General features: G+C 66.3%; 56 protein-coding genes, 2 tRNA genes and 1 pseudogene (2 of these 59 cut by a window edge). 30 read left to right on the top strand and 29 right to left on the bottom strand.

Annotation, left to right across the window (positions count from 1 at the left end):
• Positions 1-167, bottom strand: the 5' end (the start) of a protein-coding gene (locus tag BVC93_RS11930; protein ID WP_083740981.1) for a DUF881 domain-containing protein. Its footprint begins 589 nt before the window's first position; only the first 167 of its 756 coding nucleotides appear in the window; the start codon lies at positions 165-167; the stop codon falls past the left edge of the window.
• 106 nt (positions 168-273) lie between these two features.
• Between BVC93_RS11930 and crgA the strand changes: the two genes are divergently transcribed.
• On the top strand, positions 274-537 hold the full coding sequence (gene crgA / locus BVC93_RS11935; RefSeq protein WP_068914327.1) for a cell division protein CrgA: 264 nt from the start codon (positions 274-276) through the stop codon (positions 535-537).
• Positions 538-683: 146 nt separating this feature from the next.
• Positions 684-1,118, top strand: a complete 435-nt coding sequence (locus BVC93_RS11940; RefSeq protein WP_083737416.1) for a PH domain-containing protein — start codon at positions 684-686, stop codon at positions 1,116-1,118.
• A 27-nt stretch (positions 1,119-1,145) separates the two neighbouring features.
• Here BVC93_RS11940 and BVC93_RS11945 read toward each other — a convergent pair whose 3' ends face one another.
• Positions 1,146-1,691 (bottom strand): peptidylprolyl isomerase, encoded by a 546-nt coding sequence (locus BVC93_RS11945; RefSeq protein ID WP_192860276.1) that lies wholly within the window; start codon positions 1,689-1,691, stop codon positions 1,146-1,148.
• 120 nt (positions 1,692-1,811) lie between these two features.
• On the opposite strand from BVC93_RS11945, the gene cwsA reads away from it, so the two are divergent.
• The 5 genes from cwsA (at position 1,812) to BVC93_RS11970 (ending at position 5,150) form a co-directional block, all read left to right on the top strand.
• Positions 1,812-2,231, top strand: coding sequence for a cell wall synthesis protein CwsA (gene cwsA / locus BVC93_RS11950; RefSeq protein WP_083737420.1), 420 nt, complete (start codon positions 1,812-1,814; stop codon positions 2,229-2,231).
• Between the two features lie 218 nt (positions 2,232-2,449).
• Positions 2,450-3,676 (top strand): aromatic ring-hydroxylating oxygenase subunit alpha, encoded by a 1,227-nt coding sequence (locus BVC93_RS11955; RefSeq protein ID WP_083737422.1) that lies wholly within the window; start codon positions 2,450-2,452, stop codon positions 3,674-3,676.
• Positions 3,677-3,707: 31 nt separating this feature from the next.
• Positions 3,708-4,181 (top strand): nuclear transport factor 2 family protein, encoded by a 474-nt coding sequence (locus BVC93_RS11960; RefSeq protein WP_192860277.1) that lies wholly within the window; start codon positions 3,708-3,710, stop codon positions 4,179-4,181.
• 10 nt (positions 4,182-4,191) lie between these two features.
• A complete protein-coding gene (locus tag BVC93_RS11965; protein ID WP_083737426.1) occupies positions 4,192-4,509 on the top strand; it encodes a hypothetical protein in 318 nt (105 codons plus the stop codon).
• Entirely contained in the window at positions 4,506-5,150 is a 645-nt protein-coding gene (locus tag BVC93_RS11970; RefSeq protein ID WP_206780397.1) for a hypothetical protein, read from the top strand. Before BVC93_RS11965 ends, BVC93_RS11970 begins: the two co-directional genes overlap by 4 nt.
• Before the next feature lie 9 nt (positions 5,151-5,159).
• On the opposite strand, the gene BVC93_RS11975 is transcribed toward BVC93_RS11970, so the two are convergent.
• Positions 5,160-5,831, bottom strand: coding sequence for a GntR family transcriptional regulator (locus BVC93_RS11975; RefSeq protein WP_083737430.1), 672 nt, complete (start codon positions 5,829-5,831; stop codon positions 5,160-5,162).
• A gap of 158 nt (positions 5,832-5,989) precedes the next feature.
• Between BVC93_RS11975 and BVC93_RS33065 the strand changes: the two genes are divergently transcribed.
• From BVC93_RS33065 to BVC93_RS12015, 9 genes are all read left to right on the top strand, one after another.
• Positions 5,990-6,427, top strand: coding sequence for a VOC family protein (locus BVC93_RS33065; protein WP_157516879.1), 438 nt, complete (start codon positions 5,990-5,992; stop codon positions 6,425-6,427).
• Positions 6,428-6,434: 7 nt separating this feature from the next.
• The gene (locus BVC93_RS11980) at positions 6,435-7,805 is read left to right on the top strand and encodes a gamma-glutamyltransferase (protein WP_192860278.1); all 1,371 of its coding nucleotides are present in this window, start codon (positions 6,435-6,437) and stop codon (positions 7,803-7,805) included.
• Positions 7,802-8,581 (top strand): aspartate dehydrogenase domain-containing protein, encoded by a 780-nt coding sequence (locus BVC93_RS11985; protein ID WP_083737434.1) that lies wholly within the window; start codon positions 7,802-7,804, stop codon positions 8,579-8,581. Before BVC93_RS11980 ends, BVC93_RS11985 begins: the two co-directional genes overlap by 4 nt.
• Before the next feature lie 164 nt (positions 8,582-8,745).
• On the top strand, positions 8,746-9,585 hold the full coding sequence (locus tag BVC93_RS11990; protein WP_083737436.1) for an ABC transporter ATP-binding protein: 840 nt from the start codon (positions 8,746-8,748) through the stop codon (positions 9,583-9,585).
• A complete protein-coding gene (locus tag BVC93_RS11995; protein WP_083737437.1) occupies positions 9,582-10,403 on the top strand; it encodes an ABC transporter permease in 822 nt (273 codons plus the stop codon). Before BVC93_RS11990 ends, BVC93_RS11995 begins: the two co-directional genes overlap by 4 nt.
• A 52-nt stretch (positions 10,404-10,455) precedes the next feature.
• Complete coding sequence (locus BVC93_RS12000) at positions 10,456-11,493, top strand: ABC transporter substrate-binding protein (protein ID WP_083737438.1); 1,038 nt, start codon at positions 10,456-10,458, stop codon at positions 11,491-11,493.
• Entirely contained in the window at positions 11,490-13,619 is a 2,130-nt protein-coding gene (locus tag BVC93_RS12005) for a xanthine dehydrogenase family protein molybdopterin-binding subunit (RefSeq protein WP_083737440.1), read from the top strand. Before BVC93_RS12000 ends, BVC93_RS12005 begins: the two co-directional genes overlap by 4 nt.
• Positions 13,616-14,371 (top strand): FAD binding domain-containing protein, encoded by a 756-nt coding sequence (locus BVC93_RS12010; RefSeq protein ID WP_157516880.1) that lies wholly within the window; start codon positions 13,616-13,618, stop codon positions 14,369-14,371. Before BVC93_RS12005 ends, BVC93_RS12010 begins: the two co-directional genes overlap by 4 nt.
• On the top strand, positions 14,368-14,838 hold the full coding sequence (locus BVC93_RS12015) for a 2Fe-2S iron-sulfur cluster-binding protein (RefSeq protein ID WP_083737444.1): 471 nt from the start codon (positions 14,368-14,370) through the stop codon (positions 14,836-14,838). Before BVC93_RS12010 ends, BVC93_RS12015 begins: the two co-directional genes overlap by 4 nt.
• A 7-nt stretch (positions 14,839-14,845) precedes the next feature.
• Here BVC93_RS12015 and BVC93_RS12020 read toward each other — a convergent pair.
• The 10 genes and pseudogenes from BVC93_RS12020 to dnaA all read right to left on the bottom strand — a co-directional run bounded on the left by BVC93_RS12020 (position 14,846) and on the right by dnaA (position 26,732).
• Positions 14,846-14,918, bottom strand: a tRNA-Ala gene (locus tag BVC93_RS12020).
• 143 nt (positions 14,919-15,061) lie between these two features.
• Positions 15,062-15,138 (bottom strand) — tRNA-Ile (locus BVC93_RS12025).
• Positions 15,139-15,199: 61 nt separating this feature from the next.
• Positions 15,200-15,982, bottom strand: a complete 783-nt coding sequence (locus BVC93_RS12030; RefSeq protein WP_083737446.1) for a DUF3566 domain-containing protein — start codon at positions 15,980-15,982, stop codon at positions 15,200-15,202.
• Positions 15,983-16,004: 22 nt separating this feature from the next.
• Positions 16,005-18,536 (bottom strand): DNA gyrase subunit A, encoded by a 2,532-nt coding sequence (gyrA, locus tag BVC93_RS12035; RefSeq protein WP_083737448.1) that lies wholly within the window; start codon positions 18,534-18,536, stop codon positions 16,005-16,007.
• A gap of 17 nt (positions 18,537-18,553) precedes the next feature.
• Entirely contained in the window at positions 18,554-20,617 is a 2,064-nt protein-coding gene (gene gyrB / locus BVC93_RS12040; RefSeq protein WP_442929079.1) for a DNA topoisomerase (ATP-hydrolyzing) subunit B, read from the bottom strand.
• A gap of 170 nt (positions 20,618-20,787) precedes the next feature.
• Positions 20,788-21,366: a DUF721 family protein gene (locus BVC93_RS12045; protein ID WP_083737452.1), complete on the bottom strand. Its 579-nt coding sequence runs from the start codon at positions 21,364-21,366 to the stop codon at positions 20,788-20,790.
• The gene (recF, locus tag BVC93_RS12050; protein WP_083737453.1) at positions 21,363-22,517 is read right to left on the bottom strand and encodes a DNA replication/repair protein RecF; all 1,155 of its coding nucleotides are present in this window, start codon (positions 22,515-22,517) and stop codon (positions 21,363-21,365) included. Before recF ends, BVC93_RS12045 begins: the two co-directional genes overlap by 4 nt.
• A gap of 7 nt (positions 22,518-22,524) precedes the next feature.
• Positions 22,525-23,418 (bottom strand): phosphogluconate dehydrogenase (NAD(+)-dependent, decarboxylating), encoded by an 894-nt coding sequence (gene gnd, locus BVC93_RS12055; RefSeq protein ID WP_083737455.1) that lies wholly within the window; start codon positions 23,416-23,418, stop codon positions 22,525-22,527.
• 31 nt (positions 23,419-23,449) lie between these two features.
• Positions 23,450-24,651: pseudogene (dnaN, locus tag BVC93_RS12060) on the bottom strand (DNA polymerase III subunit beta).
• Positions 24,652-25,211: 560 nt separating this feature from the next.
• The gene (gene dnaA / locus BVC93_RS12065) at positions 25,212-26,732 is read right to left on the bottom strand and encodes a chromosomal replication initiator protein DnaA (protein ID WP_083740982.1); all 1,521 of its coding nucleotides are present in this window, start codon (positions 26,730-26,732) and stop codon (positions 25,212-25,214) included.
• Positions 26,733-27,327: 595 nt separating this feature from the next.
• Between dnaA and rpmH the strand changes: the two genes are divergently transcribed.
• The 9 genes from rpmH (at position 27,328) to BVC93_RS12110 (ending at position 33,526) form a co-directional block, all read left to right on the top strand.
• On the top strand, positions 27,328-27,471 hold the full coding sequence (gene rpmH, locus BVC93_RS12070) for a 50S ribosomal protein L34 (protein WP_005142265.1): 144 nt from the start codon (positions 27,328-27,330) through the stop codon (positions 27,469-27,471).
• A gap of 22 nt (positions 27,472-27,493) precedes the next feature.
• The gene (gene rnpA, locus BVC93_RS12075; RefSeq protein ID WP_083737456.1) at positions 27,494-27,850 is read left to right on the top strand and encodes a ribonuclease P protein component; all 357 of its coding nucleotides are present in this window, start codon (positions 27,494-27,496) and stop codon (positions 27,848-27,850) included.
• On the top strand, positions 27,847-28,134 hold the full coding sequence (gene yidD, locus BVC93_RS12080; protein ID WP_083737458.1) for a membrane protein insertion efficiency factor YidD: 288 nt from the start codon (positions 27,847-27,849) through the stop codon (positions 28,132-28,134). The genes rnpA and yidD overlap by 4 nt, the downstream gene beginning before the upstream one ends.
• Positions 28,127-29,194: a membrane protein insertase YidC gene (gene yidC / locus BVC93_RS12085; RefSeq protein WP_083737460.1), complete on the top strand. Its 1,068-nt coding sequence runs from the start codon at positions 28,127-28,129 to the stop codon at positions 29,192-29,194. Before yidD ends, yidC begins: the two co-directional genes overlap by 8 nt.
• A gap of 130 nt (positions 29,195-29,324) precedes the next feature.
• Positions 29,325-29,897, top strand: coding sequence for a Jag family protein (locus tag BVC93_RS12090; RefSeq protein ID WP_083740983.1), 573 nt, complete (start codon positions 29,325-29,327; stop codon positions 29,895-29,897).
• A 39-nt stretch (positions 29,898-29,936) separates the two neighbouring features.
• On the top strand, positions 29,937-30,635 hold the full coding sequence (rsmG, locus tag BVC93_RS12095) for a 16S rRNA (guanine(527)-N(7))-methyltransferase RsmG (protein ID WP_083737462.1): 699 nt from the start codon (positions 29,937-29,939) through the stop codon (positions 30,633-30,635).
• Entirely contained in the window at positions 30,632-31,564 is a 933-nt protein-coding gene (locus BVC93_RS12100; RefSeq protein ID WP_192860279.1) for a ParA family protein, read from the top strand. The genes rsmG and BVC93_RS12100 overlap by 4 nt, the downstream gene beginning before the upstream one ends.
• Positions 31,561-32,544: a ParB/RepB/Spo0J family partition protein gene (locus BVC93_RS12105; RefSeq protein WP_083737466.1), complete on the top strand. Its 984-nt coding sequence runs from the start codon at positions 31,561-31,563 to the stop codon at positions 32,542-32,544. The genes BVC93_RS12100 and BVC93_RS12105 overlap by 4 nt, the downstream gene beginning before the upstream one ends.
• Positions 32,545-32,770: 226 nt before the next feature.
• Positions 32,771-33,526, top strand: coding sequence for an acetyltransferase (locus BVC93_RS12110; protein WP_083737468.1), 756 nt, complete (start codon positions 32,771-32,773; stop codon positions 33,524-33,526).
• Here the strand turns inward: BVC93_RS12110 and BVC93_RS12115 are convergent.
• From BVC93_RS12115 to BVC93_RS12150, 8 genes are all read right to left on the bottom strand, one after another.
• Complete coding sequence (locus BVC93_RS12115) at positions 33,513-34,742, bottom strand: N-acetylmuramoyl-L-alanine amidase (protein WP_083737469.1); 1,230 nt, start codon at positions 34,740-34,742, stop codon at positions 33,513-33,515. The two genes, BVC93_RS12110 and BVC93_RS12115, sit on opposite strands and share 14 nt — an antisense overlap.
• A gap of 162 nt (positions 34,743-34,904) precedes the next feature.
• Positions 34,905-35,240 (bottom strand): thioredoxin, encoded by a 336-nt coding sequence (trxA, locus tag BVC93_RS12120; protein WP_083737471.1) that lies wholly within the window; start codon positions 35,238-35,240, stop codon positions 34,905-34,907.
• Positions 35,237-36,220, bottom strand: coding sequence for a thioredoxin-disulfide reductase (gene trxB, locus BVC93_RS12125; RefSeq protein ID WP_083737473.1), 984 nt, complete (start codon positions 36,218-36,220; stop codon positions 35,237-35,239). Before trxB ends, trxA begins: the two co-directional genes overlap by 4 nt.
• An 87-nt stretch (positions 36,221-36,307) precedes the next feature.
• A complete protein-coding gene (locus tag BVC93_RS12130) occupies positions 36,308-36,805 on the bottom strand; it encodes a hypothetical protein (protein WP_083737475.1) in 498 nt (165 codons plus the stop codon).
• A gap of 4 nt (positions 36,806-36,809) precedes the next feature.
• Positions 36,810-37,370 carry an RNA polymerase sigma factor SigM gene (gene sigM / locus BVC93_RS12135; RefSeq protein ID WP_083737477.1) on the bottom strand — a complete coding sequence of 187 codons (561 nt, stop codon included), beginning with the start codon at positions 37,368-37,370 and terminating at the stop codon, positions 36,810-36,812.
• 56 nt (positions 37,371-37,426) lie between these two features.
• Positions 37,427-41,017 (bottom strand): murein biosynthesis integral membrane protein MurJ, encoded by a 3,591-nt coding sequence (gene murJ, locus BVC93_RS12140; RefSeq protein WP_442929080.1) that lies wholly within the window; start codon positions 41,015-41,017, stop codon positions 37,427-37,429.
• A 29-nt stretch (positions 41,018-41,046) separates the two neighbouring features.
• The gene (locus BVC93_RS12145) at positions 41,047-43,323 is read right to left on the bottom strand and encodes a hypothetical protein (RefSeq protein WP_236950433.1); all 2,277 of its coding nucleotides are present in this window, start codon (positions 43,321-43,323) and stop codon (positions 41,047-41,049) included.
• Positions 43,324-43,397: 74 nt separating this feature from the next.
• A complete protein-coding gene (locus tag BVC93_RS12150) occupies positions 43,398-44,159 on the bottom strand; it encodes an NUDIX hydrolase (protein WP_192860280.1) in 762 nt (253 codons plus the stop codon).
• A gap of 92 nt (positions 44,160-44,251) precedes the next feature.
• On the opposite strand from BVC93_RS12150, the gene BVC93_RS12155 reads away from it, so the two are divergent.
• Both BVC93_RS12155 and BVC93_RS12160 read left to right on the top strand, forming a co-directional pair.
• Positions 44,252-45,739, top strand: a complete 1,488-nt coding sequence (locus tag BVC93_RS12155; RefSeq protein WP_083740985.1) for a CCA tRNA nucleotidyltransferase — start codon at positions 44,252-44,254, stop codon at positions 45,737-45,739.
• Positions 45,740-45,744: 5 nt separating this feature from the next.
• The gene (locus tag BVC93_RS12160) at positions 45,745-46,242 is read left to right on the top strand and encodes a pullulanase (RefSeq protein ID WP_083737482.1); all 498 of its coding nucleotides are present in this window, start codon (positions 45,745-45,747) and stop codon (positions 46,240-46,242) included.
• Positions 46,243-46,431: 189 nt separating this feature from the next.
• Here the strand turns inward: BVC93_RS12160 and BVC93_RS12165 are convergent, their stop codons facing one another.
• Both BVC93_RS12165 and BVC93_RS12170 read right to left on the bottom strand, forming a co-directional pair.
• Positions 46,432-47,199, bottom strand: a complete 768-nt coding sequence (locus BVC93_RS12165) for a TIGR03084 family metal-binding protein (protein WP_083737484.1) — start codon at positions 47,197-47,199, stop codon at positions 46,432-46,434.
• Positions 47,200-47,277: 78 nt separating this feature from the next.
• Positions 47,278-48,561 (bottom strand): MFS transporter, encoded by a 1,284-nt coding sequence (locus BVC93_RS12170; protein ID WP_083737486.1) that lies wholly within the window; start codon positions 48,559-48,561, stop codon positions 47,278-47,280.
• Between the two features lie 122 nt (positions 48,562-48,683).
• Between BVC93_RS12170 and BVC93_RS12175 the strand changes: the two genes are divergently transcribed.
• The gene (locus tag BVC93_RS12175) at positions 48,684-49,289 is read left to right on the top strand and encodes a YqgE/AlgH family protein (protein ID WP_083737488.1); all 606 of its coding nucleotides are present in this window, start codon (positions 48,684-48,686) and stop codon (positions 49,287-49,289) included.
• On the opposite strand, the gene BVC93_RS12180 is transcribed toward BVC93_RS12175, so the two are convergent.
• Both BVC93_RS12180 and BVC93_RS12185 read right to left on the bottom strand, forming a co-directional pair.
• On the bottom strand, positions 49,290-49,658 hold the full coding sequence (locus BVC93_RS12180) for a hypothetical protein (RefSeq protein WP_083737490.1): 369 nt from the start codon (positions 49,656-49,658) through the stop codon (positions 49,290-49,292).
• A gap of 38 nt (positions 49,659-49,696) precedes the next feature.
• Positions 49,697-50,542: an LpqN/LpqT family lipoprotein gene (locus BVC93_RS12185; RefSeq protein ID WP_083737491.1), complete on the bottom strand. Its 846-nt coding sequence runs from the start codon at positions 50,540-50,542 to the stop codon at positions 49,697-49,699.
• A 231-nt stretch (positions 50,543-50,773) separates the two neighbouring features.
• Here BVC93_RS12185 and leuS point away from each other — a divergent pair, with 231 nt between their 5' ends.
• Complete coding sequence (gene leuS, locus BVC93_RS12190; RefSeq protein WP_083737492.1) at positions 50,774-53,614, top strand: leucine--tRNA ligase; 2,841 nt, start codon at positions 50,774-50,776, stop codon at positions 53,612-53,614.
• 175 nt (positions 53,615-53,789) lie between these two features.
• Here leuS and BVC93_RS12195 read toward each other — a convergent pair whose 3' ends face one another.
• A complete protein-coding gene (locus tag BVC93_RS12195; protein WP_083737493.1) occupies positions 53,790-54,455 on the bottom strand; it encodes an SDR family oxidoreductase in 666 nt (221 codons plus the stop codon).
• Between the two features lie 64 nt (positions 54,456-54,519).
• Between BVC93_RS12195 and ggh the strand changes: the two genes are divergently transcribed.
• Complete coding sequence (gene ggh / locus BVC93_RS12200) at positions 54,520-55,860, top strand: glucosylglycerate hydrolase (protein ID WP_083737495.1); 1,341 nt, start codon at positions 54,520-54,522, stop codon at positions 55,858-55,860.
• An 85-nt stretch (positions 55,861-55,945) separates the two neighbouring features.
• Here ggh and BVC93_RS12205 read toward each other — a convergent pair whose 3' ends face one another.
• The 3 genes from BVC93_RS12205 to BVC93_RS12215 form a co-directional block, all read right to left on the bottom strand.
• Complete coding sequence (locus BVC93_RS12205; RefSeq protein ID WP_083737497.1) at positions 55,946-56,419, bottom strand: MarR family winged helix-turn-helix transcriptional regulator; 474 nt, start codon at positions 56,417-56,419, stop codon at positions 55,946-55,948.
• A gap of 93 nt (positions 56,420-56,512) precedes the next feature.
• Positions 56,513-57,244 carry an amino acid ABC transporter ATP-binding protein gene (locus tag BVC93_RS12210; protein WP_083737499.1) on the bottom strand — a complete coding sequence of 244 codons (732 nt, stop codon included), beginning with the start codon at positions 57,242-57,244 and terminating at the stop codon, positions 56,513-56,515.
• Positions 57,244-57,671: the final stretch of an ABC transporter substrate-binding protein/permease gene (locus BVC93_RS12215; RefSeq protein ID WP_442929081.1), read on the bottom strand. It continues 1,327 nt past the right edge of the window; the window shows 428 of its 1,755 coding nt (coding positions 1,328-1,755); its start codon lies off the right edge, out of view; it ends in the stop codon at positions 57,244-57,246. Before BVC93_RS12215 ends, BVC93_RS12210 begins: the two co-directional genes overlap by 1 nt.

Below are 57,671 nucleotides of genomic sequence, written 5' to 3' on the forward strand. Positions count from 1 at the left end.
TGGGACTGCCGCACCAGGTCCACCAGGCGGGGGGCGTCGCTGCGGCGGATCTCGTCACCGCCTGACACGCCGTGGGTGGCCGCAAGCAGCAGGCCCGCCAGCAGGCACACCACCGGCACACCCCAGCGCCATGCGCCGGCGCGTTCCTGCGGGGTCTGCGATTCCATGGTGTCCTTCACTTGGCGAGATTCTCGGCTGACGGCTCTGCTGGGCTACGCTCGTCGTTGGTCCGTATCCATCGTCGCACCCGTTTGACTGCCCACGAAGGTAACCATGCCCAAGTCCAAGGTTCGCAAGAAGAACGACTTCACTGTCAACCCGGTGAGCCGCACCCCGGTGAAGGTGAAAGCCGGTCCGTCACCGGTGTGGTTCGTGGTGTTTTTCATCAGCCTGATGCTGATCGGGCTGGCCTGGCTACTGGTGTACCAACTGGCGTCCTCGGAGCTGCAGTGGATGGCCGACCTGGGTCCGTGGAACTACGCGATCGCTTTTGCTTTCATGATCACAGGTCTTTTGCTGACGATGCGTTGGCGTTGAGGCTTCGGCACGGTCATTTGAATTCATCTTGCTGTGGAGTTATCGGCGGTGGCGGCAACGACGACCTGCTCAATCACACGCATGTGATTCATCCCCATTGTGGATAGCACCTGTGGATAACTTCGTCTGCCGTGGTGAGGCGCTGTATGAGTACCGACCAGCAAATTAGTTGGGGACCCAAACCATCTGGAGTCGCAGCTCTGGGCATCGCAGGTCTGGTTATGGCTATCGCGAGTGTGACTGTGGTCACAGATCCGCCGGGGCGCCTTCTCATCGGGATTGCCGCACTGGGTCTGCTTGTGTTTGCAAGCTTGTCGTGGCGCGCGCGCCCGAAGCTGGCAATTACCGAAGCTGGTCTAGCGATTCGCGGTTGGCTGTCCACCCGCCACGTGACCCGCAACGACATCGCTCTGGTCCGCATCACGGAGTTCCGGCGGATCGGCCGGAAAGTTCAGCTTTTGGAGATCGAATCCACCGATGACAGGCTGCACGTCTTCACCCGGTGGGATCTCGGGACCAGCCCACTCGAGGTGCTCGACGCCCTGACTGCGGCTGGATTCGGGACTTCGGCGCGGTCGTGATGACGAGCGCGCCGAAGCCTCGTCACATCAAGAGATGGTGATCGACTCGATGACCACCGGCTCGGTGGGGCGGTCGTTGCGATCGGTGGCGGTGGTGGCAATGGCGTCGACAACCTTCTGCGACTCCGGATCCACGACCTCACCGAAGATGGTGTGCCGGCGGTTCAGGTGCGGCGTCTTGCCCACCGTGATGAAGAACTGCGAACCGTTGGTCCCCGGGCCGGCATTGGCCATGGCCAGCAGATAGGGCTTGTCGAACTGGAGCTCGGGGTGGAACTCGTCGGCGAACTGGTATCCCGGGCCACCACGGCCGGTGCCGGTGGGATCACCACCCTGGATCATGAAGCCGTCGATGACCCGATGGAACACCGCACCGTCGTAGAACGGTCCGGAGGTGCTACCGGAGGCGTTCTCCCGGGAGTACTCCTTGGTGCCCTGCGCCAGCCCGACGAAGTTCGCGACGGTCTTGGGCGCATGGTTACCGAACAGGGCGATCTTTACGTCGCCACGGTTGGTGTGCAGCGTTGCAGTGGCAGTCTGAATGGAGCTAGTCACGGTTTCACAGTCTGCCACTCGCCCGGAAACACTCTGGTGGCACCCGCTGTGAGCCGCTTTCCGCCCGTGTGCCTACGGTGTGGTGGCAGGCTTGAAGTTCCCCGGTAATTCGCTGTTCCCTCGTGAGAGAGGCCCTCGATGACTTCCAGATCCGATGCTCGCCTGACTCCCCGCCAGCGCCTCGGCCGCGGGCTCGCCTACACCGCGGTGGGCCCTGTCGATATCGCTCGCGGCGCCGTGGGCCTGAGCGCACAGTCTCTGTGCGCCACCGCTTCCGGCGTGCGCCAGCAATACCGCAAGAGTCAGCTACGGCAGGAACTCGAGGCGGCGCAGAGCGCGGTGGCACGGGAGTTGGTTGCCGCCAGGGAAGTGGTTACCAGCCTGCCCGAGGCCATCCAGGAATCGCGCAAACCCAAGAGGTCGCGCCGGGTGGCGTTCGCCGTGGGCGCGGTGGCAGTTCTCGGACTCGGGGCCGTCACCTTCTCCATCCTGCGCCGCTCGCACCAACCCGAACCGTCACAGTTGCCACCGAGTGTGCAGGTAGATCCCACGCCCTGATCCTGGTGTGCGGCCGCGATCGACGGACGTGATCTCACCCTGCCTGACCCCGGGTGCGAATCACGTTCGTCTTCATCGCGGCGAACGGACGGCACGGGAGAACCGTCCCGCCGAGGCACTGCACGAACTGGACATTTCTTCTCTCCGTCACGCTGCGTCATCGACTGGTAACAGTTGCCTTCTAGGTTTGGATACAACATCCCAGGGAGGAGACGCGTTTGTCGGCCACCATCAACCCCCGAGCACTCGCCGCCGCGCGACGGGTACTCAATGACGTCGACGGCTGCACCGATCCTGTGGCCACCGCCCGGCTGCTGCCGCCGGAGGTCTACACCAATCAGGACTTCTGGGAATTCGAGAAAGAGGCCATCTTCGGCCGCGAATGGTTGTGCGTGGGCCACGTCGGAGAGATCCCGCAGCCCGGCGACCAGCTGCCACTGACCATCGTCGGCGAGCCGATTGTGGTGCTGCGCGATCTCTCCGGCGATGTGCGTGCCATGTCGGCGGTGTGTCAGCACCGCGGGCAACCGCTGTTCGGGGGCCTGGCCGCCGAGGGCCGCGATCACCAGGGGTGCGTCAACTCCCGCCGCATGGTGTGCCCGTACCACAACTGGCAGTTCGGACTCGACGGCCGATTGGTCGCAGCACCCTCGATGACGGAAACCGTTCCGGTGAAACAACTCCGGGAGACCATCCAGCTGCCGCAGATCCGGTGCGAGGTCTTCCACGGCCTGATCTTCATCAACTTCGACGACAACGCGGCAGCGCTGGCGCCCACGGTGGCCCGGATGGACGAGGAACTGTCCACCTTCGGCCTGGCCGAGCTCGTCGCGCTGCCGGCCCAGATCTTCCCCAACCAGCAGTGGAACTGGAAGATCCACCACGACAACGCTTTGGAGCCGTACCACACCAGCTATGTTCACCGCGGCGTTCACGAGGCGGCCCCGGCCAAGAACGCGCGGTTCTACGAGTTCAACCCGGGCGACGGCCAGGTCATGCACCCCACCTATCTGCTCGACGAGAACGCCGGCCTGGCAAGCACCGACGGTAAGCGCACCACGCCGATCATCCCCGGCCTCACCGATGAGCAACGCAAGCGGGTGATGTTCGCCTCCATTCCACCGATGCTGTTCAGCATCCTGCAACCCACCTTCGTCCAGCTGACGATGCTGCACCCCACCGGACCGGGTTCCTTCGACCTGCGGCGGGTCAACCTCTACCCGAAGTCGGCGGTCGAGGAACCCGGATTCATGCTGGCGTACGAAAAGTTCCTGGAGCGAAAGAGACTCGCCATCCATCAGGACGCGGTCACCACGGCGGCCCTGCAGCAAGGCCTCGGCTCGCGTTACGCCCCGCGCGGCCCGCTGTCCTGGATGGAGTCCAACATCCCGCAGCTCAACCAGTGGCTCATCGAACGCTACCGAAAGGCTCTCCTCGATGCCTGAAACTGCCTTGTCCCCAAGCCAACTCGCGAGCATGCTGACCCGTCTGGACGTCCTGGAGAGCAAAGAGGCGATCACCGCGCTCATGGTGAGCTACATGGCCGCCACCGACGCCGAGCACGACAAGGGCGCCAAAGTGGCTCGGCTGTTCACCGAGGACGGCCGGTGGCAGAGCGTCGGACCGCACGGCAATCCCGACTGGGCCGCCGTAGGCCGGCCGGCGCTGGTGACGAAGTTCGACCGCAACGTCGACCGGATGCCGTTCTCCGCGCACTTCGTCACCAATCCCGCGGTGCAGCTGGACGGCGACACCGCCCGCGGACAGTTCATGTACTTCCAGGCCTGCACGTACCGCGGTGACCAGCCGCTGTGGATCGCCGGCTCCTACGACAACGACTTCCGCCGCGTCGACGGCCAGTGGCTGATCTCGCACATGCGGGTGCACAACTTCTTCACCACCCCCTTCGACAAGGGCTGGGTGGCCGTCCCACACATGCAGACCCCCTGAGAGAACACACATGAGCTATCGCCACCAGATCCTGCGCAACCTCAAGTTCGGCGCACTGCCGGAGTTCGTCGCTGCGGAGAAGGAGAAGAACGCCCTACGGATCGCGGCCGGGCTGACCCCGTACGACATCTGGGCACCCGCGTTCGGCGGCCTCCATCACATGGTGCTCGAAGCGCGGTTCGAGTCCATGGCCGCATTCGAGGCCGAGCACGTCGCTGGCAAGTCACTCGAGGGGATGGCCGCGCTCAACGCACGCCAACTCGCCTGCGTCATCGAGGGCACCGCCAACGACCGGCTGCAGCGCATCACGCTCGACGCCACCAGATGATGACCTCGCCGCGGTGGTATTCGTGGCACAACGACTACGACGACCTGGAGACGGTGGCGACCCGCCGTCTCCAGGTGGTACAGGAGACGCTGACCCAGGCATTGGACATGGCACCCCCCGGAGCACTGCGTGCCATCAGCATGTGCGCCGGACAGGCCCGTGATCTTCTTCCGATCCTGATCAATCATCCACGCGGACAAGATATCTCCGCGATGTTCGTCGAGCGTGACGAACTCAATGCGGCGTTCCTGCTCGGCGCCATCGGCAGTACCGGGCTGGTGGACATCGACGTGGTGCAGGCCGACGCCGGCAACACCGACACCTACCTGAGCTCGGGTCCGGCGGATCTGGTGCTGCTCGGCGGTGTCTTCGCCAACATCGACCTCATCGACGCGCGCAGCACCGTGGATAGCCTGACCGCCCTGTGCCGGCCGGGCGCTGTGGTGGTGTGGTCGTGTTACGGTCCGCGGTTGACCGAAGCCGCAGAGATTCCGGTGCTGTTCGAGGCCGCCGACTTTCAGCGGATCACTGCGCGGCACGACGCCGAAGACGGCTTCACCGTTGCGGCACACCGCTACCGCGGGCAGTCCACCGAACTGCGCCCAGGACGACAGTTCTTCCGCTTCACAGACGTCGCCTGATCCGCCCGCTCAGGCGTCGGCGGATTCGGCCTCATCGGGGGAATGCGTGCCGCCCTGGTTGGCGTGCCGGCTCTGCAGGTGTCGACGCATCAACATCACCGCCAGCTCGTCATCGGCATCGAGGATCGCCCTGATGATCGCCGCGTGCTCTTCCCAAGAATGGCCGACGGCCGAACTCTTCCCGCCGACCAGGTGACGCGATTGATTGCGCACCGCGCGCAAGGTATCCGCCAGGAAGCGCGACCCGCTGGCCTCACCGAGGAGGCTGTGGAACCTGTCGTTGAGTTCGTCCAGATCCTCGACCTCGCCGGATTCGGACACACGCTGTCCTTCTTCGAGAAGGTCGACCAGGGCGCTTCGCAGCGTCTCGTCGAGCCTACCGACGGTGTGGCGCACCGCGATGGACTCCAACGCGATTCGCATTTCGCGCACCACATCGAGTTCGTGCTGGTCGAGCTGGACCACGCGCACGCCGCGGCGGGGCATCGACTCCACCAGGCCCTCGGCCTCCAGGCGGCGGAACGCCTCACGAACCGGAAATCGCGAGACCCCGAGACGATCGGAAATATTGAACTCGTTGAGGCGCTCGCCGGGCGCCAGTTCTCCGTCGAGGATCAGGCGCCGCAGCTCGTCGACCGTCTCATCACGAAGCGATCGATGTCGGCTTCCCACCGATGACATGCCGTCTACCTCAATCTGTTTGGCTGTTGGATACCAATAGGCACCCAGTCCGTTGTCGGAGTGACATTACCGGGTGTCCGAGCGTGGCGGGCCGGTTGAAACCTCCTGGTAATTTGCTCCGTCCTGGGTCGTAACAATCTTTGGATACAAAAGCCCGTGTGACTACTTCCTACAGCCATATCGCAGCAACCGGCAAGGGGCTGGTGGCGGCCAAGCAGTTCGATCACATCGTGCTCCGAGTGGCGGATCCGGTCGCGTCGGTGAACTGGTATGTCGAGAAGTTCGGATTCCTGGTGCACCGCCTCGACGAATTCCTGGCCGGCACCGTGCCGTTCCCGTCAGTGGAGGTATGCCCCGGGAACATCATCGATCTGGACCCCCGTAAGCCGGCCACCGGGACCAACATGTCGCACTTCGCCATCGACATCGACCCCGTCGATCTGGTGGCGCTGGCGACGTCTGGTGCATTCGAGAACATCGACGGCCCCTACCGCCGCTGGGGCGCCCACGGTCCCGCCGACCTGGTCTACGTGCAGGATCCCGACGGCCACATCATCGAGTTGCGCCATTACGGCCCCAGCCAGATCGAGGCCTGAGGCGCCGGTGGAGATCCTCGCCCGGCGGGCCACCGCCGTCGGCTCCGGTGGCGCAGTGGCGGCCGGGTCGCGCACCGCGGCGGCGATTGGAGCCCGCGCACTGGCCGACGGCGGTAACGCCTTCGACGCCGTGCTGTCCGCCGCGCTCGCCGAGACGGTGGCCCTGCCCTCGAAGTGCGGGCTCGCCGGTGATGTGGTGGCGCTCTATCTCACCTCCGGCTCCTCGGCACCTCGGTCCCTCGTCTCGGTCGGCGGTGCCGCGCGCGGTCTCTACGACGCGGCCGCGTCGGCCGGTTGGCCGACCCCGTTGACCGGGCCCCTGTCGGTAGGGGTGCCCGGCGCCCCGGCCGGTTACGCCCGGGTGGCCGAGCTGGCGTCGATGCCATTGGCGCGCTTGGCCGCCCCGGCTATCGAGCTCGCGCGCCGGGGCATCTGGTGGTCATCGATGAACACCCTGTTGGCGCAGGAATCCCGGGCGCTGCTGCGCGAATACCAGCCGAACGGCTGTGTCTACGCGCCGCTTCAGGCGCCGCACGCCGAAGGCGACATCGTCCGGCTGCCGGGGCTGGCCGACGCCCTCGAAGAGTTCGCGCTCTGCCGGGAGGCGCTGTTCGGCGGCCCGGTCGGGACGGCGACGCTGAAGACCGTCGAGCGCCACGGCGGGCCGCTGAGTGCCGTGGACCTGCTGTCGGTACAACCGGTGGACGAGCCGGCGCACAGCGTCGAAACACACTGCGGGCCGGTGTGGGCCACCAATGCCCCCACCTTCGGCCCTTCCCTGACCTCCGTCCTCGCCGGCCTCGACCCCTCCACACTGGGCTCCCACGATGCGCGCCGGGCACTGTCCGCGCGGACCAATGACGAGGGAACGTCGACCGTTGCGGCCGTCGACGCCGCAGGCAACGCCGTGGTGATGGTGCACTCACTGTCGTTTCCCCAGTACGGCAGCGGCCTGGTGGTCGACGGCTTCGACCTCATCCTGTCCAACCGGGCCGGCCGCGGATTCACCTTCGCCCCGGAGCACCCCGACAGCCCGGTACCCGGTCGACGGCCGCCGACGACTCTGCACGCGTGGGGAATCCGCTTCGGCGAAGGCTGGCTGCTCGGCGGTACTCCCGGTGGCCGCCAGCAGCTGCCGTGGAACATGCAGGTGCTGGGCCATCTCATGGGTGCCCCGGCCCACCGGCCCGAGCACGCCATCGGCGCCGCGCTGTGCGCACCGCGCTGGGAACTCGCGGCTGACGGCACCGATCGGCTCGAGGGTCGCGACATGCCACAACTCAGCGCGCGATCGGGACACACGGTGGTCGGTCGAGGTTTCCCGGGCTGCGTGGCCGGTGCCGATCCGCGGTGGGACGGCGCGGCGGTGGCGATATGACGACAGTCGCGGTGATCGGCCGCGGCACCATCGGCAGTGTCGTCGCCTCGGCGCTGGCCGCGGGGGACGTTGCCGGCTGCACCCTGCTCGGGACCGCCGACAGCAGCACCGGCGCACCGCAGGTGCGCGCGTTGGTCTCAGACAGTGACATCGTGGTCGAAGCCGCCACTGCTGCGGTCGCCCGTACGTTGATTCCGTTGGCACTGGCCGCCGGAACCGACCTCGTGGCCTGTTCGTGCGCAGCACTGGCCGACGACGACATCCTGGCCGACTCTCCGCGGCAGGGCCGAATCGTGTTGCCGCCCGGGGCGATCGGTGGGTTCGACATCCTCGCCGCGGCGGCGCGCCGCGATTCCGACTCTGCCGAGGTGGAACACGTCACCATCAAGAATTCCGCCGCTTTCGGCCTGGCGCAGCAGCTCAGTGAGCCCGTCGAGATGTTCCGCGGTTCGGCTCGAGAGGCCGCCAAACGGTTCCCGCTCACCTCCAACTCCTCGGTGGCACTGGCGTACGCCACCGTGGGGCTGGACCGGTTGTTGGTGACAGTCATCGCGGACCCGTCGGCCACCGGGACACGCCACCTCATCCGGTGGTCGTCGTCGATCGGCGCCTACGAATTCGAGTTCCGCAATGCCGTCGACGAAAAGTCAGGCGGGCGAACGTCTCTGATCACGGCGTGGTCGGTGATCCAGACGCTCGACAGTCTCCACAAGGGCGCGGGTCCGGGGTTGGTGTTTGCCGTCGGCGCCCCGCACAAGGGATCCAACAGCCGATGACCCACTTCGCCCCTCACCCCCTGCAGGCTGGAAACATGTCGGAAACCTGCTGCGCCATCGTTCGTAAAAGACGGTCCGTTTACTTCACTGTGGATACAACATGCAAACTGCCGCTGTGAGTTCCCCCGCCACTCACCGGCGCCAACAAGCGAAGTGAGCACCTGATGGCCCAACGTCTCAGCCCTGCCGCCGCGCCGTCCTCCCACGCAACGACCCCCACCCTCGCGGCTGAACCCGATCGCGTGCGGCTCAAGGACCTCTGCATCGTCTTCGGCCGCGGGGACCAGGCCGTGGTCGCGGTGGAGGGCGTCGATCTGACCGTCCGGCCCCGCGAGATCGTGTCGATCGTCGGGCATTCCGGTTGCGGCAAGTCCACCGTCCTGCGTGCCATCGCCGGGTTGCTGCCCGATGCCTCGGTACAGGGCGAACTCGCCATCCTGGGCCAATCGCCCGACGCGGCCCGGAAATCCGGCCTGCTCAGCATGGTGTTCCAGGATCCGGTGCTGGCGCCGTGGCGGACCGCCGAAGGCAACGTCCGGCTACCCTCACAGGTCGCGCGCGGCCACCGGCCCGCACCCACCAAGACAGCCAGGGAACAGCTCGAGCTCGTCGGTCTCAAAGGGTACGAAAACCGTTACCCCCGGCAGCTTTCCGGCGGACAACGGCAGCGCGTGTCGTTGGCACGTGCCTTGATGATGCAGCCCCAGGTCCTCTTGATGGATGAACCGTTCGGCGCGCTGGACGAGATCACCCGCGATGAGATGCACACCGAACTGCTGCGCATCTGGGGGACCACGGAAACCTCCATCGTCCTGGTGACACACTCCATCACCGAGGCGGTGTTCCTGTCCGACCACATCGTGGTGATGGCCGCACACCCCGGCCGCGTCACCGACTTCATCTCCGTCGATCAACCGCGACCGCGACGCAGCGACTTCAAAGACACCCCCGAGTTCATCGACATTCAGCACCGCATCCGCACCGCATTGGAGACACATCGATGACGGCGGTCCAGACCTCCGCCCCTGTCCGTGCCGTCATCCCGCCACCACAGCGGCAACGACGGCTGATGGCGGCACTCCGCGCCTGCCGCTCCTGGCTCGCGGTTGGCGTGGCACTGCTGCTGTGGCAAGGCATCGTCGGCTGGCTCGAGATCCCGACCTACGTGCTGCCGGCCCCGACCGACATCGTGGACGCCTTCACGAGCGCGCCGGGCCTGCTGCTGGGCGGACTGTGGGCCACCACGAAGTTGTCGCTGCTCGGATTCGCCGCGGCCATCGTCATCGGTGTGCTGCTCGCGGTGTTGATCGCCCGCAGTGAGCTCTTCGAGCAGGTTGCCTATCCCTTTCTCAACATCATCCGGGTGATGCCCACCGTCGCCATCGCCCCGCTGCTGATCATCTGGTTCGGTCGCACCGGTGTTCCGATCATCATCTGCTCGTGTCTCATCGCGATCTTCCCCATCATCGTCGACGTGGCCCATGGTTTGACCTCGGTGGACCACGATCTGATCAACATGATGAAGCTGGCCAACGCCAGTGAACTGTCGATCCTGTTCCGGATCCGGATCCCCAACTGCCTGCCCTACCTGTTCTCGTCGTTCCGGGTGTCCGCGCCCGGGGCCGTGGTGGGTGCTCTGCTCGGTGAATTCATCGGAGCGCGAGAAGGATTGGGATATCTCATCACGGTGTACAGCGCACAGCTGAACACTCCCATGGTGTTCGTCCTGGCGCTGCTGTCCTGCCTGCTCGGAATCGTCTTCTTCAACACGTGTGTCTTCGCCGAGCGGATGCTCGTCCCCTGGAAGACCGTCGTGCGCTGAGCCCTCACACGCCGTAACCGCAAGTCATTCCACCGATCGTCAAGGAGATCTCATGCCCGGCTTCGCTCGTCAACGACCCGTCATCGCGCTGCTGTCCGTGTGCGCGACGCTCGTCGTCGGTGCCTGTTCGTCCTCCGGCGACGAGCCGGCCACCACCGCCTCCGAAACCGGTGCCACCCCGGTCAAAATGGCGTTCGAATGGACCTGCTCCGGTGACTGGGCAGTGGTGGACGAGGGCATCAGCCAAGGCATCTTCGAGAAGAACGGGGTCGATCTCACCTACGACCGCGGGCAGGGCGGCAGTGACACCGTGCCCCTGGTGGCGGCCCGCGAGTTCGACTTGGGCATCCTGTCCGCACCGCCCGTGGTGATCGGTGCCGGACAGGGCATGCCGCTGACCATCATCGGAGCGGCCGCCACCGTCGGACCGGTCACCATCCTCGCGGACCCTTCGATCAAGACCCCCAAGGACCTCGAGGGACACACACTGGCGGTGCAGACCGACCAGTTCGAAGGTGCGGTGTGGGACGCATTCGTCACCGCCACCGGCATCGATGGTGATGCGGTGCAGGTGGTGCCTCGTGACGACGCCTCCGAAGCAGAGTTCCTCAACGGCGACATCGACGCACTCGTCGTCTTCTACCCGACAGCCGGCACCAAGGGCATCATGGACCGGCGACCCGGCCTCACCGTGCTGCCCATGCAGGAATCCGTGCCCACCTACGGCCACACCATCGTCGCCAACAACGACTTCCTCAGTGAAAGCCCGGACGCAGCAATGGGATTCGTCACCGGCTGGGCGGAAGCCGCCAAGTTCGTCCAGGACAACTACGACGAGTCCTACCAGCGACTGGTCGAGAAGTGCCCCGAGGTGGATCCGGCGGCGCTGAAGTTCAGCATGGACGCCTACTTCGACGCCTACACCGGCTCCTACTCCCGAGAGCACGGCTTCGGCTCCTTCTCCGTGGACGGTGTGGAGGAGACTCAGAAGGTCCTGGTGGACGCAGGCCTGGCGCAGCCGACACCGGTATCGGAGTTCACCAGTGAGGAGTACCAGCCGCAACCGCCTGTGCTGCCGGCCGCGCGGTGACCGGAGTTCCCGCACCGATCGGGGTGCCCGCACCCCGATCGGACGCATTGGCCAAGCTGACCGGTGAATTCGCCTATGCCACCGCCGTGCACGCCGACGGTGAACTGCACGCCGTCACGGTCCGCAGCACCGTCGCCAGTGCGGTGCTGCGCGGCGTGGACTCCACATCGGCGCTGGCCGTCGACGGCGCCGTACTGGTGTTGACCGGGGCGGACATCCCAGGGCGGCGGCTGGGGTCCAAGACCGCAGATCAACCCGTTCTCGCCGACGGTGTGGTGCGCCACCACGGTGAGGCCGTGGCGGTGGTGATCGCCGAAACCTCCACAGCTGCACACGAAATGGCGCGCCGCCTCGATGTCACCTACCTTCCGACCCGCCCCCTGCTGGATCCCGAGCTCGCGACATCACCGCATGCGCCGCTGGTCGGGTCAGAGCACAATGTAATCGCCGAACATCGCACCACCCGCGGATCGGGTCGCGGCGAGGTCGTGATCACCCGCCGGTGGAGCACCGGGCGCCAAGACGCCGCGTTTCTGGCCCCCGAGGCCGGCGTCGCCGTTCCCCACCCGGACGGTACGGTGCACCTCACCATCGCCTCCCAAGACCTGCACAGCGACCACGCTCAGGTGACCCGTGCGCTGGGACTCGACCCGGGCCGTCTCGTCATCCACAACAGTGGAATCGGCGGTGCCTTCGGTGGCCGTGAGGACATCACCCTGCAGGCGCACCTGGTGCTTGCCGCCCTGCGCACGGGCCGGCCCGTCCGGATGCACTACAGCCGCCGGGAATCTTTGGCCGGCCATCCCAGCCGTCACCCCATGGTCAGCGATGTCGAACTCACGTGTCGTCCCACCGGAGAGTTCGTGTCGCTGACGGTCAATACCGTCCTGGACGGAGGCGCGTACGCGTCCACCTCGACACCGGTGTCGGCCATCGTGCACGACTTCAGCGCGGGCATGTACCGCTTCGCAGCGGTGGACGTCCACACCCGGGCGGTGTACACCAACAATCCACCTGCGGGAGCCATGCGCGGCTTCGGGGCCACCCAGGCCTGCTTCCTCATCGAATCCACCGTGGACGCCGCCGCCGCCGAACTGGGCCAGCATCCCACCGAACTGCGGCACCGCAATCTGCTGTATCCCGGTGAGCCCCTGGCCATCACCGGACAGCCCCTCGACGGCTGTGCCGATCCGCGCGATGTCCTCACGGCGGCATGGGCCGCTCCGCCACCGCACACACCCCCGGAGCCACACCGTCGCCGCGGCATCGGGATCGCGTTGGGAATCAAGAGCGCCGGCCTGGGCCACGGCAAATCCGACCCAGCCACCGCCGCAGTGGTCGTGACCGCAACAGGCGTCACCGTCGAATCCTCCGCAGCCGAGGTGGGGCAGGGCGTGACCGATGTGTTGCGGCGCATCGTCGGGGCGCAACTGCCGGGACTCCCGGTGACGGTGACCGCGATGCCCACCTCGTTTCCCACCGCCGGCGGCAGCAAGGCCAGCAGGCAGACCATGGCCAGCGGCGGGGCCGCACACCGCGCCGCCGCCGAGGTCCGTCGTGAACTCGATGCCGCCCTGGGCCCGGGCTGGACGCCCACACAGCTGTCCGCCTATCTCGGTGACCGCACCCTGCGCCGGCAATGCACCTTCGACGGCCCGCCCACCACGGCTCACCACCCGCACAAGGCTTTTCAGATCGTCGGCCACCGGATGACCGTCGACGTCGACCTCGACACCGGACAACCGGCGGTGGTTCAGGCCATCTGTGTACAGGACTGCGGGCGTGCCCTCGACCCGGTGGCCGTACGCGGACAGTTGATCGGGGGCACCGTTCAGGGGATCGGCTTCGCACTGTGGGAGGAATGCAGGATTGATGGCGACGGAATCCAGACAACCACCGGATTCGGTGACTACCTGATTCCGACCGCAGCGGACGTCCCTGATGTACGCGCGGTGCTACTCGAGGTACCCCACCCCGAGTTGGCTTATGGCGCAAAGGGAATCGGTGAAGGCCCGCTGGTGTCGTCACCCGCAGCTGTGGCGGCGGCGGTGCGTTCTGCCACGATGCTGGAGCACGCAGGCATTCCGCTGTGGCGCGGTGCGCCCGCGGCGGGCGCACCGCGATGACCGTCGACCTGCATCCCACCGACTGGGCTACCGCTGTCGAATACGCCTCCGTGTGCGGGGCGGTGGTGGTCTCCGGTGGCACGGCGGTTCAGCCGTGGCTCAACACCACCGGGTCCAGACCTGCGTTCCTGGTTCATCTCCGCGACATCCCCGACATCGATGCCGTCCATGACACCTCGACGCAGCTGCAGCTGGGCGCCATGGTCACCATCGACAATCCGTCGTTGATCCCGTGGTTCGGCCGCGAAGGCCCCGGTTGGTTCGCCACCGCCGCTGTGCGTGCACGCGCGACGGTGGTGGGCAACGCGGTGTCACGGTTGAGCCCCGCCGAACTCGGACCGCTGTTGACCGCGGTGGACGGTCGCGTCCAGACCACGTCCGGACAGTCGCTGCCAGTGGCCGACGTGATCGGCGACGGCGCCGGCGAAGGGCAATTGGCGACGGCGATCCGGCTGCGGCGTCCGGACCGGATCAGCTTTCACCGCGTGTCCCCACGGTCGCGCGTCAGCAGAATCGAACTCGGGTTGTGCGCAGCTGTGGGCAACGGCTGCGGGGCCGCGCTGGTGGTCACACCAGGTGGCCGGCCCTATCCGGTGGCCGGCGGCGCCGACGGCCCATGCGCGGACTTCATCGGTGCGGTCCGGGAAAGGTTTATCCAGCTACGGGCCGATGATCAGCGCGGGCTCGACACCATCACGGAACTCGCCCGGCGGGTGCATCACGACCTCCACACCGGCACCACCGCCCGATGACCGCCTTCGACGTCGACGGCACCAGCGTGCCGCTGCCTCAGACGGGCACCCACAGCCTGTGGGATGCGCTGGAGGCCGGGGGAGTGGACGTGCCCCACGGTTGCGGCACCGGCCACTGCGGTGCGTGCACGGTGCTGCTCGACGGCAGACCCACACCGGCGTGCATCGTGCCCAAGGCAGCGGCGGCGGGAGCGGCGGTACGCACCGCCCGGACCACCGCACTGATACAGCTGATCGAATCCATGGCCGCCGCAGGAGCAGTGCAATGCGGGTTTTGCTCGCCGGGCATGGTCGTGACCTTGTCGTGGGCGATTCGCGGTGCGGTCGCGCAGGGGCAGTGCCTGGACGAGCACCAGGTGCGGGAACTACTGGTGGGTCATCTGTGCCGCTGCACGGGGTACACCGCCGTGGTCCACGCTGCGGTGGCCACCTGCCGGACGATGCTGGAAGACAGTCGCCCGTCTTGAATCTTTGTGGAGCCTAGGAGATTCGAACTCCTGACATCTGCCTTGCAAAGGCAGCGCTCTACCAACTGAGCTAAGGCCCCGTATCGGAGGTGGTGTCATCGACGCTGTGCCAGACCTCGACACCGCGACGGGACCGGATCACCGCCAAGCCCACGCTGACGACCGCCAACAGGACAAGCATCCGTTTCACGGTGCACTCCTCCTGTTGGCCGTCCGTGAGCTCTGGTGGGCCTAGGAGGACTCGAACCTCCGACCTCTTCGTTATCAGCGAAGCGCTCTAACCGCCTGAGCTATAGGCCCGTACTCTTCTGCGACCGAGCAGCGAGATTACCGCACCGATGCCATCCCGACCAAAACGGTGTCAGTCCCGGTCAGCCAAGGTGACTTCCACGCCGCCGACGATGTCGGTGGTGACGTTGTAGATGAACGCCCCCACCGTGGCCAGCGCGGTCAGCAAGACGATGTTCACCAACCCGATCAGCAAAGCCCCGCCGAAAATGGTGCCACTGGAAACCAGTTCACCACCGGTGCTGCCGCTGGTGCTGGTCAGCAGGTCACCGACGTTGCTGTTGAGCTTCGTCCACACGCCCATACCGCCGAGCACCAGGTACAGCACCGCGACAGCGATCATCCACACGAAGAACAGCGCGACGGACAGCAGCAGCGACACCTTCATCGCGCTCCACGGGTCCACTCGGCGGATCTGCATGCTGGCGCGCACCGGACCATCCTTGGTGCGGGGGGCCACCTGGACACGTCCGCCGCCGGAGCGTTGCGCCGACGGCGCCTCGGCCGGCTTGCGCTGCTGCTGCGGCCGCGGGGCTGCCGCGGAGAGGTCCGGCAGCTCGCTGGCGTATTCCTTGGTGGCATCTGTCGGTGCCTGGGCGCCAGGGGCAGCCGTACCCGCCAGGTAGCGGGTTGGTCGCTCAGGCGGGGCGGACGGACGCTGGGATTCGACGGGCCGGGCCGGGCCGGACTGCTGGGGCCGGCCGGCCCCACGCTGCCACGGCGGTACCTCGCCGCCCTCACCCACGCGGGCGGGCGGCGAGGCGGGCCTGGCGCCCGCTCCCGTCCGCTCGCCCCCGTGTCCGTTGGCGGGACTATCCCCGGGTGCGGCGTGACCCGGGTCCTTCGGTGAACTCACTGTGCTCCTAGTGCGCGGACGATCAGGCCTCGGGCTCGTTGCCGGTGCCGGCTTCGAGTTCCTCGTTGTTCTCGAGTTCCTCTGAGTCGGAATCCTCGGCATTGCGCGCGATCGCCAACAGTGTGTCGCCGTCACCCAGGTTCATCAAGCGAACGCCCTTGGTCTGACGCCCCGCCTTGCGAACCTGGCGGGCCGCGGTCCGGATGATCCCGCCGCCCGAGGTGATGGCATACAACTCCGTCTCGTCATCGACGATCAATGCACCGACCAGACTGCCACGCTTACGGTCGTACTGGATGGTGAGGATGCCTTTGCCGCCACGACCCTGCACGGTGTACTCGTCGATGGCGGTGCGCTTGGCGTAACCACCGGCCGTCGCGACCAGCAGATACGTTCCTTCGACCACGACATTCAGCGACAACAGGCGATCGTCGTCGTTGAACCGCATGCCCTGGACACCGGAGGTGGCACGACCCATCGGTCGTAGCGCCTCATCGGTTGCCGAGAAGCGGATCGACTGACCGTTGGCCGAAACCAGCAGCAGGTCATCCTCGGCAGAGCACAGCACCGCGCCCACCAGTTCGTCGCCGTCGCGCAGGTTCACCGCGACGATGCCCCCGGAGCGGTTGGAGTCGAAGTCTTCGAGCTTGGACTTCTTGACCAGACCGTTGCGGGTGGCCAGTACCAGATAGGGCGCATCTTGGTAGCTCTTGATCTGGATGACCTGGGCGATGCGCTCCTCGGGCTGGAACGCCAGCAGGTTCGCCACGTGCTGGCCTCGTGCCGTGCGCGACATCTCCGGAAGGTCGTAGGCCTTGGCCCGGTAGACCCGGCCCTGCGTGGTGAAGAACAGGATCCAGTCGTGCGTCGAGCACACGAAGAAGTGCGCGACGATGTCGTCCTGCTTGAGCCCCGCACCCTGCACACCCTTACCGCCGCGCTTCTGGCTGCGATAGAGGTCGGTCTTGGTGCGCTTGGCGTACCCCGTCTCGGTGATGGTGACTACGACGTCCTCGCGCTGGATCAGGTCCTCGTCGGTGACGTCACCGTCGGCGGCGATGATCCGGGTACGACGGTCGTCGCCGTACTTGTCGGCGATCTCCTTGAGTTCGTCACGGACGATGGCACGCTGGCGCTCCGGCTTGGCCAGGATGTCCTCGAGGTCGGCGATCTCGGCTTCGATCTTGGCCAGATCGTCGACGATGCGCTGACGTTCGAGGGCAGCCAGGCGGCGCAGCTGCATGTCGAGGATGGCCTGGGCCTGGATCTCGTCGACATCCAGCAGTTCCATCAAGCCGGTGCGCGCCACGTCCGCACTGGCCGACGCCCGGATCAAGGCGATCACTTCGTCGAGTGCGTCGAGCGCCTTGACCAAACCACGCAGGATGTGGGCCCGCTCGTTGGCCTTGCGCAACCGGTACCGGGTGCGCCGGTTGATGACATCGAGCTGATGGGCCACGTACAGACGGATCATCTGGTCCAGCCGCAGGGTGCGCGGCACCCCGTCGACGATGGACAGCATGTTCGCGCCGAAGCTGGTCTGCAGCTGGGTGTGCTTGTAGAGGTTGTTCAGCACCACCTTGGCCACGGCGTCACGTTTCAGCTCGACGACGATGCGCAGACCGACACGGTCACTGGACTGGTCCTCGATGTTCGAGATGCCGGTCAGCTTGGCGTCGCGGACCTGCTCCGCGATGGACGTGATGAAGTTGTCGTGGTTGACCTGATACGGAAGTTCGGTGATGACAAGGGAAGTGCGGCCCTTGCTGTCTTCCTCGATCTCGACGACGCCGCGCATGCGAATGGAGCCGCGGCCGGTGTTGTAGGTGTCGTTGATGCCCGACGAGCCGACAATCAGTCCGTGCGTGGGGAAGTCGGGACCCTTGACCCGTTCCATCACCGCCGCCAACGTGGCCTCTTCGTCGGCCTCGTGGTTCTCCAGGCACCAGTAGACGGCTTCGGCCAGCTCCCGCAGGTTGTGCGGCGGGATGTTGGTGGCCATACCGACGGCGATACCGCCGGAACCATTTGCGAGCAGGTTGGGGAACCGGCTCGGCAGGACCGTGGGCTCCTGCACCCGGCCGTCATAGTTCGGGATGAAATCGACTGTCTCCTCGTCGATTTCACGCAGCATCTCCATGGCCAGGGGAGTGAGCCGCGCTTCGGTGTATCGCATGGCGGCCGGCGGATCGTTGCCCGGCGAGCCGAAGTTGCCCTGTCCGTCCACCAGCGGATAGCGCAGTGACCACGGCTGCGCCATCCGGACCAGGGTGTCGTAGATCGACGAGTCGCCGTGGGGATGGTAGTTACCCATCGTCTCGGCAACCGAGCGTGCGGATTTCGCGTGGCCACGGTCAGGACGGAACCCCGAGTCGTACATCGCGTAGAGCACTCGGCGGTGCACCGGCTTGAGGCCGTCGCGGACCTCCGGCAGCGCACGACCGACGATGACGCTCATGGCGTAGTCGATGTAGCTGCGCTGCATCTCCTGCTGGATGTCAACCGGTTCGATACGGTCGCCGGCTTCGCCTTCCGGCGGCATGGTGTCAGTCATTCAATTGATCCTCAGGGTTAAACATCAAGGAAGCGAACGTCTTTGGCATTGCGGGTGATAAAGCTGCGACGTGCTTCGACGTCCTCACCCATCAGGATGGAGAACAGTTCGTCGGCGGCCGCGGCGTCGTCGAGAGTGATCTGACGCAGCACCCGCACCGAGGGGTCCATGGTGGTTTCCCACAGCTCCTTGGCATCCATTTCGCCCAGACCCTTGTACCGCTGGATACCGTCGTCGGCGTTGATCTTCTTACCCGCGGCGCGCCCGGTTTCGAGAAGGCCGTCGCGCTCGCGGTCTGAGTACGCGAACTCCGGCTCGCTACGTTGCCATTTCAGCTTGTACAGCGGCGGCTGGGCCAAGAACACGTGTCCGTTCTCGATCAGCGGGCGCATGAACCTGAACAGCAGTGTCAGCAGCAGCGTCGAAATGTGTTGGCCGTCAACGTCGGCATCAGCCATCAGCACGATCTTGTGATAGCGCAGCCGGGCAATGTCGAACTCGTCGTGGATACCGGTGCCCAAAGCGGTGATGATGGCCTGGACTTCGGTGTTCTTCAGCACCCGGTCGATGCGGGCCTTCTCCACGTTGATGATCTTGCCGCGCAACGGCAGGATCGCCTGGAACATCGAGTCACGGCCGCTCTTGGCCGAGCCGCCGGCGGAATCACCCTCCACCACATACAGTTCGGACTTGCTGGGATCGGTGGAGCGGCAGTCGGCCAGCTTGCCAGGCAGGCCGCCCAGATCGGTGGCACTCTTGCGCCGCACCAGCTCTCGGGCTTTGCGCGCAGCCATCCGGGCCTGCGCCGAGGAGACCGCCTTGTTGACCACGATCTTGGCTTCGGCCGGATTCGCGTCGAACCAGTGCTGCAGTTCCTCGTTGCAGATCTTCTGCACAAACGACTTGACCTCGGTGTTACCCAGTTTGGTCTTCGTCTGCCCTTCGAACTGGGGCTGAGACACCTTCACCGAGATGACCGCGGCCAGGCCTTCGCGGATATCGTCGCCGGTGAGGTTGGGATCCTTGTCCTTGAGCAGTTTCTTGTCTTTGGCGTACTTGTTCACCACGGTGGTGAGTGCGGCGCGGAACCCTTCTTCGTGCGTGCCACCTTCGTGGGTGTTGATGGTGTTGGCGAAAGTGTGCACGGACTCCGAGTAGCCTGCGTTCCACTGCATCGCAATCTCGACCTCGTGACCAGGTCCCTTGCCGTCGAAGTCGATGACACTGGCCTGGATCGCGGTCTTGGTGCGGTTGATGTGCTTGACGAAATCCACCAGACCACCCGGGTAGTGGAAGGTGCGCTTCTTGATCTTGTGCGGCGCAGTTGATTCGGCGGCCTTCTCCTCCGCTGACTTCGGGGCTTCCGCGGTGTCGCTCACCACTTCGTCGACCACCTCGACCGCGGTCACCCGCTCGTCACTGAGGTTGATGGTCAGACCCTTGTTGAGGAAGGCCATCTCCTGCAGTCGGCGTGCCACGGTCTCGAAGTCATAGGTGGTGGTTTCGAAGATGTCAGGGTCGGCCCAGAATCGAATGGTGGTGCCGGATTCGCGGGTCTTGCCGCCCTGCCTCAAGGTTCCCGGCACGGAGCGGTCATAGGTCTGAAACCATTCGTAGCCGTCCTTGCGGACATCGGCTTCCAGCCGCGTGGACAGCGCGTTGACGACGGAGACACCCACGCCGTGCAGGCCGCCGGAGACCTGGTAGGCACCTTCCTCGAATTTGCCGCCGGCGTGCAGGACCGTCATGACGACGTCGATGGTCGGGATACCAGTGGAGTGCATGGCGACCGGAATGCCACGGCCGTCATCGGCGACCTCGACGCCACCGTCTTCGAGGATCCGGACGTCGACCTTGGTGGCGAAGCCGGCCATGGCCTCGTCCACCGCGTTGTCGACGACCTCCCAGATCAGGTGGTGCAGACCTCGCTCGCCCGTGGAACCGATATACATGCCGGGCCGTTTCCGAACTGCCTCGAGTCCTTCGAGAACCTTGATCGAATCGGCACCGTACTGGTCTTGGGCAGCCACGTTGGACGCGTCTCCTTGGGGTTGTGCATGCGCGGCCGAGCACCGCTGCAGGTATTACCTTGCGATTCTACCGCTTGCTGCAGACAGGACTGGAGCTCAGGGCGCGTTTCCAGCCAGCTAGTTGAGCCGTGCGCAAGATTTTTTGGATATAGGTGCCTCACGAGGGCTTCCACGTGAGATTCCGCGCTTCTTGCGCCTCTCAGCCGATAAGATGCAGAGCCTCAACCGTAGGTGTCGCGGGGACCACGCCCGGCGATGTGTCGGGGGCCCTTGCGCCACGACGGAGCTGTGGGTCCGGTGATCTTCATCGACGTCACCACACCGTCGCCCACGGCGGCGGCGATCTTGGCCAGCAGTTGTGACTGGACCATCCGCAACTGCGTCGCCCAGGCGGTGGACTCGGCGGACACACTGAGCACTCCGTCGCGCAGCGACGTCGGCGTGGCGTGGGAAGCGATCTGTTCGCCGACCACCGTGTTCCACTGTCCGAAAACTGCGCCCTCGGCCACCTGCTTGTTCCAGCCGCGTGTGGCCGCAAGATCGCGGACCGCGGCGGCGAGCGTCTGCGGATCACGTCGGTCCGGACCCGGACCCGACCAGGCCCGCCTGCTGCGAGCGCCGCCGACGCGCTTCGGCGCGGGGGAGCGGCCACCGCGGCCGGTGTCCTTACCCTGACTCCTGGCCGCACCGCGGGCCTCTTCCAGAGTGCGCCGAACCAGATCCATCCCCGACAGATGGGCCAGATGCGGGGGAGGTTTGACGGGGCCGTCCTCGGAATCGAACGAGTTCTCGTTCGTCATGATGTCACCACCGAAATTCGTCCGTGATCGGATTCTTGCAGATCAACACGGATCCGTCGGACATCCCACTCTGCCGGTACATCCTCTTCCACGGCGGCGGTGACCAGAACCTGCTCTGCCGAGGCAGCCACGGCAGCCAGCGCCCGACGGCGCGCATTGTCCAGTTCGGCGAAGACATCGTCGAGAAGCAACACCGGGTCACTGCTCTCTTGGCGCAGCAGCTCATAGGACGCCAGCCGCAGCGCCAAGGCCATGGACCACGATTCTCCGTGGCTGGCATAACCTTTCGCTGGCTGTTCCCCCAGCCAGAGCTCCAGATCATCGCGGTGCGGACCCACCAGGCAGACACCTCGTTCGAGTTCGGCATCACGGCGCCGGGCCAGTGCGTCCAGCAGCGCCGCCTCCAGGAACTCGACATCCTCGGCGGCACCAACTTCTCGCACCTGCTCCACCGAACTCCGGTAGTTGATCGACGCGGGCCGCGACGGCGGCGCCAGCACCTGGTACGCCTTCTCGACTTCGGGTCCCAATGCCGCGACAAGCTGCAGCCGGGCGGCGATCAGCTCAGCACCATGCGCTGCCAGATGCCCGTCCCAGACATCGAGGGTGTCCAGCACCGAACTGTCTCTGCGATACCGACCGCCGGTAGCGGTTTTCAGCAGAGCTGTTCGCTGCTTGAGCACTTTGTCGTAATCTGTACGGACAGCAGCTATTCGGGGTCTCCGCACCGTTGCCAGGTCATCGAGATACCGGCGTCGTTCACTGGGGTCGCCGCGAACCAGCGCCAGATCTTCCGGTGCGAACAGAACTGCATGCAAGACACCGAGCACTTCACGTGGGCTCCGAACAGGGGACCGGTTGAGCCGGGCCTTGTTCGCCCGGCCGGCCGCGATCTCCAGATCCACCGCCAGTTCCCGACCCTCGTTCACCACGATTGTCGATACCAGTGCGCGTCCGGCACCTGACCGGATCAGCGGCGCGTCGGTTGCGACTCGATGCGAATTCAAGGTCGACGAGTACCACAGCGCCTCAACCAGATTGGTTTTGCCGTGGCCATTCGGACCGATGAAGACCGTGCGTCCCGGTTCGAGATCCAGGTCGACAGTCTCCCAGGAGCGGAAATCGCGCAAGCCGAGGTGGCGGACGAACACTTTGGCCCTAGCCGGACAGCCCGATCCGCTTGACCGCATGCCCACCGAATTGCTTCCGCAGTGCGGCAACGGCTTTCATGGTCGGCGAATCATCTTGGCGAGACAGGAAGCGGGCGAACAGCGAAGCCGCGATTCCCGGCACGGGCACACGCAGTCGGATGGCCTCTTCCACGGTCCACCGACCCTCGCCGGAATCCTCTGTGTAACCACTGATCTCAGCCAGGTCGGGATCTTCCTTGAGTGCCTTGGCCAGTAGCTGCTGCAGCCATGAGCGAACCACAGTGCCGTTGGTCCACGCCTGGAACACCGCCTGTGGATCCTTGACCAGGTCTTCGGCGGCCAACACCTCGTAGCCCTCGGCGTACGCCGTCATCAACGCGTACTCGATGCCGTTGTGCACCATTTTCGTGAAGTGGCCCGCACCAACAGGTCCGGCGTGGACGAAGCCGTCTTCTAGGGCTCCCGGCGGACGCAGCGTGTCGAAGATGGGCATCAGGCGTGCGATGTCGGCGTCACTGCCGCCGACCATCAGTCCGTAACCTTCGGTGAGTCCCCAGATTCCGCCGGACACGCCGGCGTCGACAAAGCCGATTCCCTTCTGGCCCAACAGTTCTGCGTGGGGTGCATCCTCGGTGTAGCGCGAGTTTCCGCCGTCGATCACCAGGTCACCCTCGCTGAGAACCTCGGCCAGGCCGACAATCGTCTCATGGGTGATGGGTCCGGACGGCACCATCACCCAGACCACCCGGGGGGCTTCCAGGGCTGCAGCCAGTCCCGCCAGATCGGGCACATCGCTGACCTCCGGGCGTGGGTCGTAACCCACCACCTCATGGCCACCCTGGCGTAGCCGCTCGCGCATGTTGAAGCCCATTTTGCCCAACCCGACAAGACCCAACTGCATGCGAATACCCTTCCTCGACGAATAGGAACAATCAGCCCGGGAGACGGACGGGCATCAGCAGATACACATAGTCCGTCTGCTTCGCCGGAAACGGACCACTGCCGGTAGGTGCTGCTTCGGTGTCATCGCCGGAAGCCGGCCGCAGCACTGCCGGCTTGCTCGGGTGGTGAACCCGAAGGCCACCCGGTCAGAATGCAGCGAACTGAGCCCATCGGTGAGATAAGTCGGGTTGAACGCGATGGTCAACGGCTCGCCGGCGAATTCCACCGCGAGATCCTCCTCGGCGCGACCCACATCGTCAGCGCCGGCCGACAGACGCAGCACGCCGTCGCCGAACTCCATCCGCACCTGCGCTCCACGATCGGCCACCAGTGCCACACGCTTGATGGCTTCGGTGAGCTCGGCAACACCCATGGTGGCGACGGCGGTGTGCTCACTGGGCAGCAGCTGGCGGAACTTCGGGAACTCGGCGTCGAGAAGACGTGTGGTGCTGCGCTTGCCACTGCTGCGGATACCGAGCAGACCTTCCTTGCCCACGGTGGGTCCGGATCCCAGCGACAGGTGAACGTCGGTTCCGGAGGTCCCGGTCTTGGCGGCCTCGGCCAACGTCTTGGCAGGAACCAATACGGCTGCTTCGGTGTCCGGGCCTGTTGTCGACCAGGTCACTTCACGGACCGCCAGACGGAATCGGTCGGTGGCGGCGAGCACCACGTTGTCCCCCGAGATCTCCACCCGGATACCGGTGAGCATGGGCAAGGTGTCGTCGCGGCCGGCGGCCACTGCCACCTGGCCGATGGCTTCTGCGAACAGATCAGCGGCCACCATCCCGGTGTCGTCGGGCAGGGTAGGCAGCGTCGGGTAGTCCTCGACGGCCATGGTGGGCAGCGAGAACCGGGCACTACCGCAGGTCAGTGACACTCGGGTGCCTTCGACGCTGACATCCACCGGCTTGTTGGGCAACGCGCGAGTGATGTCCGAAAGCAGCCGCCCAGATACCAAAACACTTCCAGGAGAGGCTATTTCAGCCGCAACCTGCACTTCGGCAGACACTTCGTAGTCGAATCCGGAGATGGTGAGCCCTTCATCGGACCCGGTCAGCAGCACTCCGGCGAGCACCGGGACGGTGGGTCGGGAAGGGAGACTGCGCGCAACCCATGCAACGGCGTCGGCGAAGTCATCTCGAACCAGGCGGAACTTCAGATCGGTCAGTCCCACGGTGGTGGCCACGGCCATAGCGTCCCTTCAATCACAAAATCAAGTCCAGCAAAGCTCATCGGTCGGCGGTCTGCCCACCGCCATGACGTCATCAACTCGAGCCCCGCCACAACGACCGTAGCCGCAGTCGAAGAACCACCGTAGAGCTTTCTCCTGGAACTTGAAAGCTAATCGATGGGGCCGACATCTGCGCTGCAAGACGCCGTCGCGCGGGTGTGGAGTGGATGTCCCCAAGGCCCTTCTGTTGGAAAGAGAATTAGAGATATAGATGAGTAACAGTATTAGGGGCTGTGCACACTGTGGATGACGGGGTTCCGATGCTGACCAGAGCGGTATCCGGCTGTGGAGAAGCAGTGGATCGTTGTGCGGACAACGTCGAGGGCCTGTGGACAACATGAAGTTGTGTGGTTCTCTCCCAGATTTTGGGCGGCCGGCAACCAGGTTGTCCACAGCGACGTCCACACGGTGAGTGGGGCTCGAGTGATCACTGTGACGAAACTTTTTCCGTGGATCGGCAGGACGCGCGGCGCGGCGACACGCCGACGACGTCGGTGATGACAAGAAAATGAGGGTGAGATTCAGCGCTTGGAGCGCTGACGAATCCGTGCGGTGAGCTCTTTGACGTGATCGAAGACCTCTCGGCGGTAAGCCATCTCGTTGAGGATCTTCTTCTGCGCGTACATCACCGTGGTGTGATCGCGGCCGAAGGCCTGACCGATCCGAGGCAGTGACAGGTCGGTCAACTCGCGGCACAGATACATCGCGATCTGCCGCGACTGCGCCAGTGCCCTGGTCTTGCCTGGCCCGCGCAGTTCCTCGACAGTGGTGTCGAAGTACTCGGCGGTGGCGGCCATGATGGTGGCGGCACTGATCTGCATGGTGCCTGCATCGGCGATCAGATCCCGCAGGACGATCTCGGCCAGGGCCTTGTCGATCTGGGTCTGGTTCAGCGACGCGAAGGCGGTGACGCGGATGAGCGCGCCCTCGAGTTCGCGGATGTTGCGTTCAATGCTGCTGGCGATGAGCTCGAGGACGTCGTCCGGAACGTCGAGACGTTCCATCTGCGCCTTCTTGCGCAGAATCGCGATGCGCGTCTCCAACTCGGGAGGCTGGACGTCGGTGATCAGGCCCCATTCGAAACGGGTCCGCAAGCGATCTTCCAAAGTGGCCAGCTGTTTCGGCGGCCGATCCGAGGAGATGACGATCTGCTTGTTGGCGTTGTGCAGCGTGTTGAAGGTGTGGAAGAACTCTTCCTGGATACCTTCCTTGCCCTCGATGAACTGGATGTCATCAACCAGCAGGACGTCGATATCGCGGTAACTGCGTTTGAACGCGACCTTGCGGTCGTCGCGCAGTGAGTTGATGAAGTCGTTGGTGAATTCCTCGGTCGAGACGTACTTCACGCGCATGCCCGGAAAGAGACGTTGGGCGTAATTGCCCGCGGCATGCAGCAGATGGGTCTTGCCGAGACCCGATTCACCCCAGATGAACAGCGGGTTGTAGGCCCGCGCGGGGGCTTCGGCGATCGCAAGCGCGGCGGCGTGCGCAAACCGGTTGGATGCGCCGATGACGAAGGTGTCGAAGGTGTACCGGCGGTTGAGGCTGGCACCTTCGGCGGCCGGCGACGGCTGGGTGTTGCGGTGGCCGTTGAAGTACGACGGCCAACTCTCGTGGGCGCTGGCTAGGGCCTCGCTGTCCTCGTCGACCTCGTCGGAGTCCGCGGGAGTGTCGGGAATCTCAGGAGTGAGATCGGTGACCAATGTCTGGGAACCGTCGCCGTCGGTGTCGGCGGGCGGGGCGATCCGGACACCGAGCTCGACGCGTTGGCCCAACCGGCGACTGAGTGCGTCTGTGATCTGAATGCGCAGGTGACGTTCGATCTCGTTCTGCACAAAGCTGCTGGGTACCGACAGCAGGGCGAAGCCCTCGACGATGGTCAACGGTTGCACCAGCTTGAGCCACGCACGTTGCTGCGGGGTCAGTGGGCGGACCAGGCTTTCCCCATTGGCGCCGTTCGCGGGGTAGGGGAGATCGCCGTTGAGTTCGGAAACGACCTCACTCCACATGCTGGCGAAGGTGGAACCGGGGTCATCAGTCAACGACAGATCCCCCTGATTCGAACAGCTTCCGTGCATAACCGACCAATGGAGAGCAACCATCCACAGAGTTATCCACAGATGTGGACAGGGCGACGGTTGTCCTCGTCTGGCAGTGTAGCGGCGACGCGATGTGGGTTCGATTCACAGACGGCCCGCGCTGATGACCAGGGCGGTGCGGTCCATGGAGGCTCTCGACCCGGCATCCTCGCTTCGTGGTCTCGGCCGTCCCGGTCGGAAACGGCATTGGCAGAAGCTAACAGTTTTATCTCGGAGTGCCAACCGTTCCACAACATTCCGGAAAGGTTCCGCCCGCACACCGCCGGCACGTGCGCGGGTTGATGCCGGTGACCCGTCTGAGGTTGGTGTTTCCGGTTCGGGCGGGCGGAGAACTAGCAGGTTTGACCCAGCGCAAGCACGTCAGTACCCTCGAACAGTCGCCCGAACGTCGGCGGCACGGCAGCGAACCCGGATTGGTTTGTCGATCCGTGTGAACCGCGCCGGTTACGAGCAAGACGCATGAGCTTACCAACGGCCATGGTGTTCGCCTGTGAATGCAGGTGGGTGTCGTGGCCAAACGCAACGAGGAGAGACAGCCGTGGCCAAGGGCAAGCGGACCTTCCAGCCGAACAACCGGCGCCGCGCGCGGGTGCACGGATTCCGACTCCGGATGCGCACGCGCGCAGGCCGCGCGATCGTGACCGGCCGGCGCCGCAAGGGGCGTCGCTCGCTGACTGCCTGATTCACACAGGCAGTCTCCGACGTTGCTCCCCGCGCAGTATCGGATGACCCGGTCCACCGACTTCGGTACCACCGTCAAATGTGGGGCCCGGGCGGCGCAGTCTGACCTCGTCGTTCATCATCGCTGCGACGAGGGCCATCCCGACGGGCCACGAATCGGCCTCGTCGTCGCCAAATCGGTCGGATCCGCTGTGGTGCGGCATCGTGTCGCCCGCAAGCTTCGCCATGTCGCCCGCACCGTGATCGACGATCTGGAGCCCTGTGACCGCGTCGTCATCCGGGCGCTGCCCGGGAGCGCAAACGCGTCGTCGACATCCTTGGACCGTCAGTTGAAAGCCGGGTTGAAGCGCACCCACCATGTACTGGGTGTGCGCAGATGAACCGACAACTGCCGGTTCGCACGCTGATCTTCCTCATTCAGCTCTACCGCCACACCGTCTCGCCGCTGCGATTGCCGACGTGTCGGTTCACCCCGACCTGCAGTCAGTACGCCGTCGATGCGCTCACCGAGTTCGGTTTGTTCCGCGGCTCCTGGTTGACGGTGGTTCGCCTGGCGAAGTGCGGCCCATGGCATCGGGGAGGATGGGACCCGATCCCGGAACGTCCCGACAGGACTCCAGACACAGATGCCGTGAGCGACGGCAGAAACGAGTCGTATGTTTAATTGGTTCAGCCTGGACTTCATCTACTACCCGGTCTCCGGGATCATGTGGCTTTGGTACAAGGCGTTCGCGTTCCTTCTCGGTCCGACAAACTTCTTCGCCTGGGCTCTGTCGGTGATGTTCCTGGTGTTCACACTGCGGGCCATTCTGTACAAGCCGTTTGTGCGACAGATCCGCACCACTCGTCAGATGCAGGAGCTGCAGCCCCAGATCAAGGCCTTGCAGAAGAAGTACGGCAAGGACCGCCAACGCATGGCGTTGGAAATGCAGAAGCTCCAGCGCGAGCACGGCTTCAATCCGATCCTGGGCTGCCTGCCGATGTTGGCGCAGATCCCGGTGTTCATCGGCCTGTTCCACGTGCTGCGGTCCTTCAACCGCACCCAGGGTGGCTTCGGCCAGCTCCAGCTGTCGGTGGCCGAGAACGCGCAGACCGCCAACTATTTCTTCAGCGCTGCCGACGTGCGGAACTTCCTGGACGCGAACCTGTTCGGTGCGCCGCTGGGCGCCACCATGATCCAGACCACCGGTCTGGATGCTTTCACCGTGTTCGACCGTACGGCGGTGATCCTCGTCGGTGTCCCGGTGATGATCGCCGCGGGTGTGGCGACGTACTTCAACAGCCGGGCGTCGATTGCGCGACAGAGCCCTGAGGCGGCGGCCAACCCACAGACCGCGATCATGAACAAGCTGGCGCTCTACGTCTTCCCGCTGGGTGTGACGGTGGGCGGTCCGTTCCTGCCGCTGGCGATCATCCTGTACTGGTTCGCCAACAACATCTGGACCTTCGGCCAGCAGCACTACGTCTTCGGCAAGATCGAAGAAGAAGAAGAAGCCAAGAAGCAGGAAGCTCTGGAGCGGCGGGCCGCCAACGCGCCTGCGCCTGGCGCCAAGCCGAAGAAGAAGGCCGGCGGTGCCGCGGCTTCCACTTCTGCCACCGATGAGTCGGGCGAGGCGACGGTGTCGGACGCCGATGGCGAGGCCGAGACACCCAAGACAACCGGGACAGCGCCGACGACCAACACTCCGCGTCCTGGAGCCAAACCCAAGAAACGTAAACGCTGACCGTGGCTCGTCGCTGAGGCGTCAATATCTGCCTCACGCGCAGCACAAGAGACCGACGCTGTGGTGCCCCTGACCTTCTGAGGTTCATCGGCAACGTGTGGAAGCCACAGTGTGACTGAGAGGGATGGAAATGACTGAAGCAGATACCACCGAACACCCCGTGGACACCGAGGTCGAGGCTCCCGAGACAGTGGAGTCCCAGGACGGCGGCGCCGTTGCCGAGGGCAAGTCAGGTGACCAGGAGGAGAAGCTGGTCGCCGAAGGCGAGATCGCCGGCGATTACCTCGAAGAACTCCTCGACATCCTGGACTTCGATGGCGACATCGATCTTGACGTCGAAGGCTCTCGCGCTGTGGTCAGTATCGACGGCGGTGAGGACCTGGTGAAGCTGGTCGGGCGCAAAGGCGAGGTTCTGGACGCGCTCCAGGAGCTGACCCGGCTGGCAGTGCATCAGAAGACCGGTGAGCGCAGCAGGCTGATGCTCGACATCGCAAGCTGGCGCCGTCGTCGTCGCGACGAGTTGGCCGCGCTTGGGGACAAGGTCGCCCGGAGGGTGTTGGAGAGTGGCGAGCGTGAGCAGTTGGCTCCGATGACACCGTTCGAGCGCAAGATCGTGCACGATGCTGTGGCAGCGGTTTCCGGTGTGCACAGTGAAAGCGAGGGCGTCGAGCCGTCGCGGCGTGTTGTGATCCTGGTTGACTGATCTAGTTACATCTATGTAGTTCTCGTCGACCGGGGGAGGATGTTTCACGTGAAACACGACCACGCGGCGAGTGCACCAGCAGCGGCCGCCGATGTGTTCGGCGGCCGTTTGCCGTTGGCGCAGCGCTATGTGGAGATTCTCGCGACCGACGGTGTGGAGCGAGGATTGATAGGCCCGCGCGAGAGTGAACGGCTGTGGGATCGCCATGTACTCAACAGCGCGGCGATTGCCGAATTGATCGCGGAAGGGCAGCGGGGTGCCGACGTCGGAAGCGGTGCCGGACTCCCCGGCATTCCGCTTGCTATTGCGCGCCCAGACCTGGACATCACGCTCATCGAACCGATGCTGCGCCGGACGGTCTTCTTGGAGTTCGTGATCGAGGAGCTGGGCCTGGAGTCTGTGCGGGTTTCTCGTCATCGTGCGGAGGAGCCAGCCGCTCGAGCGAATTCGGATTTCGATTTCGTCACTTCGCGAGCGGTCGCGTCGTTGGACAAACTGACCCGGTGGACTGCTCCTCTGTTGAAGGCGGACGGACTGATGCTCGCTCTCAAAGGGGATCGTGCTGAGTCGGAGATCGATGAGCACGGCAGAGTGATGACAACGTTGGGCGTGGTTGATGCGAAAGTGATGAGATGTGGCGTGGAGTATCTAGATCCACCGGCAACCGTAGTCGTGGCTCGGCGCACGGCGGAGTCAAGACATCGACAGCGCAAGCCGTCGGGCAGGAGGGGTCGATGACAGTGCCACCGCGCGGGACCAATGTTTCACGTGAAACTTGGTCTAACAGGGGGAGTTCGGATACGCCGATCGGCGCCGCCGCCGAACGTGCCATGCACGTGTTGCACGCGGCGAATCGGCTACCACGCCCACATCACCGCCGTGTCTTCACGATCGCCAACCAGAAGGGCGGCGTGGGTAAGACCACGACAGCAGTGAACATGGCTGCGGCGCTCGCGGTGCAGGGGCTCAACGTGCTGGTGATAGATCTCGATCCACAGGGCAACGCCAGCACCGCACTCGGTATCGAGCGTCGGCAATCTGGAACACCGTCGTCGTACGAGGTTCTGATCGGCGAGGTGTCACTGCACGAGGCCGTACAGCAGAGCCCGAACAATCAGCGGCTGTTCTGCGTGCCTGCGACCATCGATCTGGCCGGCGCCGAGATCGAACTCGTCTCGCTGGTTGCGCGGGAGAACCGGCTACGCAACGCACTGACAGAGCTCGCGGACTCAGACTTCGACTACGTGTTCATCGACTGCCCACCGTCACTGGGACTGTTGACGCTCAACGCTCTGGTCGCGGCACCGGAGGTGCTGATTCCCATTCAGTGCGAGTACTACGCCCTCGAAGGCGTGTCACAGCTGATGAACAACATCGAGATGGTGAAGGCACATCTCAACCCCGGTCTGGAGGTCACCACGGTGCTTCTGACGATGTATGACGGCCGGACCAAGCTGGCCGACCAGGTGTCCGACGAAGTTCGTCGGTACTTCGGCGAAAAGGTATTGCGTACCGTCATCCCGCGCAGTGTCAAAGTTTCCGAAGCACCGGGATACAGCATGACCATCATCGATTACGATCCCGGCTCCAGGGGAGCGATGAGCTATCTGGATGCCAGCCGCGAACTCGCCGAGCGCGGTGCCGCTACACCGAAGGGACACGCATGAGCCAGCCATCACGTCGCAAGGGTGGCCTCGGCCGCGGCCTGGGCGCGCTGATCCCGACGGGTCCGGCGGATGGCGACACAGGGACGTTGAGCCCCAAATTGGGTAGCGCAGCGGCCGATGTCTTGATCGGGGGTCCGCCCGCGGCGGTCAACGAAGCCGGCGCGGTGTATCGGGAAATCGATCCGGCTGCGATCGAGCCCAACCCGCGCCAGCCGCGACAGGTCTTCGACGAGGAGGCGCTGAACGAGCTGGTGCACTCCATCAAAGAATTCGGCCTGATGCAGCCGATTGTGGTGCGCGCGCTTCCGACGGACGCTCCCGGCGCACCGGCCCGCTACCAGTTGGTGATGGGGGAGCGGCGCTGGCGTGCTTCCCAAGAGGCGGGCCTGGCGACCATCCCGTCGATTGTCCGGGAGACCACCGACAATGACATGCTGCGCGACGCACTGCTGGAGAACATCCACCGCGCCCAGCTCAATCCGTTGGAAGAGGCGGCTGCGTACCAACAGCTGCTCGACGAGTTCGGGGTCACCCACGACGAACTGGCCTCGCGTATCGGGCGTTCGCGGCCGTTGATCACGAACATGATCCGACTGCTCCGCCTGCCGATTGCGGTCCAACGTCGGGTGGCTGCGGGAGTGCTGTCCGCGGGCCACGCCCGGGCGCTGTTGGCGTTGGAAGCGGGAGCCGAGGCGCAGGAGGAACTGGCAGCACGCATCGTGGCGGAGGGCCTGTCGGTGCGAGCCACCGAGGAAGCCGTGACGCTGGCCAACCGAGGTGATGGAAAGGCTCCGTCGGCCCCGCGCCGCAAGCCGATCCAGATGCCGGGTCTGCAGGATGTCGCCGAGCGGTTGTCAGGGGCATTCGACACCCGGGTCACAGTGAGCCTGGGTAAGCGCAAAGGCAAGATCGTAGTGGAGTTCGGATCCGTGGACGACTTGCAGCGCATCGTGGACATGATGGACCGAAACAAGTCGTGAGTGCGTCGTTTTTCTGTGACCGGTTACCTTCGGGAGAAACGTCACTGTGACGCCACGATGGTCTGGACGCTGTGAATCGGCCACCAACGGTGGAAACCTGTTGAGACACAAGCAGATTCACCCTTCGGTGCGCGGAGCTTCGACAATCGGGCCGCGTCCTGGCCGGGTACGGCGATTCTCTCCTATCCTGGAGGGGCTCGCTCCGCAGAAAGGCCCGGGAAGCTAAGTGTCTGCTCGTATATCTCCGCTACGCCTCGAGGCGTTCGAGCAGTTGCCCAAGCACGCCCGCCGATGTGTCTTCTGGGAAGTCGATCCGGACACAGTCGGGGGAGAGGATCACCTGACAGATCCTGAGTTCGAGAAAGAAGCGTGGCTGTCGATGGTCATGCTCGAGTGGGGCTCGTGCGGCCAGGTGGCCTCGGCCATACCCGCTGCCGACGACACCGACAGCGAGCCGCCCTGTCTCGGCTACATTCTGTACGCCCCGCCGCACGCGGTGCCCCGGGCGCTGCGATTCCCGACGGGTCCGGTGAGCGCCGACGCGGTCCTGCTCACCTCCATGGGCGTCGAGGCGGGCATCGATGGTCTGGCGCACAGCCTGGTGGCACAGGTGGTCACCGAGATGGTGCGCCGCGGTGTCCGTGCGTTGGAAGCCTTTGGCCGCACCGCTGACGCGGCAGAGCTACTGGATCCGGCGACAGCGGACCCCACGCTGGACTTGGCAGTGGAAGCGCTCGGCGACTGCGCCTTCGACCAATGCATGATCGAAGCCGACTTCCTCCAGGAGGTCGGCTTTGTCGTGGTGTCCCACCACCGCTACTTCCCGCGGCTGAGGCTGGAACTCGACAAGGGCCTCGGTTGGAAAGCCGAAGTGGAGGCAGCACTGGAACGTCTGCTGGAGAGCGCACAACTGCAGGTGCCGGTGGGGGCCGGGTCCGCCGCAGTGCGTGCGTTCCGGCAGGGGGCTCTCAGGAGCCGCTGAGTCGGGCTGCCGCCGCCTGGCCCATGGCTGCTTCGTGAGCCAGTAGTTCGGCAAACGTGAAAGTGCCTGTGGGACGGTCGTTCTTGCCCAGCAGATACAACCGCTTGACTGCGGCCAGCACACCTTCGGCGATGGCATCACGAGTCTGCGATGACACCAGCATGGCCCGGTCACGGGGATTGGTGATGTAGCCGATGTCCACCTGTACGGTGGGCATCCGGGTGAGTCGCAGCAGGTCCCACGTGCGGCCGTGGGTGCGGCAGTCACGTAAACCGGTGCGCGCCACCACTTCCCGTTCGATGAAGCTGGCCAGGTTACGGCCGATGGTGGACACAGATCCGTGGGAGTTGCCGAAGTGGAAGGTGGCGACGCCATTGGCCGCAGGGGACGCCTGGGTGGCACACCGCAGGCTGATCATCAGGTCGGCACCCACCGCGTTGGCGGTGGCGGCCCGCTCGGCGTCCGAGGGGCTGTGATTGGCCGGCCGGGACAAGAACGTCTCCATGCCGATGGCCGTCATCCGACCTTCGAGTCGACTTGCCAAGTCCCACAACACGTCTGCTTCGCTGATCGGGCCTTCTGGACCCTGTGTGATCAAACCGTGGTCGGCACCGCCGCGGCCCGGATCGATGATGATCCGCTTGCCGGAGAGCTTGGGTCCGGACCGACGCACCAGCTCTTCTTCCCGGATGGCATGGGGTGACCCACCGGTGACCCGCGGGCCAAGGAAGTACAGGGACCGCAGGGTCTCCGGACCACAGATCCCGTCGGACGCCAGTCCGTACTCCCGCTGGTAGGAACTCAGCGCGGTGTGGGTCTGCAAGCCGAAATGGCCGTCGACCATGCCGGTGTAAAAGCCGAGATCCTGCAGGCGGGCCTGCAGGGTGGCGACGTCGTCTCCGTACATCGGCGCGCCGAACTGGTGGTGCAAGGTACGTGCGCCCAGCCGGTAGGAGGCTTCTTTGAGTGCGCGGTAGGTTGCTTCGCCCACGATCCCGTCGACCAGCAGACCACGTCGCTGCTGAAAATCGCGTACCGCATGGTCCAGGTCGGCGTCGAAGACGTCGGCGGCGACGTGGCGGCCGGTGGTCAGATCATCGTCGGGGTTCTCAATCAGACCCAGCGCTCCCAGAGCACCCCTGATTTCGGCAACCGCGACACCACGATCGCCGAGACGCAAAGCGTCACCGGCTTCTCCGCGGCGCGGACTCGACATGTACAGGGCCCTTCGGTCACGGAGGTTGGCGGCCGAAGAAGCAGCCAACCAGGGCAAGGCAGACTAGTCAGTATTCTCTCAGACGGCGGCCCGATTCCGTAAAACACCAGGCGAGCGCGCGTGCCGTCAGCGACACGCGCGCTCCGGCCTTGAAACTACGTACTAGGAAACCACGTCACCGAGTTCGCGCAGCAGGGCAGCCTTGCCTTTGGCCCCGACGATGCGCTTCACGGCCTCGCCGTTCTGGAACAGAATCATGGTCGGGATGGAGACCACCTGGAAATCTCGGGCGGTCTCGGGGTTGGCGTCCACATCGAGCTTGGCGACCGTGAGCTGGCCCGCTTTCTCACTGGCGATCTCCTCGAGTACCGGGGCCACCATCTTGCACGGCCCGCACCAGGTGGCCCAGAAGTCCACCAGTACCGGCGTGGTGCTGTTGAGGACGTCCTGGGTGAACGAGTCGTCGGAAACGGTGACGGTGGCGCTGTCGGCGCTCATTGCGGTGCTCCAATCAGATCGGTGTCGGGGTTCTGCGAAGGTACGGGAGTTTCAGCCAGCCAGCGTTCGGCGTCGATGGCCGCCGAACAGCCCATACCGGCGGCGGTGATGGCCTGCCGGTAGGTGTGGTCCACCAGGTCGCCTGCGGCGAACACGCCTTCCACCGAGGTGGCGGTGGTGCGGCCCTTGGTCAGGACGTAGCCCTCGGGGTCGAGGTCGACGATGCCGCGGACCAGCGCTGACCGCGGGTCGTGTCCGATGGCGACGAACACGCCGGTCACCGCCAACGTGGTTTCCTCGCCGGTGACCGTGTCACGGACCTTCAGGCCACTGACGGTGCCTTCACCCTCGACGGCCAGGACCTGCTTGTTGGTCAGGAAGCGGATCTTCTCGTTGGCCTGAGCGCGCTCGAGCATGATCTTGGACGCGCGGAACTCCTCGCGGCGGTGGACCAGCGTCACACTACGAGCGAACTTGGTCAAGAAGGTGGCTTCCTCCATGGCGGAGTCACCGCCGCCGATGACGGCGATGTCCTGGTCCCTGAAGAAGAAACCGTCACAGGTGGCGCAGGCGCTGACACCACGGCCCAGCAACTCTTGTTCGCCGGGAACGCCGAGGTAGCGGGCAGCGGCGCCCATGGCCAGAATGACGGCGCGGGTGCGATACACCTCGCCGCCCGCGGTGGTCACGGTCTTGACGGGACCCTCGAGGTCGACGGCCTCGACGTCCTCCATCTGCAGGTCGGCGCCGAAACGCAGCGCTTGCTCGCGCATCTGGTCCATGAGCTCGGGGCCCATGATCCCGTCCTTGAAGCCGGGGAAGTTCTCGACTTCGGTGGTGGTCATCAGCGCGCCGCCGAACGACGTGCCCTCGAAGACAACGGGGGACAGGTTCGCCCTCGCGGTGTAGACGGCCGCGGTGTATCCGGCGGGGCCGGATCCGATGACGATGACGTCATGAATGGACGATTGCTCAGTCATGCGGGCCTTTCTCACACGTATGAACGATCTGCTCTTGCAACACCAGGGTAAGCGGGGGTGTTCCCGGACGCGCCACGGCGCTCGATGTCATGGCCGGGAAGTCCTGGGCACAGTGGTGTCCGCCAGCAGCCCGGTGTTGGCAACACTGCACTGCGGCGTCACCGCCAGCGCGGTCACCAGGGCGGGGTCGTCGGCAGCCAACAGCAGCACCACCGCGGGGCGGCCGTTGATCTCGACGGGGCGGGCCCCCAACACTTCGGTGGCCGATGGGTAGCCCAGGCCGGCCAGGCAGGAGGACAGCCGCGCGGGCTGGGCCAGGACGCCCAGATCAGGGGGTTGAGTCTGCAGGTCCGCGAGCTCGTCGGCGGTCAGCGGAACCACGTGCTGCGGGATGGTGACGGTCAGGGACCGCGCCGTCACGAGGGTGTCCGCGGCCGGGGCCGGGTCGCCGCTGAAGGCGCGCACTGCCACCACCACTGCCACCACGATGGCCACCAGGCCTGCCAGCGCTCCGGCCACCCGCAGGGGTGGGCGGGCCGCATGGGCGGGACGGTTCCGCCGACGACGGTTGGTGGGATACAGCACCCTGTCAGTTTCTCGCATCGGCGTCCGCGAGCAGTACCGCCAGTTTGGCCCGGCCCCGTGCGCACCGACTCTTGACCGTGCCGGCTGGGACACCCAGCAGCCGGGCGGCGTCAGCCACCGCGTACCCCTGCATGTCGACCGCCACTACCGCGGCACGCTGATCCACGGGCAACAGTGCAAGTGCCAGGTGGATCAGGTGGGTGGTGGGTATCGCATCACAAGGATCGACGGGAACCTCCCAGTCACGGTCCCCGGGGAAAGCTCTCCAGCGCTGATCGCGGCGCCGCTGGTCCACGCACTTGTTCGACACGATGCGAAAGAGCCACGTGCCCACCGTGGAGTGACTGCGAAACGTCGGTGCTCCGCGGTGCACCGCCAGCATGGCTTCCTGGACCGCGTCGGCGGCGTCCTCGCGGCAGCGGGAGTGCTTGCGGGCGAACCGGATCAGCGGGGTGTGGTAGCGGCGGAACAGCTCGCCGAACGCGTGCGGGTCACCAGCGGCATGGGCGGCCAGCAGGTCTGCGTCACTGCGGGCGGTTTCTGCGGTGATCCTGGGCACGCCCAGACGGTAGGGCGCGGTGCGGCGCCGGGCACTTCACCGCGGCGGCGCCCTGTGCACAGCTACGAGGCGGCGCGGACCACGATGTTGTTGAGTTCGGTACGGCTCTGGCCGTCGGTGGTGCCCATTTTCGAGATCCACACGAGCAGATAGGTGGTGGGCGCCTCGGCGTTCACCTGGATGGTGTTCTTGCCGGTTTGCATGGTCTGCGGCTGGGTCAGCGCGGTGGTGTCTTCGAGCGTGGCCGGATTGGCCGTCGAAGCGGCCCGGATCTGGACCTGCGTCCCGGTGCTCGGCACTTGCAGCTCGACGGAGGCCACCCGAGTCGGTGACGGCAGCTGCAGAACCAGGCCGACACCGTTCTTGAAACTCGGGAAGGGGTCGGGATCGGAATAGGTGTCGGTGGCCCATCCGGTTGCACTGTCACCGTCGAACGCAGCGCTGGCCTGACCGGGGTTGTCGGCCTCACCCTGGGGTGAGTACACCGTCGCGGCGACGGGTCGCACCGTGCTGCCGGGGGTGGCGGACGCCGGCGAACTCGACGACTCTTCAGACGGTGGATTGAGGCCCAGCTGGTCGCCGATGCTGGTGCCGCCGACGTCACCGAAGATGCGGCTGAGCACCGAGGCGAGCAGCACCAGCGCCACCACGATCACCACGGCGGCTGCGCCGAGACCGATCAGCACCCCACGTCGCTTGCGGCTGCGGGAGTCCGGGTCATCGGTGGAGGCCAGTCTGGCGGCCAGCCCGCGTTGCGCGGGCCCGGACGGTACCGGTTCCAGCAGGTCGGTGCGGTCGGCCTCTGCGGTGGCCTGTTGCAGCAGATTCAAAAGCGTTGCGGCGGTGCGGATTCCACCGCCAGGCTGGACGGAGCGGGAAGCCGCCGCCGAGATCGGGAACGGGATGTCGGGGTCCACCGTCGCCGGTTCCACGGGATGTCCTGCCGAATCCGTGTCGGCTTTGGCCAGCCCGCTGGGGGTGCCGTGCTCCGACAGCGGCCAGCGGTTGACCAGCAGGGCGTACAAGGCTGCGCCGATGCCACGGATGTCGTCTTCGGGATCGGCGTTGCGCAGTGTCGCGGGGAACGCCAGGGCGACATCACCTTCGATGCTGACCCGGACACGGCTGGGATGGTCGAGCGACAGCGCCACCCCGGCCTTGTGGGCGGCATCGGCGGCGGCCGTCAGTGACTGGATGGCCCGCGCCCCGCCGATGGGCGACGGAGACGTATCGGCCACCTCCTGCAGTGATCCGCCCCGGATCCACTCGGACACCACCAGTCCACCCGAGCCGCTGCGGGCCACGTCCAGCACCCGTGCGATACCGGGCAGATCGATGCGGGACAGCTTGAGTGTGTTACTGAGAATGGCGTCGAGTTCGTCGTCGGCCAGGGTGCCGTCCGGGTCGACGAACGTCAGTGCGACCTGGCGATCCAGCGCGGTGTCCAGTGCCTGCCAGAACTGCAGATTCGGCGGCCCGCCGTGGAACACCAGCAGCCGGTACCGGCCGCCGGCGATGCTGGCGCCGGGGATCAGGTGGACGTCGTCCGGGGCTGCCCCATCCATCACAGGTTCGCGGGGAGCATCGAACGCGATCGGTTCGCGGGTCGGATCGCCGGCGAAATCGGCGCCTGGCCGCTTCGGCGGTTCCGGAGCTGGCACCTTCCCGACGTGCGAGGTGGGTGCTTCGGACTCGAAGTCCGGGTGGAAGTCGGGTTGGAACTCGTCGGCGGTCTGGGGCAGCTTGGTCGTCGGGGTCCCGGTTTCCGGGTCGCCCGAGGTCTCGTCGCTCGCCATCGGTCCTTTCCCCATTCCGCCGCGCGGTGCGGGCGGACGGCTGGGCCGCCCTCCCGGCAGATTCCTGTGCTCAGGGTACGGGACGCCCACAGCCGTCGATCCTGGGTCAGCTCGGCCGATACTCGGTCTCAGCCGGCGGCGCACCATCGACACAGCTGCCGATGCCTCGGGCACCTTGGCCCACACCAGCACCACGCCCACGATGCCCAGCATCAGCACACCGAGGATGCTCAGCCGCAGCAGTGAGCCCATCGCGCCGGCGTTGGTGGTCAGCGACTCCAGCCCCAACAGCTGGTCGACCACCACGCCCGCCAGGCCAGCCAGCAGTGATGCCGTGATGGTCACCAGGATGGTTCGCACCACCGGCAGCTCCAGCAGGCGACCACCCCGGGGCACCAGGGTGCGGCGCAGCAGTATGTGACCGAGCACGGCGCCGGCCAGGAAGCCCAGGCCGTTTGCCAGGCCCAGATATCCCGCCACCATCTCCGGGTTGTCGGTCAGGTGCGGCGCTGCGAACGACGCCGCGATCTTCACCGCGGTGATCACGACGATGACGGCGATCGGGGTCCACGGCTGCTCCCTGGCGTAGAAGACGCGCAGCTGCAACAGCACCAGGGCATAGGGGATCAGCGTGAACGCCGACAGTGCGATCGCCAGGCCGAGGTAGTTGGCGTCCACCTGACCGAAGTTCCCGTAGGCGAACAGCGCGCTGCCGATCGCGGTGCCGCCGACGGTCATCACTGCGACGATCGGGATCAGCGTGATCATGGTCAGCCGGGTGGCCAGCGACAGATCAGCCAGCACGGCCTTGGTGTCCTCGGCGGCGGCGTTGCGGGACAGCCGCGGCATCACCACCGTCAGCACCGTCACCCCGATGATGCCGAACGGCAGTTGCAGCACCAGCCAGGTGTAGCTGTAGATGGCCGGCCCGGAAGCCGCTGCGGTGCTGGCGATCTGGTTACCGATCACCAGACCCACCTGGCTGATCAAGACGTAGAGCACCATCGCCGAGGCCATGGCACCGAAGCGTCTGAGCCGGTCGTCGATGCCCCACAGTGGGCGCAGGCTGATCTTCTCTTTGCGGATGGCCACGAACAGGATTGCGGTCTGCGCCACGACGCCCAGGGTGGTGCCGATTCCGAGGACGAGCAGCTTGGTATTGCCCATCTCCACCGGGTCCACCGACAGCTCTCCGGGCACCAGCAGGTAGACCACCAGGGTGGTGATGGCGACGATGTTGTTCACCACGGGTGCCCAGGCGGGCGCACCGAAGACGTTGCGGGTGTTCAGGATCGCCATGAACACCGACGCCAGGCCGTAGAAGATCACCTGGGGCAGCAGCAGATACGCGAAGGCCGTCGTCAGGGGTTCGTTGACCTGTGGATCGTCGCCGAGCATCAGCCGCACCAGCAGCGGCGCGCCGAGCACCGACAGCACCGTGGTGGCCAGCAGCAGCGCGGTGGCCAGGGTGACCAGCCGCCGGACGAAGGCCGCCCCGCCGTCTGGATCATCGCGTTCGGCGCGGGTGAGCACAGGCACGAAGATCGCGGTGAAAGTGGCTTCGAGCACCAATGCGGCGATCATGTTGGGCAGCTGGTTGGCCACCGTGAAGGTGCTCGACAGCGCCGCGCCCAGGATGGCCGCCAGCAACACGATGCGGATGAAGCCGGTGATCCGGCTGATCAGCGTCGCGAACGCCATGCCCCACGACCGCGACACCACCGCCGAATCGGACAATTCAGCGCGCACCGCTTTGGTGGCAGGGGTGCGCTTGACGTAGACGGGCTGCGGGCGGGTTGGGCGGCGGGGATCCTGCCGGGTGCTTCGGGGCGGCTCACTGGGCTTGCCCGCTGGGATGCGCCGCTGTGGTTGGCGCCCGGTGGTGCTCACGTCTGCCCGGGTTCGGGACGGTCCAGATCCGCGCGGTCGGGTTGGCCGCGGAAGCGGTGCCACAGCCGGCGTCCGGTCAGCAGTGCCAGCACGGCGCCCGCTGCCAAGGTGATGAAGAACAGCACCTGACCGTAGGCGTTGGAGTTCACCGACAGCCGTACCGGCTCACCCAGAGCCAGCCCGTCCGGGGTGCGCAGCGACACGTCGACGGCGACGCGCTGGGTGAAGTGCACCTCGATGGGCACCCGGATCGGCAGGTAACCCGGCGGCAGCTCCTGCTCACCGATGTCTTCGACCGTCATCCCCGGAGGGACGTCGAGGTTCAGGCGCACCCGGATGGGCACCGCCAGGTCGTTGCGCAGAGCCAGCGGCAGCGGGCTGCGTTCGGTGGCCAGGGTGTACGCGCCACCCGGGTTGACGATGGTGACGGCGCCGAACAGGTCCTCGATGGTGCCGCCGACCACCCCCAGGCGTTGCCGGGCCAGTTCGTTGCGGGATTGCGCAGGCTCGGACTGACTGAGCGCGCGCAGCATGTCCTCGCGCAGCGGCGCGGTGTACGCCACACCCGTCAGGCCGGTCTGGGTGTTGGTGGTCAGCGCCGCTGTGAGCCCCCACAGCCGGCCCAGTTCGCCGGACAGCTGCGCTACCACGGCGTCGTCGATGCGGCCCTGTTGATTGTTGTCAGCGGCCGCGGAGACCGGCTGCAGCGGACCGTGCACCGCCTCCGCGCCGGCGATGACGTCCGCCAGCGGCTCCGGCACCGCGAGGCCGGAGCGGATGCTGGTGGCCAGGGTGGTCAGCACCGCTTGGGCGTCGTCGGCATCGGGGTTCCACGTCAGCGGTGGCACCAGCACCTGAGCGCGCGGTTCGGTGCTCGGGTGCAAGCCGCGCCACACCATGGCCGACAGCGCGTCCTGGCGTCGTGACACCTCGGAATCGTGGTCCAGCGGCACCGTCAGAGACGAGTCCAGATACGACGGCGACGTCGGAGGACTTCCGAGGGCAGCCAGCGCGGCACCCACTGTGGGATCGAACGGCACTGTCACCACCTGCCCGGACAGCCGTCGCGGGGACAGGTCGGCGGTGACCGGGTCACCGGTGTTCTCGTCCGTGGCGAAGCCGTCGGCCGCCGCGATCGCCACGGTGGGTCCGTGGTCGGTCAGCAGGTGCACCACGCGGCTGGTCAGTGGGCCGTCGCCCACCACGGTCACCCCGCGGGTCGAGGTGACCCCGAGGATCTGGTCCACCAGATCGAAGACCGTGGTGGTGGCGAACGTGCCGAGGTTCGGGTCGCCGACGCGGTCGACGGCGTCGAGGTCGGCCTGGGCGTACGGCGTCGCCGTGACGCACATCCGGCCGGCCAGCTCACGTAGCCGGTCCAGCCACGCCGTCGCCGCGGCCTGCCCACCGCCCGGATTGCTGGGCGGGGCCAGTGGATTGGCGGAGTTACCCACCACGTAGCCGCCCGTCATCGCGTTGACGGTGACCAGCAGGTCCGGGTCCACGGCCAGACACAGTGCGCGGGTGATCTCACCGCCGGGGTCCACGGTGGGTCCGGTGGCGAACTCGGCGGCCGCCAGCAGCATGTCGAGCCTGCCGCCGGGAGCCAGTGAGGTGGCCAGCGAGTCGTCCGCCAGCCGCACCGGGGTGGTGCCGCCGGGCACTCCGGGTGCGAGTTGCGGGCGATCGGCCAGGGGCCACAGCATCGTCACCGGGACCGGGCGGGAGGTGTCGGGAGCCACCACGTCAGCCACGTCGACGCCGGGGTCCTCACCGGGAGGTGCGTCGGCCCTGGGCACCCCGAGCACGGGGAGCAGGAACCGGGCGTCGTCGAGGCGGGCCGGGTCGCCGTAATCCGGTGTGCCGTTGACGTTCACCAGCAGTGGGTAGACGCCGGGGGTCTGGATGTCCAGGGCGGGTTCGGTGGTCGAGCGCAGGGGATAGGACAGCACGAACGGTGCCTGCTGGCCGTGTTGCAGTTCCTCGGAGATGTCGATGAACTCGCCGACGGGACTGAACTGGCTGTTCTCGCCACCGAGGTCGGTGCGCAGCTGGCTGGAGTTCTCGACGGCCGGGGCACGTTCCAGGCGCGCCACCACATCACGCACCGGGCGGTCACCGACGTTTTCGACAGTGCCCGACACGGTGACGGTGGGTGGGCCGGTGGTGGTGACGGATTCGGGGGTGACGCGGTCGACGTGGATCACCAGGAACTGAGCCTCACCCGGCTCCGCAGCCGCGGCCTGGGGCAGTGCGGCGGGCAGGACGAGCATGGCCAGCAGGAGCGAGATGGTGATGAAGCGGGGCGCCGTGATCGAGAACCTGCGCAAGCGGCGCCGCCGCGGCGTCACGGGCCCTGTCCGCAGCCGCCCGCCCGGCCGGGTGCGGACTCGTCGGGACGGCGACGTCGGGCGCGTGAATGCGTCTGTGGCCGGCGGCGTGGGGTGCTGCGGGGTAGTGGCGGTAGCGCCGCCGGACCGTCGGTCTGCAGCTTGTGGATCAGTTCGCCTGCCACTTCGGCGAGTTTGCGTTCGTCGGCATAGGCCAGTTTCGACGGCAGCTCACGGACGGGCACCCAGGCCACTTCGGTGACCTCGACGTCCTCGTCGGACAGTTCTCCACCGGAAAAGCGCATCAGATAGTGGTGCACGGTCTTGTGCACCCGCCTGCCCTCGGTGACGAACCAGTAGTCGATGCTGCCCAGAGCGGCCAGGACCTTGCCCTCGATACCTGTCTCCTCGGCGACTTCACGGATGGCGGTCTGCTCGGCGGTCTCGCCCTGTTCGATATGGCCCTTCGGCAGCGACCACAGCATCCGGCCGCGCCGGTCGATGCGTCCGATCAAGGCGGCGACCTGCTCTTCGAACGGACCGTCGAGCCCGTCGATCACCAGCCCACCCGCCGATGTCTCGTGGACGGTGCGCAGCCGCCCAGGGTTTTTGTTCTGCCGCGGACGACGCGGCTTGGCCGTCTCGGCCTCTGGGGGCTGAGCTGGGGGAGCGGTCTCGGCCGCACTGGCCTCCGGGGCGTTCTGCGGCGGCCCTGCGGCACGGCGACCCCGACGGCGACCGCGGCGCCGTCGTGGTTTGGCCTGCTCGCCGTCCGACACCCAAGCGATAGTAGCTGGCGCCAGCTGTGCCTCTTGCGTCACTCGCCGGTCGGTGATCGACGGACCGGCGCGGCCATCTAGGCTCATTGAACGTGTCAGACGCCCTGAATGAAGCCGAACTGCTGGCCGGTGCAGCGGTGAGGCTGAACGGGCATGCCGAGGTGTTGTGTGCCGTCGGCGCTGCGTTCGAAGCCGCCGGACGGCAGCTGTACCTGGTGGGCGGTCCGGTGCGTGACGCGCTGCTGGGACGGCTCCCGCAGCCCGGTGACGGTCTCCCGTACGACCTCGACTTCACCACCGACGCGCGCCCCGACGAGATCCAGAAGATCCTGCGTCCCTGGGCCGAGGCCATGTGGACCACCGGAATCGAATTCGGCACCGTCGGCGCGGCGCGCCACGGGGTGCGGGTGGAGATCACCACTTTCCGCGCCGACACCTATGACCAGGTGTCGCGCAACCCGCAGGTCCGGTTCGGCGACAGCCTCGCCGACGACCTGGTGCGCCGTGATTTCACAGTCAACGCGATGGCGGTGCGGATCACCGGCTCGGGGCCGGGGGAGTTCCTGGACCCACTCGGAGGGTTGGCGGCGCTGGTGGCACGCGTGCTCGACACGCCTGCGGCGCCGGAGTCGTCCTTCGGCGACGATCCGCTGCGGATGCTGCGGGCGGCCAGGTTCGTCTCGCAGCTGCGCTTCGAGGTGGCGCCGCGGGTCCGGACGGCGATCACGGACATGGCCCCGCAGATGGCGCGGATCACCCCGGAGCGGATCAGCGCCGAGCTGGACAAATTGATGCTCGGCGCGGATCCGGTGGCCGGCATCCAGCTGCTGGTCGACACCGGGCTGGGGGAGCAGGTGCTGCCCGAGATCGGCGGTATGCGGATGGCGATCGACGAGCACCATCAGCACAAGGATGTGTATGAGCACTCGCTGACCGTGCTGCGCCAGGCCATCGATCTGGAGGAACCCCTGGGTTCTGAAGGTGGAGGCCCGGACCTGGTGTTGCGGTGGTCGGCGCTGCTGCATGACATCGGCAAACCGGCCACTCGCAAGCACGAGTCCGACGGCGGGGTGAGCTTTCACCATCACGAGGTGGTGGGCGCCAAGATGGTCCGCAAACGCATGCGCGAGCTGAAGTACTCCAAGCAGATGGTCGACGACGTGTCCCAGCTGGTGTATCTGCACCTGCGCTTCCACGGTTACGGCGACGGCAAATGGACCGACGCCGCGGTGCGTCGCTACGTCACCGACGCGGGCCCGCTGCTGGCGCGGCTGCACAAGCTGGTGCGCGCCGACTGCACCACTCGCAACAAGCGTCGCGCCGCGCGCCTGCAGGCCAACTACGACCACCTGGAGCGGCGCATCGCGGAGCTCGCCGAGCAGGAGGATCTGGCCAAGGTGCGCCCGGATCTCGACGGCAACGCGATCATGGAACTGCTGGGCATCCAGGCGGGTCCCGAGGTGGGCCAGGCCTGGCGCTACCTGAAGGATCTGCGGATGGAGCGTGGGCCACTGGAGCACGACGAGGCGGTGGCCGAGTTGTTGCAGTGGTGGAACCAGAGGGGCTCCACGCCCGACTAACGGGTATGGACTATTGCCTGGGTGCCGAGGACGGCACCGCTTCGATGTGGTCGGGTACGCCGGATGTCGACACCGACGGCGACGGTGTCTTCGACGGCGTGGCGCTGGATTTCGACCGTGACGGCCTGCTCGACGATGCCCTGGTCGACCTCGACGGGGACGGGGTCGCCGAGTACGCCGTGCTGGATCTCGACGGTGATGCCGGGTGGTTCACCGACGACGGTTCCGGCACGTGGGCGGTACCTGCCGACGGGCCGGGGCGGCCGCTGCGGTGGCTGAGTCTCGACGGCCTGGAGTCGACGGGGGGACCGATGGTGGACTTCGACGCCGACGGCGCGGTCGACGACCTTTTGGTGGACAGTGACTCAGACGGGCTGGCCGATCGGGTGCTCAGCGACGACGGCCGGGTCGGGTACGTCGACACCGACGGCGACGGCCGGTGGGACGTCAAGCTGGCTGATGCCGACGGCGACGGTGCCGCCGACAGCGCCCAGACGCTCTGAGCCGAGCGTGTGTCCTCGGCCGACAGGCCGGCAAAATCGGCCCACGCGGGGTTGGATGCGGCGCGGCTCCTCTTCGCGCAAGCGCTCATCGGCCCGCGCCGGGTTGGATGTGGCGTGGCTCCTCTTCGCGCAAGCGCTCATCGGCCCGCGCGGGGTTGGATGTGGCGTGGCTCCTCTTCGCGCAAGCGCTCATCGGCCCGCGCCGGGCGGCCCCGCGAATGCCTGCGCAATCGTCAACCACTGCTGCGCATCGGAACCCGTTGCCGTCACGTCCAATTCGGCCAGCGGACGGCGCTGCGTCACCAGGAAGCAGAAGTCCTCGGCGGAGCCGCTGACTCGTTGCGCGGCGTCCTCGGGACCCCACACCCAGCTCTCACCGGCGGGCCCGCGTAGTTCCACGTGAAACAACTCCGCCGGCGGAGTCAAGCCATGAACGGTAAAGGCGAAGTCACGAGTTCGCACACCGAGGTGGGCGATGGACCGCAACCGCGAGGTAGGAACCCGACGCACCCCGAGCGTGTCGGCCACATCGAGACCGTGCGCCCAGGTCTCCATCAGCCGTGCGGTGGCCATCGACGCCGGGCTCATCGGCGGCCCGAACCACGGCAGCTTGCGGCCCTCGGGCACGGCGCGCAGCGATGCGTGCAGCATCGCCCGGGTGGACCGCCATGACGCCAGCAGGTCGGGCGAAGCCGCCACCTCCTCGGCACCGGCGTCCACGAATCCCGACGGGTTGGCCGCGGCCGCCGTGAGCGCGTCGGCGAAGGCCGATTCGTCGGTGACCGCGAGCACCGCCAACCGGTCGGTCCACAACAGATGCGCGATCTGATGTGCGATGGTCCAGCCCGGTGCCGGCGTCATCGTCTGCCAGTGCGAGGGGCTCAGGTCAGCCACCAGCGCGTCCAGCTCGTCACTTTCGGCGGTGAGCTCCGCGATCAGCGGACCGGCATCGGCCATGGCGTCACCCTATGCGGTACGTGGCGCGGGCCCTCAGACCCCCACCCCGGCTCCGGCGGCACTACGTCAACGACTGCGTCAGCGGGCGGCGCGGCGGCCGACCACGGCATTGGCGGCCAGTCCCAGAAGATAGAACGCCGCCCCGGTGACCACCAAGCCGGGCGCATGACCGTCGTCGGGGATGACAGCCGCAGCCAGGGTGATAGCCGCGATGAACGACACCCAGAACAGCGAATCCTGTACGGCGAACATGTGTCCACGCAGAGCGTCGTCGACGTCGATCTGCATGGCGTTGTCGGCGCAGAGCTTCACCACCTGTCCGGCCGAGCCGAGCAGGAAGCCACACAAAACCATCACCGGCAGATCCAGCGTCACGGCCGAAAGCTGGATCACCGCGGCAGCCAGAAGTGCGCCGTTGACGCTGGCATAGCGTCCCCAGCGTCGCACCAGTGCCGGTGTGTAGAGATTGGCCAGGAAGGCACCCAGGCCGGTCGCCGACAGAAACAGCACCGCCGTGCCGAGGCCCGCCACCGCCACCTGCGGGGTGTCGGTGTGCCGGACGATCACGAGTACCAGCAGGCTGTTGATGCCGAAGGCCATCCGGTGCGCGGCCAGGCCCATGAGCGACGCGGCCACGGTCGGCACGGCCGCCGCGGTGCGGAAGCCGTGAATCCAGCCCGTCGACACCGCGTAGAACACCGATCCGTGGATGGCACGCACGGTGTCGTCGGGCCCGAGCACATGGGCGGGAAACCGCAGGGCAAGCACCAGCGCCAGTCCCACCGGCACCGTCACCATGAAGATCACGGCCGAGGCGCCGGCATCGTTGGCGCCGATCAACCACCGCGGCAGCAGCATGAAGTCGGCGCCGAGGAACGTCGCGAACGCGCCCGCCGCGGTGGCTACCGAGTTCATCGTCACCACCTGCGCGCGGGGCACCACATGCGGCAGCGACGCCGACAGACCGGAGGCGACGAACCGGGTGAACCCGTTGACGATCAACGCTCCGCACAGGATCGGCAGATCGCCCGCGCCGACGGCCAGCAGCACGCCGACGACCATGATCGACACCAGCCGGCCCAGGTTGGCCCCCACCAGCACCAGACGCCGGTCCCAGCGGTCCAGCAGCGCACCGGCGAAGGGGCCCAGCAGCGAGTACGGCAGGAAGAGCACGGCGAACGAGCCCGCGACGGCCCACGGTGTCGCGGCGCGGTCCGGATTGAACAGCAGTGCCCCCGCCAGGGCGGCCTGGAATAGGCCGTCACCGAACTGACTTGCCAGCCGCAGCTCCATCAACCGCCAGAACTGCGGCAGAGCGCGGACCGCGCGCCACAACGCCACGGCGCCACGCGCGTCGACCACGAGATCACTTCCCTCAAGCGCGGATGGACGCGTCAGCGCCACGACAGGAGACCAGCCTACAAATATCCGTCACGCCGCCGTTGTTCGCCACGACAGCGCTGCCCTGGTGCCATGATGGGTGCGTGGCCCAGTCGGAAGACCCCGAGGATTACGTCGCACCCGCGGCACACCGGGTGCGCGCGGGAACGTTGTTGTTGGCCAACACCGATCTGCTGGAGCCGACCTTCCGGCGCAGCGTCATCTACGTCGTGGAACACAACGACGGCGGCACCCTCGGCGTGGTGCTCAACCGGCCCAGCGAGACCGCTGTCTACAACGTGCTGCCGCAGTGGGCCAAGCTGGCGGCGAAGCCCAAGACCATGTTCGTCGGCGGCCCGGTCAAGCGGGATGCCGCGTTGTGTCTCGGCACGCTGCGGGTCGGGATGGACGCCCAGGGCGTGCCCGGTCTGCGGCACGTGGCCGGGCGGATGGTGATGGTGGATCTGGACGCCGATCCTGATGTCCTGGCACCCGTCCTCGAAGGAGTGCGGATCTTCGCGGGCTATTCGGGCTGGACCATCGGTCAGCTCGAAGGGGAGATCGAGCGCAACGACTGGATGGTGTTGTCGGCGCTGCCGTCAGACGTATTGGTGGAACAGCGGGTGGATCTGTGGTCGCGGGTGCTGCGTCGCCAGCCGATGCCGATGTCGCTGCTGGCCACACACCCGATCGACGTCAGCCGAAACTAGCTAACCGGCTTTGTTGGCCAGCGGTGACCCGCTGGCGCACGACAGCGTGCACGATCCGCAACTGCTGCCGCAGTCCGACGCCGGCTGCGGACGGGTCGCAAAGCGCGCGCCCTGCCACGATCCGGCGACGATGGTGCCGAGCGCACCCACCACACAGACCACCAGCACCACCAGCCCGGTGGGCGCGGGAACAGCGATGCCCACCACACCGCCTGCGGCCAGCATCACTGCTGCGGCCAGCTGGATCGGTGCCACGGCACGCAGTACCTGCTGCGTCAGGTCGGCGCTCTTCGGTCGCGTCAACGTCCACACACCCGAGCCCGCGGCGGCAATCGCTGCGCACAGGCACACCACACCGGCAATCAGCATGGGCTCACTTTACGAGGTGAGCCGCGCCCCCCAAAAACTCAGGGCGCGGTGGCGGGCGGCGGCGCCGGTGCCGCGGTGGGCGCGGTGACCTTGAAGCCGTTGACGATCGCCTCGGTGGCGTCGGCCGCGGCGACCACCTGGCTGACCGCGGTGGTCACCGACAGCGACACCAGATAGGTGTCGGTCCCTGAGGTCGCCAGCACGTGGCGGCGCGACGTGTTCAGCGTCATGTCGTTCTGTTGGTAGGTGCCCTCGATCAGCGACGACGGGAACCCGCCGAACGGTGCCAGCGAGGCGTCGGTGGACTGCCAGTTGGGCAGCTGCTGGCTGTCGATGAAGCCGTGGGTGCTGGCCTCGGTCGCATCGAATGCGCCGCCGACGACGCGGTAGATCACCACCTGTGCGTTGGACGTGTACAGACCGTCGCCGCCGACGCGGTCGGCGATCACCGCGAACGCGTCGGGCACGTTCGGGTCGGGAACCTGGGCCCAGCCCGGCGGCATGGGCAAGGTGATGTGCAGCGCGGTGAAGGTGCGCGGGTTCTGCGGCTCCAGGGTTGCGCCCTTGCTGGTCAGGAACTCGCGGATGGTGCCTGAGGTGGCGGGCGTCAGCGCCGGAGCTGCGACCTGCTGGAGCTGGGGCGCGTACTGGGCCTGCGGGGAGTACTGGGCCTGCGGCGCGACGGCGGCAGCAGCCGGCTGGGCGGGGATGCCCGGAGCCAGTGGGGCCACGCCCGCCTGCTCGACCATGGTTGCCGGTGTAGGTACGGGAGGCAGCGGCACTGCCGGTTCAGCGGAGGCCGGTGCCACGGCAAGCCCCATCACGCCTGCGATGCCTGCGGCGACACCTCCGGCGAGTACGCGGCCGGTGACATAGGCGAACATGCCAATCGATCCTTTCCGGGTCTGTCGGTTGGCGCGGCGCTCCCGACAGTGCGCGCCATCCCAGGTCAGGGGCCGACTGTATCCCCGGCGCGGCGGCGTTTCCCAGAGCTGGAACCGACCTGGAACCAAGCGCTGACACCCCCGCAACCCAACCGAGACGAAGCCGTGACCGGCAGCACTGGCACGCATCGCGTTTTTGGCCCCCGGAGGTGCCCTTATACCCTGTTCAGCGTGACCGACACGACCACTTCCGCCACCGACTCCGATACCCCCGCATTCCGCTATTCCGCGGATCTGGCGGGGCGCATCGAGCAGACCTGGCAGGAGAAGTGGGAACGCCTTGGCACGTTCCACGTGCCCAACCCGGTGGGCACCCTGGCGCCCGCCGACGGGACGACAGTGCCCCCGGACAAGATGTTCGTCCAGGACATGTTCCCCTACCCTTCCGGGGAGGGCCTGCACGTCGGCCATCCACTCGGCTACATCGCCACGGACGTCTACGCCCGCTATCACCGCATGCAGGGCCGCAACGTCCTGCACGCGCTGGGCTTCGATTCGTTCGGCCTGCCTGCCGAGCAGTACGCCGTGCAGACCGGTACCCATCCGCGCATCCGCACCGAGGCCAACATCGTCAACTTCAAGCGCCAGCTCGGGCGCTTGGGGTTGGGGCATGACGCACGACGCAGTTTCTCCACCACCGATGTCGACTTCTACAAGTGGACGCAGTGGATCTTCCTGCAGATCTACAACGCCTGGTTCGATCCCGCCGTGGGCAAGGCTCGGCCGGTGTCCGACTTGATCACCGAATTCGAGTCCGGCACAAGGACACTCGATGACGGCCGCAGCTGGTCGGCCCTGGATGCCGGTGAGCGTGCCGATGTGATCGACGGCTACCGGCTGGTCTACCGCGCGGACTCGATGGTCAACTGGTGCCCGGGTCTTGGCACCGTGCTGGCCAACGAAGAGGTGACCTCGGACGGCCGCAGTGACCGCGGTAACTTCCCGGTGTTCCGGAAACGTCTGCGGCAGTGGATGATGCGCATCACCGCCTACTCCGACCGGCTGCTCGACGACCTGGACACCTTGGACTGGCCGGACAAGGTCAAGGCCATGCAGCGCAACTGGATCGGCCGTTCCGTCGGTGCTTCGGTGCAGTTCGGCTCGCCGGCCGGGGACATCGGTGTGTTCACCACCCGCCCAGACACCCTCTTCGGCGCAACGTATCTGGTGCTGGCACCCGAACACGATCTGGTCGACACCCTGGTCTCGGAGGCGTGGCCGGACGGAACCGACACGCGCTGGACCTACGGCGCGGATACCCCGGCCGCCGCGGTGGCCGCCTATCGCGCGGCGATTGCGGCCAAGTCGGATCTGGAGCGCCAGGAAAACAAGACCAAGACAGGTGTGTTCCTCGGGGTGCACGCGGTCAACCCGGTCAACGGCGCACAGGTGCCGATCTTCATCGCCGACTACGTGCTGGCCGGCTACGGCACCGGTGCCATCATGGCGGTGCCCGGCGGCGACCAGCGGGACTGGGATTTCGCCACCGAGTTCGGGTTGCCCATCATCGAAGTCGTTTCTGGCGGTGACGTTTCGGAATCCGCGTACACCGGCGACGGCGTCCTGGTGAACTCCGGATACCTCGACGGCATGGACGTCACCACCGCCAAGGCGACAGTGACGCAGCGCCTGGAGGCCGACGGCCGCGGTCAGGGTCGGGTCGAGTTCAAGCTGCGTGACTGGTTGTTCGCGCGGCAGCGCTACTGGGGTGAGCCGTTCCCCATCGTCTACGACGCCGACGGCCGTGCTCATGCCCTGCCGGAATCCGCTCTGCCGGTGGAACTTCCGGACGTCCCGGACTACGCGCCGGTATCCTTCGACCCGGATGACGCCGACAGCGAACCTTCGCCGCCGCTGGCCAAGGCCACCGACTGGGTGAACGTCGAACTCGATCTCGGTGACGGGTTGCAGACCTACACCCGCGACACCAACGTGATGCCGCAGTGGGCCGGCAGCTCCTGGTATGAGCTGCGCTACACCGACCCGCAGAACCCGGATGAGTTGTGCGCCAAGGAGAACGAGGCGTACTGGATGGGCCCGCGCCCCGCCGAGCACGGTCCGAGCGACCCCGGTGGTGTCGACCTGTACGTCGGAGGTGTGGAGCATGCCGTGCTGCACCTGCTGTACTCGCGGTTCTGGCACAAGGTGCTCTTCGACCTGGGGCACGTGTCCTCCAGCGAGCCGTACCGCCGTCTGGTCAACCAGGGCTACATCCAGGCGTTCGCCTACACCGATTCGCGTGGTTCCTACGTGCCTGCCGCCGATGTGGTGGAGAAGGACGGCAAGTTCTTCTACGAAGGCAGTGAGGTGAACCAGGAATTCGGCAAGATCGGCAAGAGCCTGAAGAACTCGGTGTCACCCGACGAGATCTGTGACAACTACGGCGCCGACACTCTGCGCGTCTACGAGATGTCGATGGGTCCGCTGGAGGCCTCACGGCCGTGGGCGACCAAGGATGTTGTTGGGGCGCATCGCTTTCTGCAGCGGGTGTGGCGTCTGGTGGTCGACGAGGCGACAGGGCGGAACCGGGTCACCGATGCCGAACTGGACCCGGCGACGCGCAAGATCTTGCACCGCACCATCGACGGTGTCTCCGACGACTACGCCCATCTGCGCAACAACACCGCCGCGGCCAAGTTGATCGAGTACACCAACCACCTCACCAAGGAGGGCATCACCGCCCGCGATGCACTGGTGCCGCTGGTGCTGATGGTCGCCCCGCTGGCGCCTCACCTGGCCGAGGAGCTGTGGGAGCGGCTCGGCAACGGGTCGTCGCTGGCGCACGGCCCCTTCCCGGTCGCCGATCCGGCGTACCTGGTCGAGGACACGGTCGAGTACCCGGTTCAGGTCAATGGCAAGGTGCGTGGGCGCATCACGGTGCCTGCCGACGCCGACAAGGCGGCCGTGGAGTCACTGGCGCGGGTTGATGAGAAGGTGCTGGCATTCCTGGCCGGCGCAGAACCCAAGAAGGTCATCGTGGTTCCGGGCCGGCTGGTGAACCTGGTGGTCTGACGGGCCGGAGGCCGAGGCTGCGAGGTACGAGCAGGTGAAGGAGATCCGGCTGGTTAACGGGGCCGGAGGCCGAGGCTGCGAGGTACGAGCAGGTGAAGGAGATCCGGCGGCCGGAGGCCGAGGCTGCGAGGTACGAGCAGGTGAAGGAGATCCGGCTGGTTAACGGGCCCGCTGGTTAACGGGGCCGGAGCACCACCTCGTGGGTGTGCCCGTCGGGTGGGGTGGCCACCACCTGGGCCACTACCTGCGCCACCGTCTCCGGCCGCAGGAACTTCGACGCGTCGTACTGGCCGCCGTGATAGTCGACCAGGTCGCGTTGCATCTCCGTGTCGATCCGGCCGGGATGGATCGAGGTCACTCGTAGCTCGGGTTCGTCGGCACGCAACGAGTCGGCGAACGCCCGCAGCGCGAACTTGCTCGCCGAGTAGGACGCCATCCCGGCCGACACGTTGCGTCCGGAGCCGGAGTTGATGAAGATCACCTGCCCGCGGGCGGCGCGCAGCGCCGGCAGTAGCGCCAGCGTGAGGCCCACCGCGCCAACAACATTGATTTCGAAGGTGGCTCGCCACTGGTCGGGGGTGGTCTCTGCCACCCGACCCGGGAACATCACCCCGGCGTTGTGCACCAGAACGTCCAGCTCGGCGAGCACCTCGCTGCTGACCTCCAGTGACTCTTCGTCGGTGAGATCCAACGGCCAGGTGGTGGCGCCATGCAGGGCGGCGACGGCGTCCAACTCGGCCGACGGCCGTCCCGCGAGCAGCAGTGTGTGGGTGGGGGCCAGGGCCGCGGCGATTGCGGCGCCGAGGCCACGGGAGGCACCGGTGATGAGCGCGGAGGGCATGGGCCCAACACTACAAACCGGAATCCAGCGAGCGTTCCGCGCACAGGGAACGCAGAATGGACGCGTGGCACCCGATCCCAGTTTTGCGCCGACACAGCTCGCGGCCCGCGCGGCCTATCTGCTTCGGGGCAACGACCTCGGGGTGATGACGACGGCGGCACCGCTGCTGTACCCGCACATGTGGAGCTGGGACGCGGCATTCGTGGCAGTCGGGCTGGCTCCGCTGTCAGTGGAGCGCGCGGTGGTCGAACTGGACACGCTGCTCTCGGCGCAGTGGACCAACGGCATGATCCCGCACATCGTGTTCGCCAACGGGGTGGACGGATACTTCCCGGGCCCGGCGCGCTGGGCCTGCTCGGCGCTGGCCACCACCGCGCCGCGCACGCGTCACACCTCGGGTATCACTCAGCCGCCGGTGCACGCCATCGCGGTGCAGCGCATCCTGGACCACGCCCGCACTCGGGGCCGCTCCACCCGCGCGGTGGCCGAGGCGTTCCTGGATCGCAGGTGGTCGGACATGGTGCGGTGGCATCGCTGGCTGGCGGAGGCACGCGATCAAGACGAGCACGGGCGCATCACCATGTACCACGGCTGGGAGTCCGGTATGGACAACTCGCCACGCTGGGACGCCGCGTACGCCAACGTGATTCCCGGTGCGGTGCCCGAGTACCAGCGGGAGGACAACAAGATCAACACCGACGCCAGCCAGCGGCCGTCGGATACCGAGTATGACCGCTATCTGTGGCTGCTCGAGGAGATGAAGGCCGCGCGCTACGACGATGCGCTACTGCCGAAGGTGATGAGCTTCGCGGTCGAGGACGTCTTCGTCTCGGCCATCTTCTCGGTGGCGTGTACGGTGCTTGCCGAGATCGGCGAGGACTACAAACGCCCGCACGCCGATGTCAGGGACCTCTACGCATGGGCAGAGCGCTTCCGGGCCGGTGTCATCGATTCGACCGATCAAAGGACCGGTGCGGCAAGGGATTACGATCTACGCGCACAGCGTTGGATCGCCACCGAGACGGCGGCGCAGTTCGCTCCGCTGTTGTGTGGTGGTCTGCCGCACGACAAGGAGCGCACCCTGCTGCGGCTGTTGGAGGGCCCGCGATTCCGCGGACACCCGGACCTGAAGTACGCGCTGATTCCGTCGACCTCGCCGGTGTCGCGGGACTTCCGTTCCAGGGAATACTGGCGCGGTCCGGTGTGGCCGGTGCTGACCTGGCTGTTCTCCTGGTGCTTCGCCCGCCGCGGCTGGGCTGAACGCTCGAACAGCCTGCGTCGCGAGGGTTTACGGCAGGCCAGCGACGGTACATTCGCCGAGTACTACGAGCCGTTCACCGGGGAACCGCTGGGGAGTATGCAGCAGTCCTGGACCGCGGCGGCGGTGCTCGACTGGTTGGGTTGAAGTTCTCTTGTAGCCTGAGCTCTTTCAACTGCTCGGTTTCCCCCTCGCCTCGCTGAGGGCACCCCCACGCAGCCTCGGGCTCAGGCTAGGTCTTCTTGGTGGCCAGCTTCTCGAGTGGCTCCAGGGCGCGCTGCAGTGTCTCGAGTTCCTCGGGAGACAAACCCCGCAGCATCGACGCCAGCGCGGCGTAGCGGTTGGTGAGCGCTTCGCGGTGTTCGGCATGGCCTTTCGGCGTGATCTCGACCAGCACGGCACGCAGATCGGAGGGATCCCTGGTGCGCTTGACCAGATCCAGCTTCTCCAGCCGACGGATGGCCACGGTGGTGGTGGGCGTGCGGACTTTCTCGTGTGCCGCCAGTTCGGTCATCCGCATGGGGCCCTGGTCCAGCAGGGTCACCAAGATGGACAGCTGAGCGAGGGTCAGGTCGTCGGCCGGTGTCGCGGCCGTCTTGTCACCGCGCCGCAGCACGGTGAACAGTTTCGACAACGCGCGGTGCAGACCCTCGGCAAGGTCGGAAACGTCAGCTACGTCTGTGACGCCGACTTCGCTCTCAGTCATAGTTCGCTAGTCTAACCTGTCAGCGGCTGTCATTCTGCCCGGGAAGCGGAATTCCGGCAAAATTCTTGCAGGTCACCACGGTCGTCGTGTGGTTCACAACACCTGGGACAGGAACCGTTGCAAACGGTCGGTTTCGGCGGCCTCGAACAGTTGCTCAGGAGCCCCCGCCTCCACCACCCGACCGTGATCCATGAACACCACGGCATCGGCGGCCGAGCGGGCGAAGCCCATCTCGTGGGTCACCACCACCATCGTCATGCCGTCGGCACCCAGTTCGGTGATCAACGCCAGGATTCCCTTCACCAGTTCGGGGTCCAGCGCAGAGGTGGCCTCGTCGAAGAACATCACCTGCGGCGTCATCGCCAGAGCTCTGGCGATGGCGACCCTTTGCTGTTGTCCGCCGGACAGGGTGCCGGGACGTACATCGGCCTTGTGCCGCAACCCCACTCGCTCCAACTGTGCCAAGGCGAGTTCACGGGCGGCCTCGGACGTCATCTTCTTGAGCTTGCGTGGCGCCAGCGTCACGTTGTCCAAGACACTGCGGTGCGGGAACAGGTTGAACTGCTGGAACACCATGCCGATGCGCTGGCGCAGCGCGTCGGGATCGTCGCGCAGCACGGATCGGCCGTCGAGCAGGATGTCACCCTGGTCGGGTTCGTAGAGCCGGTTCAGTGTCCGCAGCAAGGTCGACTTTCCGGACCCGGACGGCCCGATGACGGCGGTGGTGGTGCCCGCGGGCACGTCGATGTCGACCCCGCGCAGCACCTTCGCGTTACCAAAGGACAGATGAATATCGTTGGCTTGCAACGAGACCGGCTCGGACATCACACCATCTCCCGGTCGGTGGCCGGGGCCAGCGGGTCGTCGGCTTCGGTGGGTGGTCGGCCGCGCCGCAGGCGGTTGTCGATGTAGTTCACCAGATGCGTCAGCGGAATGGTCAAGGCGAGGTACAGCAGACCGGCGGCCACCAGCGGCGAGAGGTTACCGGTCTGGGCGTTGAGATCGCGACCCACCTGGAACAGCTCCCGCTGGCTGGCGATCAGGCCCAGGAAGTACACCAGCGAAGAGGCCTTCAGCAGCGAGATGAACTGGTTCACCAACGCGGGCAGCACCCGCCGGATGCCCTGCGGTATCACCACCAACTGCATCGACGACGAGTAACTGAAGCCCAGCGCGCGCGAGGCCTCCAGTTGACCCGCCTCCACGCTCTGGATCCCGGAGCGCAGGATCTCGCCGATGTAGGCCGCGGCCA

It is taken from the genome of Mycobacterium sp. MS1601 (genome assembly GCF_001984215.1).
Classification (GTDB): Bacteria; Actinomycetota; Actinomycetes; order Mycobacteriales; family Mycobacteriaceae; genus Mycobacterium.

Bases quoted from the DNA above. Each gene is read 5' to 3' on its own strand.
- BVC93_RS12100 (WP_192860279.1), top strand. From the start codon at position 30,632: ATGACAGTGCCACCGCGCGGGACCAATGTTTCACGTGAAACTTGGTCT.
- BVC93_RS12160 (WP_083737482.1), top strand. From the start codon at position 45,745: ATGGACTATTGCCTGGGTGCCGAGGACGGCACCGCTTCGATGTGGTCG.
- BVC93_RS12010 (WP_157516880.1), top strand. From the start codon at position 13,616: ATGACCGTCGACCTGCATCCCACCGACTGGGCTACCGCTGTCGAATAC.
- BVC93_RS11990 (WP_083737436.1), top strand. From the start codon at position 8,746: ATGGCCCAACGTCTCAGCCCTGCCGCCGCGCCGTCCTCCCACGCAACG.
- rsmG (WP_083737462.1), top strand. From the start codon at position 29,937: ATGTTTCACGTGAAACACGACCACGCGGCGAGTGCACCAGCAGCGGCC.
- BVC93_RS12045 (WP_083737452.1), bottom strand. From the start codon at position 21,366: ATGACGAACGAGAACTCGTTCGATTCCGAGGACGGCCCCGTCAAACCT.
- BVC93_RS11995 (WP_083737437.1), top strand. From the start codon at position 9,582: ATGACGGCGGTCCAGACCTCCGCCCCTGTCCGTGCCGTCATCCCGCCA.
- trxA (WP_083737471.1), bottom strand. From the start codon at position 35,240: ATGAGCGCCGACAGCGCCACCGTCACCGTTTCCGACGACTCGTTCACC.
- BVC93_RS11940 (WP_083737416.1), top strand. From the start codon at position 684: ATGAGTACCGACCAGCAAATTAGTTGGGGACCCAAACCATCTGGAGTC.
- BVC93_RS12000 (WP_083737438.1), top strand. From the start codon at position 10,456: ATGCCCGGCTTCGCTCGTCAACGACCCGTCATCGCGCTGCTGTCCGTG.
- BVC93_RS11985 (WP_083737434.1), top strand. From the start codon at position 7,802: ATGACGACAGTCGCGGTGATCGGCCGCGGCACCATCGGCAGTGTCGTC.
- crgA (WP_068914327.1), top strand. From the start codon at position 274: ATGCCCAAGTCCAAGGTTCGCAAGAAGAACGACTTCACTGTCAACCCG.
- BVC93_RS12210 (WP_083737499.1), bottom strand. From the start codon at position 57,244: ATGTCCGAGCCGGTCTCGTTGCAAGCCAACGATATTCATCTGTCCTTT.
- BVC93_RS11975 (WP_083737430.1), bottom strand. From the start codon at position 5,831: ATGTCATCGGTGGGAAGCCGACATCGATCGCTTCGTGATGAGACGGTC.
- BVC93_RS12165 (WP_083737484.1), bottom strand. From the start codon at position 47,199: ATGGCCGATGCCGGTCCGCTGATCGCGGAGCTCACCGCCGAAAGTGAC.
- trxB (WP_083737473.1), bottom strand. From the start codon at position 36,220: ATGACTGAGCAATCGTCCATTCATGACGTCATCGTCATCGGATCCGGC.
- BVC93_RS12185 (WP_083737491.1), bottom strand. From the start codon at position 50,542: ATGTTCGCCTATGTCACCGGCCGCGTACTCGCCGGAGGTGTCGCCGCA.
- BVC93_RS12015 (WP_083737444.1), top strand. From the start codon at position 14,368: ATGACCGCCTTCGACGTCGACGGCACCAGCGTGCCGCTGCCTCAGACG.
- cwsA (WP_083737420.1), top strand. From the start codon at position 1,812: ATGACTTCCAGATCCGATGCTCGCCTGACTCCCCGCCAGCGCCTCGGC.
- gyrA (WP_083737448.1), bottom strand. From the start codon at position 18,536: ATGACTGACACCATGCCGCCGGAAGGCGAAGCCGGCGACCGTATCGAA.
- yidC (WP_083737460.1), top strand. From the start codon at position 28,127: ATGTTTAATTGGTTCAGCCTGGACTTCATCTACTACCCGGTCTCCGGG.
- BVC93_RS12180 (WP_083737490.1), bottom strand. From the start codon at position 49,658: ATGCTGATTGCCGGTGTGGTGTGCCTGTGCGCAGCGATTGCCGCCGCG.
- BVC93_RS12195 (WP_083737493.1), bottom strand. From the start codon at position 54,455: ATGCCCTCCGCGCTCATCACCGGTGCCTCCCGTGGCCTCGGCGCCGCA.
- BVC93_RS11970 (WP_206780397.1), top strand. From the start codon at position 4,506: ATGATGACCTCGCCGCGGTGGTATTCGTGGCACAACGACTACGACGAC.
- BVC93_RS12105 (WP_083737466.1), top strand. From the start codon at position 31,561: ATGAGCCAGCCATCACGTCGCAAGGGTGGCCTCGGCCGCGGCCTGGGC.
- gnd (WP_083737455.1), bottom strand. From the start codon at position 23,418: ATGCAGTTGGGTCTTGTCGGGTTGGGCAAAATGGGCTTCAACATGCGC.
- BVC93_RS11960 (WP_192860277.1), top strand. From the start codon at position 3,708: ATGCTGACCCGTCTGGACGTCCTGGAGAGCAAAGAGGCGATCACCGCG.
- BVC93_RS12115 (WP_083737469.1), bottom strand. From the start codon at position 34,742: ATGTCGAGTCCGCGCCGCGGAGAAGCCGGTGACGCTTTGCGTCTCGGC.
- BVC93_RS12205 (WP_083737497.1), bottom strand. From the start codon at position 56,419: ATGACTGAGAGCGAAGTCGGCGTCACAGACGTAGCTGACGTTTCCGAC.
- BVC93_RS11965 (WP_083737426.1), top strand. From the start codon at position 4,192: ATGAGCTATCGCCACCAGATCCTGCGCAACCTCAAGTTCGGCGCACTG.
- BVC93_RS12090 (WP_083740983.1), top strand. From the start codon at position 29,325: ATGACTGAAGCAGATACCACCGAACACCCCGTGGACACCGAGGTCGAG.
- yidD (WP_083737458.1), top strand. From the start codon at position 27,847: ATGAACCGACAACTGCCGGTTCGCACGCTGATCTTCCTCATTCAGCTC.
- BVC93_RS12145 (WP_236950433.1), bottom strand. From the start codon at position 43,323: ATGCTCGTCCTGCCCGCCGCACTGCCCCAGGCCGCGGCTGCGGAGCCG.